The organism is Halorubrum sp. Atlit-28R, from assembly GCF_003665955.1.
In the GTDB taxonomy this organism is placed as follows: Archaea; Halobacteriota; Halobacteria; order Halobacteriales; family Haloferacaceae; genus Halorubrum; species Halorubrum tropicale.
This window is the reverse complement of record NZ_QPLS01000003.1, coordinates 217,728-271,555: the sequence shown is the minus strand read 5'-3', so window position 1 is coordinate 271,555 and position 53,828 is coordinate 217,728. Positions and strand designations below refer to the sequence as shown.

Here is a 53,828-nt window from a genome sequence, read left to right as displayed (position 1 = left end):
GCGCGCCCTCGACGTCGGCGGCGCGTCCGGTGAGCGGGCGCCCGTAGAAGCCGCGCTCGTACAGCCCCTCGGGGGCGTCCCAGACGACGACGCGGTCCGCGAGGAGGACGCCGCTCAGGGCCGCCGGCGGCTCGTACCCCGTCGCGCCGTCGATCGCGCCCTTCTCGGCCGCGAAGTAGGTGATGTCGGACTCCTCGTCGACGACCGCGAGCGTGCGCCCCGCGAGCCCGGCGGCCGCGATTGACTCGCGCTCGCCGACGACCTGGATTGGGTACTTCACGTTCCCCGTGTCGGGGGTCGCGCCGCGCTCGTAGGCGACGAAGTCGACCGCGTCGCTCGCCGCGTCTCGCCCGCCGGGCCACGGCTCGCGGGCGGGCGAGAGGTAGAAGCCGCGGTCGCGGAGGTCCGAGTAGACGAGGAACCGCACCGCGAAGCGGTCGGCCGCGGCGGCGCTCGCGACGAAGAAGCGCTCGAAGCCGACCGGGTCGGCGTCGGTCTCGGCGCTCCCGTCGCCGCCGAGTTCTATCCCCGAGAGGTCGCCGCGGAACAGCAGGTGGGCGGCCTCGACCCGCGAGAGCGCGATCTCGTTGCCGTCGAGCGGTCGCCCGTACCCCCGGGCGTCGTAGAAGCGCTGGCGGGCGTCCCCGCCGACGCGGACCGCGTCGCCCCGCAGGTGTCCCGTCGGTTGCATACCAGCTATCGCGGCCGGCCGAGGGAAGGGGGTTGCGGTCGGTGCTCGCGGGACCGGGGCGGATCGGATCGGGCGGTGGTACACTCATAAACGAGCGTGGACGCTGCGGAGAACACCTCTAAAGCCCCAGTCGCGAGGCGGGCGCACGCTCGCCGCGCTCCTCAGTCGCTCACTTCGTTCGCTCCCTGCGGTGCTCGCGTCACCTGCGCCCGCCTCGCGACTGCCCCTTTGAGCCCCACCCCGCACCGCACCGCAACCGCACCTCACGCCTCCCCAACCTCGTCGCTGGCGCCGTCGGCGCCAGCGACTCCCTCGCGCGTGCTGGCTCGCGGTCGCCGAGGGCGACCGCTCGCAGGCACGCGCCGACCGTATCCTCCTTTATACATAATCGCCGTTCCCGCACGGCTGTTTCAATCCCACAGCTATGGTCGGGAACCGGTTCACGACGGTGTCGGACAACTGTAAAGAGCCGCCGGCGAGAACGAGTGGTATGAACGACACCGCAGGGCTCCGGCTCACGGTGCGTGCCGCCGAGAAGCGGGACGCGGGCCGGGGCATCGCCAGGCTCCCCGAGTCGGCCCGCAAGCGGCTCGCCCTCCTCAGCGGCGACACCGTCGAGGTGCGCGGCGAGCGCACCGCGGTCGCGAAGGTGTGGCCGGGCGGTCCCGACGCCGGCGACGGCTCCGTCCTCATCGACGCCGACACCCGCGCGAACGCCGGCGTGAAGGTCGGCGACACCGTGACGATAGCCCCGGTCGACGTGTCCGACGCCGACCGCGCGACGCTGACCGCCCCCGGCCGCCTCGCGGAGGTGGACGTGAGCCGCGAGGTGGTCGAGCGGGCGCTCTCCCGGGAGCTCCGCGACCGCCCCGTCACCGAGGGCGAGGCCGTCCACGTCGAGCGGCTCGGCGGTCTCCGCTTCGTGGTGGCGCGGACGTCGCCCGCGGGGACCGTCCGCATCACGGCGGCGACGGACGTGTCGGTCGAGTACGCCGGCGACGGGGCGGACGCGGGCGGCCGCGGAGGCGCGTCGGCCGACGACCGGTCCGGGTCCGCCGCCGGCTCGGGGACCGACCGCCCGGGCGACGACGCCCGTCCGAAGGGCGGCGACGCCCCGCCGGCCGAGCACACCGCGGGCGCGACCTACGAGGACATCGGGGGGTTAGACGAGGAGTTGGAGCTGGTCCGGGAGACGATCGAACTGCCGCTCTCCGAGCCGGAGGTGTTCACCCGGCTCGGCATCGACCCGCCGAAGGGCGTCCTCCTCCACGGGCCGCCGGGGACCGGGAAGACGCTCATCGCCCGCGCCGTCGCCAACGAGGTCGACGCGACGTTCATCACCGTCGACGGCCCGGAGATCATGTCGAAGTACAAGGGGGAGTCGGAGGAGCGGCTCCGCGAGGTGTTCAAGCGCGCGAGCGAGGACGCCCCGGCCATCGTCTTCTTCGACGAGATCGACTCGATCGCGGGCAAGCGCGACGACGGCGGCGACGTCGAGAACCGCGTCGTCGGCCAGCTGCTCTCGCTGATGGACGGGCTCGACGCGCGCGGCGACGTGATCGTCATCGGCGCGACGAACCGCGTCGACACCATCGACCCCGCCCTCCGGCGGGGCGGCCGGTTCGACCGCGAGATCGAGATCGGCGTCCCCGGCGAGTCCGGGCGCCGCCAGATCCTCGACGTCCACACCCGCCGGATGCCGCTCGCGGACGACGTGGACTTAGACCGGATCGCGAGCCGGACGCACGGGTTCGTCGGCGCCGACATCGAGGGGCTCGCGCAGGAGGCGGCGATGACCGCGCTCCGCCGCGCCCGGGAGTCCGACTCCCGCGCGCTGAACGAGGTGACGGTCGGGAAGGCGGACTTCGAGGCCGCGCACGCGAACGTCGAGCCGAGCGGGATGCGCGAGTACGTCGCCGAGCAGCCGACGACCGACTTCGCCGACGTGGGGGGCTTAGACGACGCGAAGGCGGAGCTCGACCGCGCCGTGACGTGGCCGCTGTCGTACGGCCCGCTGTTCGACGCGGCGGGCGCGGACCCGCCGACCGGCGTCCTGCTGTACGGCCCGCCGGGGACCGGGAAGACGCTGCTCGCGCGCGCCATCGCGGGCGAGAGCGGCGTCAACTTCATCCAGGTCGCGGGGCCGGAGCTGCTCGACCGGTACGTCGGCGAGTCGGAGAAGGCGGTCCGCGAGCTGTTCGACCGGGCCCGACAGGCCGCGCCGGCCATCGTCTTCTTCGACGAGATCGACGCGGTCGCGACCGACCGCGACGCGGCCGGCGGCGACGGCTCCGGCGTGAGCGAGCGCGTCGTCTCACAGCTCCTGACCGAGCTCGACCGCGCCAGCGACAACCCGAACCTCGTCGTCCTCGCGGCGACGAACCGGCGGAACGCGCTCGACCCGGCGCTGCTCCGCCCCGGGCGCCTGGAGACCCACGTCGAGGTGCCGGAGCCGGACCGCGAGGCCCGGCGCAAGATTCTGGAGGTTCACACCCGCGACAAGCCGCTGACCGACGGGGTGGACCTGGAGCGCGTCGCCGACGAGACCGAGGGGTACTCCGGCGCGGAGATCGCCTCGCTGTCGCGGGCGGCCGCGATGCGCGCCATCGAGCGCGTCGCCGACGAGCACGGCGAGGCGGCCAACGACCACGCAGACGAGGTCGGGATCACCGGGGAGGACTTCGACGCGGCGATAGAGTCCGTCCGCCCCGAGACCGCCTGAGGCGGGCGAGCGGCCGGGTCCGTCCTCCCGGGCCGCGGCCCGCTCAGTCGTCCTCGTTCGCCTCGGCGGCCGCGTCCGCCTCCCCCTCCGCCTCCTCGGACGCCCCGTGCCCGTGCCCGCCGTGGGCGTGGCCGTCGCTGAGCGCGCCGGCGCCGAACTCGTCCACCGGCGTGACGCTGTAATCGACCGTGAGCGTGTCCTTCGTCGCGCGGACCTTCCCGACGAACGCCGATATCTCCTCTAAGCCCCCCTCCAGCACGAACAGCTCCATGCAGTACTGCGAGCCGACGTGGCTGTGGAAGTTCGAGGCGACGATCCCCTCGTCCTCGTGTCGCAGCCGCATCATCCGCTCCTCGACGCTCGTCGTCTCGTAGTTGAACAGGACGGTCACCACGGCCATCAGGGCCCGGTCCTCCAGCTTGGCGTCCTCGAACTCCCCGAGGAGGTTCCGCGAGGCCTCGCGGACGACCTCGCTCCGGCCGGTGTACCCGTGCTCGTCCGCGAACCGGTCGATCCGTTCGAGCAACTCCTCCGGCATGGACACGCTGACGACTGTCATATGTTAATTCACGCCCACAGAGTTGTTAATCCTTGAGGTCCGGCCCGCGGCGCTCCGCCTCCCGCCCGCCGCCTCGCTACCTTCCGTCGTCGCCGTCGTCCCCGTCGCCGTCGTCCCCGTCGCCGCCCTCGATCCGCTCGCCGAGCCAGTCGTAGTGGGCGAGCAGCGCGGCCTCGCCCGCGTCGGTGAGCGCGTACACGTCGGCGATCCCCTCGGCCCGGCGGTCGAGGTATCCGGCCTCGACGAGCGCGGAGAGCGTGCCGTAGAAGGACCCGGGGTCGATCCGCTCGTCGTAATGCGATTCCAGCCGGCTCTTCGCCGACTGCGCGCGCAGCTCGCCGTGGTCGTACAGGAGCGCGCAGAGGTCGCGGCGCCGGCCGCTGTGGAACCACTTCGTCATGGTCGGCGCCTCGCCCCGCGGGCGGATAAATCGCTCACGACGCGTCGACCGGCTCGCCGGCGCCGAGCGGGTCGTCGCCGCTCCGGCCGGCGTCGGTCCGGCCCTCGCCGCCGACCAGTTCGTCGAGGCGGCGCACGCGCCGGTCCCCGAGGATACAGCGGCCGCGCTCGTCGTGGCCGACGCGCTCGACGTGGACCGCGTCGAGGCCGGCGTTCCAGGCGGCCGCCACGTCGCTCTCGCCGTCGCCGACGTAGTAGCCGCGGTGGCGGGCGGGATCGACGCCGAGTTCCCTCGTCGCGGCCTCTATCGGGTCCGGCGCCGGCTTCCAGCCCGTCTCGTCGGTACAGCAGACGACCGCGTCGAAGCGGCCGCCGAGGTCGAGGCGGTCGAGGACCGGCTCGGCGAGGAACTCCTGGCAGTGGGTGACGAGGCCGGTCGGCCCGCCGACCTCGCCCACGCGGTCGAGCAGTCGCGCGGCGTCGTCGTGGAGGTACGTCGCCTCCGCGCGGGCGACCGGGTCCTCCACGGCGTGGAACGCGGGCCAGAACGCGTCGGGATCGACCCCCATTCCGCGGAGCGTCTCGGCGCGGGAGCCGCCGAGCCCGTGCCAGAGGACGCGCGCCTCGCGGTCCGAGAACTCGCGGCCGAGCCGGTCGCCGACGCGGTCGAACACCGTCCGGGTGTACTCCCACTCGGCGTCGACGAGCGTCCCGTCGAGGTCGAAGAGGTGGAAATCGTAGTCGGCGGGGGTCACGGATCGCTCCGTACGACGGCGGCGGGCAAGTGCGTTGTGGGTTCGCCCCGCGACGCCGTTCCGATCCGACCCCGCCGCTCACTCCCGGACGTGGACCGACGAGCCGAGGTACTTGCGGAGGACCTCGTCGACCGAGTCGGCGTTGAACCGGCCGAGGTCGTCGGCGATCGCCGCCGTCAGCGCGTCGAGGTACGGCCCGTCGGTGCGCAGCTCCCGAAAGTCGGCGGCGACGACCTCGACGCTCCCGGCGTCCGCGAGCCCCAGCCGCTCCTCCGCCAACCGCCGGAACGACGGCTCGTCGCCGATCTCGCCGCGCCACAGGCGGTCGCGGAAGAACAGCCAGCCGTCGGTTCCGGGCTCGCTCGCGGGGAGTTCCACCGTCGTCTCGAAGCGGTCGGGGTCGACGGCGGCGGCCGGCGGGTCGAGCCGGATCGCGACGCTGACGACGTAGGCGGCCTCCATCTGCGGGCCGAAGGACCGGCGGGAGGATAAAAGTACATACCGCTCGGCCGTCTGAGTCAGGGAAGATGCTGAACCGACTCCGCGGCCTCGCCGGGCGCGCGTACCGGCGACACCTCCGCCGCGAGATCGACGACGTCCCCGCCCACGTCGCCGTCATCCAGGACGGGAACCGGCGGTACGCCCGCGAGCGCGGCGACGACGCCCCCGACGGGCACCGCGCCGGCGCGGACACCACCGAGCGCGTCCTCGACTGGTGCGCCGACCTCGGCGTCTCTGAGCTCACCCTCTACGCCTTCTCCACGGAGAACTTCGAGCGCCCCGACGAGGAGCTAGAGCCCCTCTTCGACCTGTTGGAACGCAAGCTGCGCGAGTTCGCCGACGCCGACCGCGTCCACGAGCAGGGCGTCCGCGTCCGGGCCATCGGCGACGTGCCCCGCCTCCCGCCGCGGGTCCGCGACGCGGTCGCGTACGCGGAGCGGCGCACCGACGGTAACGACCGCTTCACGCTCAACGTCGCGCTCGCGTACGGCGGCCGGACCGAGCTGCTCGACGCCGCGCGCGCCATCGCCCGGGACGTCGACGCCGGCGAGATGGCCCCCGAGGACGTCGACGTCGAGACCGTCGAGGAGCGGCTGTACGACCGGCCGATCCGCGACGTGGACCTGATCGTCCGCACCGGCGGCGACGAGCGAACGTCCAACTTCCTCCCGTGGCACGCGAACGGCAACGAGGCGGCCGTCTACTTCTGTGCGCCGTACTGGCCGGAGTTCTCCGAGGCCGACTTCCTGCGCGCGATCCGCACCTACGAGTCGCGCGAGGAGTCGTGGCAGCACGCCCGGGCGGAGCGGGCCGCCGCGCTGGTGCGCGCGCTCGCCGAGGTCGAGTTCGCGGAGGCGCGGGCCGCCGCCGCCCGGCTCCGGGAGCGCGTCCCCCGGCTCGACGGGAGCGACCTCTCGGACGACGCCCTCGGCATCGCGGAGGGCGAGGCCGTCGGGTCGACCGACGGCGACTCGGTCGGTCGGGCCGACGGCGGGACCGGCGACGCGCGCGACCCGTCGGGAGCCGACTAAGCGGCGCCGGACGCGATCCCAGCCTCGTTCCGCGTCAGCAGGTACAGCGCGAACGAGGAGAGCCAGTGCGACCCCGCGTAGTCGTCGGTGCGCACGTCCGCGGCCCCCGCCTCGGCGTGGCGGCGCGCCTGTTCAATCGGTCGGTCGTGTGCGGCGGCGTCTCGGGGGGCGCGTTCCGGAGGCGCCCGCGGGACTCAGGCTGGGTTCTTGCGCGTCAGGTCGCTGCCGCAGATCGGACACCGCTCTTTGTTCTCGTCGAAGGTGCGGTTACAGCCGACGCACTGGAAGCGCCACTCCCGCTCCTCGGTGATCCCCTCCCTGTCGATGGGCTCGACCGGGAGGTCGAGCCGCTCGGCGACGTTCTGCATCGCGTAGTCGTCGCTGACGAGCGTCGCGTGAAGCTCCAGGGCGGTCGCGATGAGCCGGACGTCGGTGTCCGACAGCTCCGCGGCGTCGCCCGAGCCCTTCGCGGCCCGGCGGACCCGGTCGACCGCCTCGGGCGCGGGCACGTGGACGGTCATGCCGGAGCCCTCCATCGCGTCGAACCGGAGCGCGACCTCGCCGGTGAGCTCCTCGTGGACCGCCGGGATGGAGACCACGTCCTCGTCGGTCGTGTACTCGTGGATGAACGCGGACGAGTCGAGGACCTGCATCAGCGGGCGACGACGATGTAGTCTTTCACCGCCTGCACGTTCGCGACCGGGACTCGGAGCCGCCCCATCTCGTCGAACTCGAAGTCGACGCGCTCCTGTCTGAGCTGTTCGTGCGGGCTGACGAGGAGGTGGTTCAGCTCCCCGGACTCGAGGTTCATCGTGATGTTGTACAGGTCCCCGAGTTCCGTGCCGTCGGAGCTCATCACCGCCTTCCCGGAGAGGTTCTCCGCGAGGATGTCGACCATACCCCCACGGTTCCGGGCGACGGTATTAAACGCCACGGGGCGTCGGACGGGCGACGGACGCGGATCGCGCCCTCGCCGCCGCCGTTCGTCGCGGCGTTTTGAAAGGCTTAACTGACGGCCGGGCGCATGAAACGGTATAACCTTCTCGGGGCGATCACATATGACCGACCACACACACGCGGACACCCTGCGAACCCCCATCGTCGCCGTGCTGGGCCACGTCGACCACGGCAAGACGAGCCTGCTCGACACGATCCGCGGCTCCGCCGTCAGCGAGGGCGAGGCCGGCGCGATCACCCAACACATCGGGGCGACGGACATCCCGCTCGACACCATCTCCGGGATGGCGGGCGAGCTGATCGACCCGTCGGACTTCGATCTACCCGGCCTGCTGTTCATCGACACGCCGGGGCACCACTCCTTCTCGACGCTGCGCGCCCGCGGGGGCGCGCTCGCCGACATCGCGGTGCTCGTCGTCGACGTCAACGACGGCTTCCAGCCGCAGACTGAGGAGGCGATCGACATCCTCCGGCGGACGGGGACGCCCTTCGTCGTCGCCGCCAACAAGGTCGACACGACGCCCGGGTGGAACCCGCAGGACGGCGACCCGATCCAGAAAAGCATGGACGCGCAGTCCGAGCGCGCGAAGTCGATGCTCGACGAGAACCTCTACGAGATCATCGGCCAGCTGTCGGACGCCGGCTTCTCCGCCGACCTCTACTGGCGCGTCCAGGACTTCCAGAAGAACATCGGCGTCGTCCCGCTGTCGGCGCTCACCGGCGAGGGCGTCCCGGACCTCCTGACCGTCCTGATGGGCCTCTCCCAGCGGTTCATGAAAGAGGAGATGGCCATCGACGTCACCGGCCCGGGCGAGGGGACGGTGCTCGAAGTGAAAGACGAGCGCGGGTTCGGCGCCACCGTCGACACCGTCGTCTACGACGGCGTGATCCGCAACGGGGACACCGTCGTCGTCGGCGGGCAGGACGAGCCGATCGTCACCGAGATCCGCGCGCTGCTCCGCCCGCGGCCGCTCGCGGAGATCCGCACCGAAAAGGAGTTCGAGAAGGTCGGCGAGGTCGGCGCCGCGGCCGGCGTGAAGATCGCCGCCCCCGACCTCGATCAGGCGATGGCCGGCGCGCCGGTCCGCGTCGTCCGCGACCGCACCGTCGATCAGGTCGTCGACGAAGTGAAGGCCGAACTGGCCGAGATCGAGGTCGAGACGGCCGACAACGGCGTCGTCGTCAAGGCGGACACCCTCGGCTCGCTGGAGGCGATGGCGAACGCCCTCCGGGAGGCCGAGGTCCCCATCCTTCGCGCCGAGGTCGGCGACATCGCGCCCCGCGACATCGCGGTCGCGGAGACGGCGAACCAGGACGAGCACAAGGCCATCCTCGGGTTCAACGTCGACCTCCTCCAGAACGCGGAGTCGGACTTGGAGAACGCCGACGTGAAGCTGTTCAAGAACGAGGTCATCTACCAGCTGGTCGAGGACTACGAGCGCTACGTCGAGGAGAAGCAGCGCGCCCAACAGGAGACCGTGCTCGACAAGGTGGTGCGCCCGGCCCGATTCCGCATCCTCCCCGACCACACCTTCCGGCAGAACGACCCCGCGGTCGTCGGCGTCGAGGTCATCTCGGGCACGCTCCAGAACAACCGCAACGTCGGCTACTTCGAGGGCAACGAGTTCGAGCGCGTCGGCGGCCTCTCCGGGATTCAGAAGCAGGGCGAGGACGTCGACGAGGCGCGCTCGGGCGAGCGCGTCAGCATCGCCATCGACGGGCCGACCGTCGGCCGCGGCATCGAGGAGGGCGACACGCTCTGGACCGAGGTGCCGGAGAAGCACGCGAAGATCTTAGAACAGGAGCTGAAAGAGGAGATCACCGCCGACGAGCGCGAGGCGCTCCAGGGCTACCTGGAGACGCGCCGTAAGCGCGACCCCTTCTGGGGGAAGTGACGAGCGCATTCGGGGCCCCACCGCGCAGCTTATTCGCGTGCGCCGGTAACTGACGGGAGATGACAGAGACGGATACCGACTCGCGAGATGAGTCCGAAGACGACCTGACCCTCATCAGAGAGGGCCGCGACTTCGAACAGGAGTACCGCCTGACCGCCGCCGAGGCCGGCCGGTTCCTGGTCGAAGTCGGCGAACAGCTTCAGGCGGGCGACGAGCTGACCCTTACCGGCGACGAGTGGACGCTACCGTTCGCGTTCGGCGAGCCCGTCGAACTCGAGATCGATTACGAGGGGTACGGCGAACAGGAGCTCGAGATCGAACTCGAGATCCCGGGGACGACCGACGAGACGGCGCCGACCGTCGACTGAGGGGCGCAGCGTCGAGTAACGCCCGAAGAGTATTTGCCGTTCGATCGGCCAGTCACGCGTATGGTCTCCCGAGAGAACGCGGTCATCCTCCTGTTCATGGCGGTCGGGTTGGCGTTGGCGTACGGCGGTCGCGTCGCGACGAGCCTGAGCGACACCGTCCTGATCGGCGTCCTGCTATTCGTCGGCGTCGTGGCGCCGCAGTTGGTCAACGGCTACCTGGACGCCGAGGACGCGGCCTGACGCCGTCCCGTCGCGCCCGCGTGCAACACGAACGCGTGCCGCCGTTATATGCGTCGAGCCCGTAGCGAGGGTATGGAGACCACCGTGGTCGAGCACGACGGCGCGATCCTCGCGCGGCTGGAGAGCGACGACCGGGTGTTCGAGGTGCGCTTCGACGCGCTCGAACCCACCGACGTGACGCTGCGGTTCCGCCGCGACGGCGAGCGCGTGGGGAGCATCTACAACGACGACGGCACGAAGCGAACGATGGCGCGGCTCACGACGGCGCGCGAGGGGACCGACTTCATCGGCGTCGAGGTGCCGAAGGAGTTCGTCGTCGAGATTCTCGACGCGGCGCTGGAAACGGGCCGCGTCACCGACGAGACCGCCGCCGAGGGATACCGGCTCCGCGTGCTCTGAGCCGCGGCGCGTCGCGTCCGCGGCTCAGGCGTACACGAGGATGATCACGGCGACGAAGGCGAGCTCGCCGCCGACGAGCAGCGCCGCGAGCAGCCACGCCCGGTAGGTCCACAGCCACTCGCGGGCGTCGGCGAGCCGCCCCGACTCCTCGGCGTCGTCGTCGCCACGGTACGCGGCGTCGACCCGCCAGCCCGTCTCCGGGTCGTACGTCGCCGGCACGCGGCTGCCGACGAGCTCGTCGACGTCGAGCGGCGAGACGCCCGCGGCCTCCAAGAACCCCAGGAACGCCTCGGACTCCTGAAGCGATCCGTCGCGGGGCGCGTCGAACCGCTCGGTGTGCGTGGCGTCGCCGTGGGGCGGGCGCATCTCGACGGCGACGCGGTCGCCGACGGAGCGCACCCGCGTGACGATCAGCGCGTTCTCCTCGTCGTTGAGGTACGCCTCGCGGAGCCGGCGCTTCACCGCCTCGTCGACGCCCGCGTCGTCGAGGTCGTCGGGGAGGGCCTCGGCGTCCGAGAGGACGTCTGTGTCGGAGCGGGCGTCGGTGTCGGAGCGGGCGTCGGTGTCGGAGCGGGCGTCGGTGTCGGAGCGGGCGTCGGCGTCCACGTCGTCGGCGCTTTCGCGGTCGGCGATCGTCGAGACGCTCTCGTCACCGCCGGGTCGGTCCGCCATCGATCCGGAGTTGGCGGCCCGCTCTCATAAGGTCACGGCCGCGTACGTGACCGGTTTCGTTGTGGACGGTCCGCGGGCCGAGCGCGCCGAAGCCCCGGTCGCTCGGCCGTACGAAGGTGACACTTGTAAACTGGCGATCGACACGGACGCCACCGAAGCCCCAGCCGCGAGGCGGGCGCACGTTCGCTGCGGCCCTCACTCGGTCGCCTCGCTCCCTCGTTGCGGTCCTTGCGTCACCTGCGCCCGCCTCGCGGCTGCCCCTTCGATTCCCGCCCCGCACGGCACCTCACACCTCCCCAGCCTCGTCGCTGGCGGTCTTCACTTCGCTCGACCGCCACCGACTCCCTCGCGCGTGCTCCTCGCGACCGCCGGTGGCGGCCGCTCGCAGGCACGCGCCGCCGCACTTCGACCGTCAGCCGTTCACTGGAGCCGGTAGCGTAAGATCGCGGCGATGCCGCCGAGGTTGGCGAGCTGCTCGCCGGGCGCGAACTCCGAGGAGAAGACGACCACGTCGCCGCCCTGCCGCTCGACCGACTCGATCACCGCGTTCACGTCGATGTCCCAGTCGCCGTCGCCCTGTCGCTCGGTGCGGAGGCGCTCGTCGACGACGAGCAGCGTCTCGACCGCGCCGAACTCGGCGGCCTCGGCGGTGTCGTCCGGGCCGTACGTCGCCTTCTCGCCTTTCGCGATGTTCTCGGTCAGGTCGTCGATGAGGCTCGCCTCCTTCGAGATGCGGGTCTCCTTCTGGACCTCGTCGACCGCGCCGCGCTTGAGGACCTCGTGGACGCCGCGGTCGCCCGCCGCGGAGGTGTCGACCGTTGTGAGCCGGTCTGCGAGGTCGCGGTACTCCTCCTCGATGTAGTCGCGCGCGTCCTGCTTGGTGAACCCCGGCCCGGCCAGGATCACGGCGTCGGCGTCGAGGTGCGCGAGCGCCTCGCCGAGCTCCGCGAACAGCTCCTCGCGCGGCCGCGAGAACTCGCCTTTCCCCGTCGGCTTCGTGAACGAGGCGTACTCCTCCGTGCCGTACTGCTGGACGGTGTGGACGTAGGCGGCGCCCTCCTCGACGGTGGCGATGGCCACGTCGGGGTTCTCCGCGGCCTCGGTCGCCTCCTCCAACCGCTCCGTCTGGTCCGGCTTGAAGTGCTTCTCGACGGTTATCTCGTCGTGCTCTTCGACGTTGAGCGTGTGGTGGGCGTTGAGCTGGTCCTCGCGCGAGCAGCCGACGATGACGCCGCCGACGCGGAGCCGGTTGGCGAACCGCGCGAACTCCACGTCCTCGACCTCCAGCGTGACGAAGATGTGCTCGCGCTGCCCGCCGGTGTCCCGCATCTGGTCGTCGTTCCGCTGGATCCGCCGGGTGGTGTCGCCCTCAACCAGGTCCCCGGGTTCGAGGACGTGCGCGAGGTGCCAGAGGTCGTCCACGTTCTCGGGGACCAGCGTGAGCCGTTCCCGGCCCTCCTCGCCGTACCCCCGCTCGGAGATGCGCATGCCCGGGCGTTCGCTCGCGCCCGTATCAACTCTTGTCTTCCGCGTCGGACAGCGCCGGCCCCCACTCGAAGCCGCCGGTCGGATCGGCGTCAGCGCCGCCCGCCTCGTCCGCGCGGGTCGGGTCGGTGTCGGCAGACTCGTCGCTCTCGTCAGCGACAGAAACGCCGCGGCCGACCTGAACCGCGGCCGGCGGCTCGCTCCGCATCGGTCGTCCGCCGTCCCCCGACACCACGGGAGCCGGCGGCCCGTCGCCGGCCGGACCGACGCTCGGGCCCGATCCGCTGCCGGCTCCCGCCTCGTCGCCCGAGCGCGCGGCGTCGGGCGCCGCGTCGACCGGCCGCCGCGTCGCGGTCGCCGCCGTCGTCGCCTCCGTCTCCTCGGTCAGGCTCTCGGCCGCGCCCCGGCCGTAGAGGTCGTGCGCGACGATCCGAGCGAGGAAGGCGACCGCGACGCCGACGACGAGCGGAACCGTCGGCGCCGCGACGGCGTACCCGACCGCGAGCGCCCCGACGGCCAGCGTCCAGCCGGTCGCGTACGGCCCCGTCGCGGCGACGCCGGCCACCGTTCGCGGGTCGAGCCCGTCCCGGAGGCGGCCGGACGCGGCGAACGCGGCGAGCGCCGCGGGGCGGACGTACGCGAACGCGACCAGGTACGCGCCGACGAGCGCGAGGACGCCGGCGGCGGCGACGACGGCGACTGCGGCCGGCCCGTTCGGTCCGAGCGCCGACTCGACGGCCGTCGCGGTCGCCCCCGGCTCGACGGGGCCCGCGACGAGTGCGGCGACGGCGCCGCCCGCGACCGCGAGCCCGCCCGCGAGAGGCGCGAGCAGCGCCGCGGACAGCAGCGCCGACTTGAGGCCGTCCCTGGCCAGTTCTCCCCAGGCGACGAGCGACGGCGCGCCGGCGGCGTCGCCGGGCTGGATCGCCGCCCGCGTCACCCGGACGAGGTAGCCGCGCGCCACGAGCGACGGCGCGAGCGCGACCGGGGCCGCGACGGCGACGGCGGGGCTGACGAAGAGGACGCCGGCGAGCCACAGGGGCGTGAGGATCCACCCCAACAGCGTCACGGACCCGCCGACGAGGACGACGCCCGCGGTGTCGTCGGTTCGCGTCAGCGCCGTCGCGGCCGCGGTGAGCATGTAACCGGACACAGGGACGGGAGCCGCATAAATGGTACCCGGCCCGAGCGTTTATATCGCTTCGCGGAGTATTGCCGCCTGGCCGCGCGGGACAATCGTGTGCCTCTGACAACCCACCCGCGGCCGCCACTCGGCGGCCGTCCCCCCGTCCGCGGCTTTCTGCCGACGCCGTTCCCCCAGACGCGTCGCCGCCGCGTGCCGGTACCGATTTATCCCGTCCCGCCGACGGGTCGGGTATGACCGGCGACGAGGGGACGACCGATCTGGAGCCGGAGCTCAGGAGCTACGGCGTCAGCGTCGAATCGATCGACGGGGGCGATCCGCTGGAGCTGACGTACATGACCGCGTTCCCCGGCCGCGAGGTCCACCGCGGCGAGATCGGGCGCGCGCTCAACGCGCTCATCGACGAGGCCGAAGCCGACGAGTGGGACCCCGTCCGGGTCGAGGGAACGGTGGTCCGCTCGCCCGGCGACGTCCTCGGGACGTGGCACGCGGAGGCCGAGTGGTTCGAGGCGCTCATCGGCTACGAGATATCCGAGACCGAGTTCTCGTCGCGCGTGCTGGAGACGCTCAGCCACGAGCCCGGTGACGGGGGCGAGGGCTCGTCGGACGCGGCGGACGCCGACGCGGACGGGCAGGAGGCGGACCGGTGACCCGACGCAGGCCGGTCAACCGCGCGCAGCGCCGCCTCGCGCGCCCGGCCCGCGAGCGGTTCGCCACCCGCGCGGTCGCGTTCGACGTCGACGGCGCGACCTGCCGCGGGACGCTGTACCTGCCGGGCGGCGACGCGGACGACCCCCCGGTCGTCGTGATGGCCCCGGGGCTCGGCGCGGAGCGGAGCTTCGGCTACCCCGCCGTCGCGGAGCGGTTCGCGGACGCGGGCTACGCCGCGCTCCTCTTCGACCACCCCGAGTTCGGCGCGTCCGACGGCGACTCCCAGCTCGTCGACCTGGACCGCCAGCGCGACGCGTACGCGGCCGCGATCGACCGCGCGAAGCGCGTCGACGACGCGGGCGACGACCTCGTGCTCTGGGGGGCGTCGCTGTCGGCCGCGCACGTCCTCACGCTCGCCGCGGAGCGCCGCGACGTCGACGCCGTGGTCGGCCTCGTCCCGATGCTCGACGGGCGCGCCATCGCCCTGCGGCGCGGCGGGCGCTACCTCCTCCGGTCCGGCGCCGCCGGGCTCCGCGACCTGCTCGGCCACCGGGTCGGTCGCGGCCGCACCGTGCCGATCGTCGGCGACCCGGAGGAGCGCGCCGCGATCACCGAGCCGGGAGCGGAGCGCAAGTACATCGACCTCGTCGACCGCGAGTCGGCGTGGCGCAACGAGACGCCCGCGCGGTCGCTGCTCGGCCTCGTCGGCTACCGACCCGTGACGCGGCTCGACGAGGTCGACGCCCCCGCGCTGCTGCTCGCGGGGACCGACGACGCGATCGTCGACGCCGACGCGGTCGCGGCCGCCGGCGAGCGCCTCTCGCGCGGGACCGTCGTCACGATGCCCGCCGACCACTTCTCGGTGCTCGGCGACGACTTCGAGGGCGCGGTCGGGCACCAGCTCTCCTTCCTGCGCGACGCGCTCGAATAGGCGGGCGGTCGGGCTCGCCCGCGACCGCGGGCCGGCCCGCGCGACTGCTTAAGTGGCCCCGCGACGCACGCACTGTCATGACAGCGATCGCGATGCTGAGCGTCGCGCCGGTGATCGAGGAGAGCATGGCCGCGGAGGTGGCGGCGGCCGTCGCCGCGCTCGACGACTTCGACGTGAGCTACGAGACGAACCCGATGGGCACGGTGATCGAGGCCGACGACGCGGAGACGCTCTTTGCGGCCGCGGCGGCCGCCCACGACGCGGTCGACGGCGACCGCGTGTCGACGTTCCTCAAGGTCGACGACAAGCGGGCGAGCGACGGGACCGCCGCGGAGAAGGTCGACGCCGTCGAGGAACACCTCGGCCGGGAGGCGAGGCGGGAGCGCTGACTCGCCGGCCGCCGCCGGGCCGACGGGCGGGTCGGTTACCCCTTGATGTTACAGACGGGGAACGTCCGCGCAACCTTGTCGCCGATCCCCAGCTCGTCGCTGACGCGGATCACCTCGTCGATGTCCTTGTACACGCCCGGGGCCTCCTCCGCGATGGTGGCGCCGGACTGGGCCTTCACGTAGATCCGCTGGCCGTCTTCGAGGTCGTCTTGGACGTCGCCGCCCCAGAACTCCTGTTTCGCCTGCGTCCGGCTCATCAGGCGGCCGGCGCCGTGGGCGGTCGAGCCGAACGACACCGACATCGACTCGTCGCCGCCGCGGAGCACGTACGACCCGGCGCCCATGCTGCCGGGGATGATGACGGGCTGGCCCACGCCGCGGTACGCCTCGGGCACGTCCTCGTTCCCCGCGGGGAACGCCCGCGTCGCGCCCTTGCGGTGGACGTACAGCTGGCGCTCCGCGCGGTCGACGGCCGCGTCGCCGACGGCGGGGCGCCCCTCGGCGTCGACGCCGACCTCGTGGGTCTCCTTCTTCGCGATGTTGTGCGCCACGTCGTACAGCAGTTCCATCCCGAGGTCGTCGATCGGGTCCGCGTCGAACACCTCGCCGAACGTCTCGCGCGTCTGGTGGGTGATCAGCTGGCGGTTCACCCACGCGAAGTTGATGCACGCGCCCATCGCGCCGTAGTACTCGTCGGCCAGCTCGGACCCGGCGGGCGCGGCCGCCAGCTCCTTGTCCGGGAGCTCGTCGAGGAGGTCGCCGTGCTCCTGCTCGATCCGGCGCAGGTAGTCGTTACACGTCTGGTGGCCGAGCCCGCGGCTCCCGCAGTGGATCAGGACGACGATCCCGTCCTCCGTCAGCCCGTAGGACTCGGCCACGTCCGCGCGGAACACGTCGGTGACGCGCTGGACCTCTAGGAAGTGGTTGCCCGAGCCGAGCGACCCCATCTGGTTGCGCCCGCGGTCCATCGCCTTCTGGGAGACGTACTCCGGGCGCGCGTCGGGGCGCCGCCCCTCGTCCTCGCAGCGCGCGAGGTCGCTCTCGATCCCGTACCCCGCCTCGACCGCCCACTCGACGCCGCGTTCGAGCGCGCCCTCGACGGCGTCGGCGGTGCCGTCGATCACGCCGCCCCCGCCGAGCCCCGAGGGGATCGCCTCGAACAGCGCGTCGACCAGCTCCTCCTCGCGGCCGCGCACGTCGTCGTAGGCGAGGTTCGTCCGCACCATCCGGACGCCGCAGTTGATGTCGTAGCCGACCGCTCCGGGCGAGATACAGCCGGTCCGGGCGTCGATCGCGCCGACGCCGCCGACGGGGAAGCCGTACCCCTGGTGGCCGTCGGGCATACAGATCGCGGGCTCGACGACGCCGGGCAGGTGCGTCGCGTTCTTCAGCTGCCGGAGCGAGTCGTCGTCGCCGATCGCCTCCAGCAGCGACTCGCTGGCGAGGACCCGCGCGGGGACGTTCATCTCGCCCTCGCGAGGGATCTCCCAGACGTGCTCGCGCACCTTCTCAAGCCGGATCCCGTCGAACTCGCGCGCTGTCATGCGCGCCACTTCGACGCGGGGCGCCAAGGGCGTTGCGTCAGGCGGTCGCCGGCGGGCCGCCGCGACGTCGCCCGGGCGCTGACGAGCCGGCTACCGGTTCGCGGGGTCGGGCGGGCGCCAGTCGATCGCGCCCTCCGCGAGGGTGAACGCGGCGAACGCCCGCCCCAGGACGACCCCGTACACGAGGTGCGCGACCGCGATGACGACGCCGAACTCGAAGCTCGCGGTGAGGCCGGGGACCGGCAGGGTCGGCACCGGCAGCGACGTGGCCCCCTCGATGGCGATGGCGGCCGGCAACAGGAGCCCGCCGGTGATCACGCCGAGCAGCGCCGAGTGGATGACGCCGAGCGACAGGCACCCGCCCACGTCTCCGCGGAGGTCGGCGAAGAACGACCGGTCGAAGACGGCGACGAACAGCGCGCCGAACAGCGTGCTGTTGAACAGGTGGACGGCCCACCCGCCGACGACCGTCTCGACGCCGACCAGCGCGCCGATCGTCGGCATGAGCCCGAGGCCGGCGTGTAACACGGCCCCCATCGCCGCGCCGGCGACGAGCCCCGAACTCGCCCCCGCGCGCCAGCGTCGACCAGTGCCGTCCGGTCCCGTCCCGTCGCGCAGCCCTGTGCGTGACATACGGTAACAATGTACTCGACAGACATAACGGTTTGTCACGCCCCACGGGGCGGCTTCACACGTCGAACACGACGTACGCGTACCACCCGTCGCCGCGCCGTTCGAGCGCCATCTCGGAGTAGGTGACCGCCTTGATCTCGCGGGCCGCCACCGCGTCGAGGGGGACGCCGCGCGCGCTCCCCGTGAGCCGCCACTCGTCCGCGTCCGCGGCGTCGTCGTCCGCAGCGTCGACGGACTCCGGCTCGATCACCGTACACCGGTGGTCGGCCGGTAAAACGAGCCGCACGTCCCGCTCGTAGATCAGGCGGTCGAGGTAGTCGAACAGCAGGGCCTCGCGGCTCTCGGCGGCGACGTCGAGGTCGAACCGCTCGCCGGCGGCCGGGACCGACTCCGCGCTGGCGGCCGCGAGCCCGTCGGCGACCGCCGCGAACAGCCCCGAAAGCGTGTCGGCGGTCGCCTCCACGGCCACGTCGGCCGTGTGCTCGCGGAGGGCGTAGCTCATCGGCCGGAGCCGCGGTTGCGCCCGGCCGCGTCGCCGAGGTCGCTGTCGGCGGCGCTCGGGGCGTCGTCCTCGTCAGCGCTGAGGCCGTCGTCCTCACCGGCGCCGGGGCCGCTGCCCTCGACCGCCTCTCGCGACCCGTCTTCCGCCGGGCGGTACGTCTCGTCGCTGCCTTTGCCCTCCTCCTCGCGCGGCTCGTGGGCGGTGTCGGGGCGCTCGTCGGCCGGGAACCGGGCGTCGACGGTCCGCTCGGGCGCCCCGGCGTGGAGGTCGTCCGGATCCACGTCGTCGAGGTCGGCGGCGACCTCTTCCAAGGCGACGCCGCTCGTCACCAGTGCGCGGATCCCCTCGTCGACGGTCAGCTCGACGTCGACGATCCGGCGCTCCGGGACGAAGACGACGTGGCCGCCCATCACCGGGTTCGGCGCCATCGGCATGAACACGGTCCGCATCCCGTCGTCCTCCGTGTCGGCGTGGTCCGCGATGACGGCCGGGGTCTCGCTCGTGATGAACGCGAGGGTGTAGGTCTCCTCGGTCGGGAACTCGACGAGGACGACTTCGCGGAAGTTCCCGCCGTCCGACTCCAACATGGCGTCGCTCATCTGCCGGAACCCCTGGTAGACGGAACCGATCCCCGGCACCCGCTCGACGAGGTCGTCGACCTGGTCGACGGCGCGCTCTCCGTACCGCGACGACTCGACGCCGGCGCCGAGCAGGATGATCACGCCCACGAACACCACCGGCGCCGCGATCTCGATCGCGAGCTCCCGCGGGATGGACCCGATCAGCGGCAGCGGCACGTCGGGCGATACGGTGACGACCGCCGTCGAGAACAGGTCGAGGTAGTTGTACACCGCGTTGAACGCGAACGCCAGGACGACGAGCGTGATGACGGCGGGGACGACGACGGCGACGCCGGTCAGGAACGCCCGTCGGATGCGCTCCATGCCCGACGACTGGATAGCCATTACTACCGACCACGCGCGACCGCGACAAAGGTTTTCTGTCCCGACGCGGACACGTCGCGCCTGCGGTTCCGACGCGGCCCTGACGGTCGCTTACGGTCGGATCGCGGAGCGTTGGCCGGCCGTAGCCGCTCGCAACGGTCCCCGCTGGCGGTGGAGTTATATTCCGTCCACGTGTTAGGTCATCGCAGTGAGCGTCAACGTCGAAAAGCGGACCGACCCGCCCGGCGAGTCCGACTACGCGACCGCCGCGTGGGAGCTCAAGGAGCGAATTCGGTCCGCGGAGGGCGTCCTCCGACAGCGACGCGGCTTCTTCGTCGACGCCTACCGCCGGTCGACCGCCCACCTGCTCGTGGAGAACGACCGGCTCGTCGCGTTCGCCTCCGTCCGGCGCGACGGCTACATCCTCTTTCTCGCCGTTCACCCCGACCACCGCGGCCGCGGCCACGCCGAGCGGCTGATCGCCGACGTCGCGGCGAACCACCGGTCGGTCACCTGCCACGCCCGCACGACGAACCGGCGGGCGCTCGGCTTCTACGAGCACCTCGGCTTCGAGGTCATCCGCCGCATCGACGACTACTACGAGGACGGCGGCGACGCCTACTACCTCAAGCTCGGCGGCGAGTCGCTCCGGGAGCGCCTCTCCGGGTTCGTCGGCCGGTAGGCGGCCGCGTTCCGCCCGCCGTCTCTCCCCCTCGAAGCCGGCCGAACCGACAGTAATTAGCGCCCGCCGCGAGGAGTGGCCGCCATGTCGCAACCGACTCCCGCGGACCTCGCGGCCCGGGTCCGCGACGGCGACCTCCGCTTCCACGAGCTGGAAGACCACGCCGACGCCGACGTCGCGACCGCCGCGCGCCGGCTGCTCGTCGCGGAGGCGACCGACGCCGACCTCGACCCGCTCGGCGAGTACGCCTTCGACGCCGACGCGGTCCACGGCTCGAACATCGAGAACACGCTCGGGGGCGTCCAGGTCCCCGTCGGCGTCGCCGGCCCGGTGACGATCGACGGCGGCGCCGCCTCGGGCGAGCGCTACCTCCCCCTCGCGACCACCGAGGGTGCCTTGGTCGCGTCGATCAACCGCGGCTGCTCCGTGATCGAGGACGCCGGCGGCGCGACGGCGCGGGTGACGAAGAGCGGGATGACCCGCGCGCCCGTCTTCCGGGTCGCGGACGTCGCCGAGGCCGAGGCGCTCGTCGACTGGGTCCGCGACAACGAGCCCGCGCTCGCCGAGGCCGCGGAGGCGACGACGAGCCACGGCGAGCTGCTCGACGTGACGCCGTACGTCGTCGGCAACAGCGTCTTCTGCCGGTTCCGCTACGACACGAAGGACGCGATGGGGATGAACATGGTCACCATCGCGACGCGGGAGGCCTGCGACGTGATCGAGGCGGAGACGGACGCCTCGCTCGTCGCGCTCTCGGGGAACCTCTGTTCCGACAAGAAGCCGGCCGCGATCAACGCCGTCGAGGGGCGCGGGCGGTCGGTCGTCGCGGACGCGACGATCCCGCGCGCGGTCGTCGAGGAGCGGCTCCGCACGACGCCGGAGTCGATCGAGGAGATCAACACGCGGAAGAACCTCGTCGGCTCCGCGAAGGCGGGCGCGCTCGGCTTCAACGCGCACGTCGCCAACGCGGTCGCGGCGATGTTCCTCGCCACCGGGCAGGACGAGGCGCAGGTCGTCGAGGGGGCGAACGCGATCACGACCGCCGAGACGACCGCCGACGGCGACCTCTACGTCTCCGTCTCGCTGGCGAGCCTCGAAGTGGGGACGGTCGGCGGCGGGACGAAGCTGCCGACGCAGCAGGCCAGCCTGGAGATCCTCGGGGTCGCGGGCGGCGGCGACCCGGCCGGGAGCAACGCCGACGCGCTCGCGGAGTCGATCGCGGCCTGCGCGCTCGCCGGCGAGCTCAACCTGCTCGCGGCGCTCGGGTCGCGCCACCTCTCGTCGGCCCACGAGGAGCTCGGGCGGTAGACGGGCGCGGCGCCGCGCGGGAACCTCGTCGCTCTCTCAGTCCGACCAGCGCGGGCAGTCCTCGCGGAGCGCCGCCCGTCCCGCCTCGGTGACGCGGTAGACCGCCTCGCCGGAGACGCGCTCGACGAGCCCGGCGTCCGCGAGCGCGGTCAGCCGCGACTCGACGTGGTCGGCGTACAGGCCCGTGTTCCCGGCGATGAACGCCTGGTAGTCTGCGCCCACGTCGGCGAGGTACGAGAGCAGCCGTTCGTCGGAGCGCGTGAGCGACGGGCGGTCCGGGTCGATCCGCTCGTCGCCGCTCCCGTCTTCGGCGGCGTTCTCCGGACGGTCGACGGACTGCGCGTCGGGTCGGGCCATCTCACACGTGGTGACGTGTACCACGATAAAGGGGATACCGCGGGTTCCCACTCGCTGGGAGTCGCCGGCGGTCGGGGGAACACGTTCGGCGAGGAACTAGCCGAGCGGGGTCGCTCCGAGCGCTCAGTCGTCGGCGTCGGCGGGCGGCGTCCCGGTCGCGTCGCTCCCGGTCCCCTCGCCGCCGGACGGGCCGTCCGGGAGCATCGGCGTCCCGTCGGCGCGCGGGCCAAGCCGCGGGCCGTGCGGGCCGTTGTCGGGATCGATCCGGCGGCGGGTGCGGTAGTCCGTCGAGCGCTCGACGGGCGTCCGACCGATCGCCGTTATCATCTCGACGTAGTCGTCGAACGAGCGGTACTCGCCGTACTCGCCGCCCGCGCGGCTGGTGATCTCCTCCGAGAGGATGGTGCCCATGAAGTCGTCGGCGCCGCAGTTGAGCAGCTTCAGCCCGTGGGCGTCGCCCGACTTCACCCACGAGGCCTGTACGTGGTCGACGTTGTCGAGGAAGAGCCGCGCGACCGCGACCACCAGCTCGTCCTCGGCGCGCGAGGGCCCGGAGTCGACGACGCCGCGCCGGTAGAGCGGGGTGTTCCGGTGGATGAAGGACAGCGGGACGAACTCGGTGATCGCGCCCGTCCGGTCCTGGAGGTCGCGGATCACCTCCAGGTGCTGCGCGCGGTGCGCGACCGTCTCGACGTGGCCGTACATCATCGTCGAGGTGACGTCGAGGCCGGCGGCGGCCGCGCCCTCCATCGCGGCCACCCAGTCGTCCGTGCGGATCTTCCCCGGGCAGATCACGTCGCGGACCTCGTCGACGAGAATCTCGGCGGCGGTGCCCGGCGCGGAGTCGAGGCCGGCGTCGGCCAACTCGCGGTAGACGGACTCGTACGCCCAGTCGGTGCCGCGCTTGGCGTGGTACGCCTCCTCCGGGGTCATCGAGTGGAGGTGGACGCCGCCGACCGACATCGCCGCCATCTGTTCGACGTAGGTGCCCGGGTCGGTCGCGTACGCCTCGGGCGGCTTGTAGTTCGCCTCGCTCGCGGGGTCGTCGTGCGCGGCGAGTACCTCGTGGTGCTCCTCGTTCAGCGCGAACGCCGGGTGGAGCCCCGAAACGGAGCACACCTCGTAGACCCCCATGTCGAGGGCGTCCTCGACGACCGCGCGCGACTCCGCGGGCGGCTTGGTGAACCCCGCGTGTTCGACGTCGCTGTCGGCCTCGAAGGCGTGCGCGGTGTCCTTGAAGTTACAGAACAGACAGCCCGTGTTACACGCCGTGGTGACGTTGTTGTTGAGGTTGGCGACGAAGGTGACCTCGTCGCCGACCTCCTCGGCCCGGCGCCGGTCGGCCACCTCCAGCACGGCCTCCTTGCGGACGGGGTCGATCCCCTCGCGGTCCGTGCCCGTGGCGAGCAGTTCCGTCGCGTCGTCGACCGTCAGCCGGGCGCCGTCGCGGGCCTTCGCGAGCGCGTTCTCGAACGACTGGTCGGTCGCGGGCGCCGCGAAGTCGAACTCGTTCGCGCCGCTCTCGCCGTCGCCGCCCCCGCGACCGTTCGACCCGCTCGCGTCGGAACTGCCCCCCGAACTCATCCCCTAACGCTCCCGGTTCCACCCTGATAAACGGGCGGGTCGAGACAGTCGACGGCTGATAATCGAGCGCCGAAGTCCAGTGCGGTGGCGCGCGCCTCCGAGCGGCCGCCCGCGGCGGCCGCGAGGAGCGCGTGCGAGGGAGTCGCTGGGGGCCGAAGCGGAGCGAGGCCGGCAGCGACGAGGCTGGGGAGGCGCGAGGCCGTGGTCCTGCGAGCGACCGACGGGAGCGAGGGGGAGGCCGGGAGTCGCAGCCCGCGCAGCGAACGGAGTGAGCGAGCAGGACCGTCTTCCGGCGGTCGCTGTGCGGTGCGGGGCGGGACTCGAAGGGGCAGTCGCGAGAACGAGGCACGGCGACACAAGCACCGGACCGAGGGAGCGGAGCGACCGAGTGAGGAGCACAGCGAGTCGCGCGAATTCTCGCGACTGGGGCTTCGACGGTGTTCGTCGCCGATCAGCTGCCAGTACTCGATAGCTACGCCACCGACTCGTCAGGGCCCGTTCACGCCGGGTCCCGGTAGTCTCGGTCCTCGTCGGCGTGCGCGCGGACCCACAGCTCCCCGATCCGCGAGAGGCTCGTCCGGTAGGACTTCCCGTGCTCCTCGCGCTCGATGTACCCCTTCCCGCCGGGGCCGAGCCGGTCGACGTTGTAGATCACCTTCGAGCGGAACGACTCCGTGTACTCCTCGTTGAGTTCGGCCGCGAGCGTCTCCGCCAGCTCCGAGACCGACTCGAACTCGCCGTGCTCGCCGAGCGTGAACAGCACCAGCTCCTCGAACGGCTTGACGTTCTGGAAGGAGGCGACCGGCAGCTCGATCACGTGGCGGTCGCCGATGCGCTTTGCGCCGATGGTGGTGCCGCGCTCGTCGAACTCCGCGAGGAGATCGGTGGTGCTCGCCAGGCGGTCGGCGACGCGGTCGGGGTCGACGCCCGCCTCCGTCGGCGCCTCGCTCCCGGCGTCGAGGTCCCGCAGGAGCTCCCGCGTCTCGCGCAGCTCCTCCGCCAGCTCGGTCTCTAAGTACTTCTCGGGGGCCGTGTAGTAGGTGTGGATGCGGTCGCGGTCCGCCTGTCGCTCGACCATGATCGAGTGCGCGGCGGTCGCGAACGCGAACGAGACCGGCCGAGGCATCGAACAGAGGTTCACCCACACCTCGCGGTCGCCGGCGGGCGGGTCGTCCGCATCCCCCACGTCCTCTGCGCCCGCCTCGTCGCCCGCCGCGTCGCCGCCGTCGTCGCGGTCCAGCTCCGCGTTGATCAGGTCGAAGGCGCGCTCGAAGGCGGCGTCGTAGTCGTACACGTCGTCCAACCGCTCGCGGACGGTCTCGGCGCCGAGGAGGTTCCGGAAGTCCTGTTCGAGCTTGCGCGCGATGTTCCGCGAGTACTCGACGTTGGCCTCGCTGCCGACGGCGCCCTCCAAGAGGATCACGCGGTCGACGTCGAACTGGTCCCGGATGAGGGGGGCGATCATCCGGTCGTAGTCGAACCCGACGGGCACGACGTGGGTCTGCATACCCTGACCGTGGGTGTGGGATTTATAAAAACCACCAGATCACTCCGCGACGCCAACGCTCGCGGACGGAGCCGACCCCGCCGCCGGCGCTCGCCCGACACCAGCGCGCTACCCGTCGCCTCCCGTCCGGAGCGACAGGTCGAGCGCCGGCGCGGAGTGCGTGAGCCCGCCCATCGAGATCATGTCGACGCCGGTCGCGGCGTAGTCCGGGACGACCTCCACCGTGATACCGCCCGACGCCTCGGTCAGCGCGTCGCCGTCCGCGGCGGCCACGCGCTCGACCGCGGCCGCCGTTTCCGCGGGCGTCATGTTGTCGAGCAGGACCACGTCGGCGCCGGCCGCGGCGGCGCGCGCGGCGGCCTCGGGCCCCACGACCTCGACCTCGACGCTCGTCGCGAAGGAGGCGCGCTCGCGGAAGCGCTCTATCGCCTCGGTCAGCCCCAGCTCCGCCACGTGGTTGTCCTTGACCATGACCATGTGTGAGAGGTCGAGCCGGTGCGTGTCGCCGCCGCCGGCCGCGACCGCGCGCTTCTCTACTCCCCGGAGCCCGGGCGTCGTCTTGCGCGTGGCGGCGACCCGGACGTCCGGATCGACTTCGCGGGCGGCCTCAACCGCGGCGTCGGTCCGCGTCGCCACTCCCGAGGCGTGGGCCGCGACGTTCACGGCGACGCGCTCGCCGCGGAGGACCGCCCTCGCGGGGCCCGCGACCCGCAGCAGCGCGTCGCCCGGGTCGACGGCGGTCCCGTCCGCGACGCGCTCGGTCACAGTCGCGTCGAGGTAGTCGAACACGGCGCTCGCGGCGTCGACGCCGGCCGCGACGCCGGGCTCTTTCGCGACGAGCCGGCCGCTCGTCTCGCCCGGCACGTCGTTGGTCACGTCGTGGTGGCCCACGTCCTCGCGGAGCCAGCGCTCCACGTCGGCGTCGGTGAGCATCAGTCGTCTGCCGCCGGCCCGGGCTCGGCGGGCTCGGCGTCGTCCGCGACGTAGTGCGTCCCGACGCTCTCGCCGTTCGCGAGCGCCTGCCGGGTCACGAGCAGCGCCGTCGCGGTGGCGTTTCGCAGCTCGTAGAGCGACCGCGACGTCCGGGTCCGAACGTAGGCGTCGACCTCGCCCTTGAGCCGCCGCAGGACTCCGAGGGCCCGCCGGAGGTCGCCGGGGTCGCGCTCGATCCCGACGTGCTCGCCGAGCACCCTGCGGAGTCGCCGGAACTTCTCGCGGGCGAACGCCGGCGGGAGGTCGGGGTCGCGGTCCAGCAGGTCCGGGGGCGCGACCCGCTCGGGGTCCGCCGGCGTCCCGTCGGACCCGACAGTTCTGGCCGCGTCGGCGCCCGCCCGGAGCCCCCACACGAGCCCTTCGAGGAGGCTCGTGGAGGCGAGGCGGTTCGCGCCGTGGACGCCGGTCCGCGCGCACTCGCCGACCGCGTAGAGCCGGTCGAGGCTCGTCCGCCCGCGGTCGTCGACGGCGACGCCGCCACAGAGGAAGTGCTCGGCGGGCGCAACGGGGATCCCCTCGGCGGGGTCAACGCCGCGGTCGGCGCACTTCTCGGCGAGGCCGGGGAACGCGCCCGCGAAGTCGAGCGGGCCGACGTCGAGGCGGACCTCGCCCGTGGCGTCGCGCTCGGCGGCCACGGCCCGCGAGACCACGTCCCGCGGCGCCAGCTCGGCGTCGTCGTGGTACCCGGGCATGAACCGCTCGCCGTCGCCGTTGCGCAGTAGCGCGCCCTCGCCGCGGACCGCCTCGCTGACGAGGAACCCCTCCTCGTCCGGGCCCGCGTCGTACGCCGTCGGGTGGAACTGGACGAACTCCATGTCCGTCACGTCGGCGCCCGCGAGCGCGGCCATCGCGACCCCGTCACCGGTGGCCCCGCGGGGGTTCGTCGACCGCGGGAACAGGTCGCCGATCCCGCCGGTCGCGAGCACGGTCGCGTTCGCGTACACCGGCACGCGCCCGTCGACCGACGCCACGACGGCGCCGTGGACGCGCCCCTCGCTCGCGATCAGGTCGAGCGCGGCCGCGTCGTCGACGACCTCGACGCCGTCGCGTCCGTCGAGGTGGTTCAACAGGGGGACGTGGACGTGCTCGCCCGTCGCCGCGCCGACGTGGAGGATCCGGTCCTCGCTGTGGGCGGCCTCGCGGCCGTAGTCGAACGTCCCGGCGTCCGCCTCGCGGTCGAACTCGACGCCGAGCGTGTCGACGAGCACGTCCCGAACGGCGCCGTCGGCGTTCTCGACGAGCACGTCGACCGCGTCCGGGTCGGCGGTGCCGTCCGAGGCCGCCAGTACGTCCCGCTTGAACCGCTCCGGCCGGTCGCGGGCGACTGCGATCCCGCCCTGCGCCCACCACGACGCGGCGTCCGCGGGGCGCGTGGCCTTCGTCGCCACCGTCACCTCGCGGCCCTCGCGCGCGGCGGCGAGCGCGGTCGTCAGCCCGGCGACCCCCGAGCCGACGACGAGCACGTCCGCGGTCTCGTGGCCCGTCATCTCACACCTCCAGCATGCGGTCGAGGGCGACGCGCGCGAGGTCCTTCTCCTCGGGCGCGACCTCGACGACGTTGCGCTCGCGTCCGGCGGCCAGCTCTTCGAGCACCCACGCGAGGTAGTTCGGGTCGATCTGGCGCATCGCGTTACAGTCCATACACGCCTCGCCGCACAGCGGGACGACGTCCACCTCCGGGTGCCACCGCTGGAGGTGGCGGGTCAGGTGGACCTCGGTCCCGATGGCCCACGTCTCGCCGGGGTCGGCCTCGGCGACGGTCTCGCGGATCGTCGCGGTGGAGCCGACCACGTCCGCCGCCTCGACGACCTCCCGGCGGCACTCGGGGTGGACGACCACCCGCGCGTCCTCGTGGTCCGCCCGGACCCGCTCTACGTGCGACGGGCTGAACCGCTCGTGGACCTGACAGTAGCCGTCCCAGAGGATCACGTCCTTGTCGACGACCCCTGCCGCGTCGGCCGACGCGGCGTCCCAGGGGTCCCACTCGGCGATCTCGTCTTCGAGCCCGAGCCGGTGAGCGGTGTTCTCCCCGAGGTGCTTGTCGGGGAGGAACAGCACTTTGTCGCCCTCGTCGAGCGCGTACTCGAAGGCGCGGTGGGCGTTCGAGGAGGTACACACCAAGCCGCCGTGCTCGGCGCAGAACGCCTTGAGGTCGGCGTAGCTGTTCATGTAGGTGACCGGCACGACCTCCGCGTCGGTCGCGGCCGTCAGCTCCGCCCACGCCGCGTCGACCTGGAGCGCCTCCGCCATCCCCGCCATCGGGCACGACGCCTCCATGCTCGGGAGAACGACCGTCTGGTCGTCGTCGGTGATGATGTCGGCGGACTCGGCCATGAACGTGACCCCGCCGAAGACGACGTACGCCGCGTCGGCCGCGGCGGCCTCCTTGCTCAGCTGGTAGGAGTCGCCGACGAAGTCGGCGTGCTCGACGATCTCCCGCCGCTGGTAGTTGTGACCGAGGATCACCACGTCGTCGCCGAGCGCGTCCAGCGCCCCCTCGATCCGTCGGGTTCGCTCGCTCTCGTCGAGGTCCCGGTATTCAGACGGAAGCTGTTCGAGATTGTCGTATTTGAAGAGACTGAGTTCGGTATCGAACTCGGCGGTTTCCATTGCTGGCATTCTGAGTCTCCGTCGCGTATTCGCTCACAGAACTGTGTCGTGAAAAGATTTTGTCTTCAATAGTTCTGTTTGGCTAGTCGTATTCTCTCCGAGTCCGTTCAGAATCGCGATCTTCGAACGATACGTACGGTCTCGCAGGCGAACTCCGGATCGTGGGTCGGTGACCCCTCTGCTGGGTCGCGGACCGAGGGCCGAAATTCGCGGACTGCGAGCCGGGCGGACCGCGAGCCGGGCGGACCGCGAGCGCGCGGTTGGCTCTCGCCCCGGACGGCCCGTCGAGCGAGCGCGCCTCGTGGTCCTCGGGCTTGGCGGCCCTCGCGGTTCCCGGTCTGAGTGCCGCCTCCCCTACGGTTATGATGTGCCATGCCGTACCACTACACGGTATGGCGCAAACAGAGGTCGAAGAGGAGCTGTACGTCGACCAGTACACGCTCGGGCTCGTCGGGCCCGACCAGGAGTGGGCCGGGACGGTCGCGGACGGCGGGACGGTGACGACGTACACGCCGCCGGGCTGTTGGGGACCGATGGTGACGCCCTCGTTCCGCGGCGGCCACGAGGTGACGCGGCCGATCCGCGTCGAGGGCGCCGAGGTCGGCGACGCCGTCGCGATCCACATCCGCGACGTGGAGGTGACGAGCATGGCCACCAGCACGGGGTCGATGGCGGAACGCGACGAGGCGTTCGGCGACGACCCGTTCGTCGACCACCGCTGCCCGGAGTGCGGGACGACGTGGCCCGAGTCCGTCGTCGAGGGCACCGGCGAGGACGCGATCCGCTGCGCGGAGTGCGGCGCCAACGCCTCCTCGTTCGGCTTCGAGTACGGCTACACCGTCGCCTTCGACCACGAGAACGCGGTCGGGATCACGCTCGACGAGGAGGGCGCCCACGCGCTCGCGACCGACGCCGAGCGCGTGATGGACATCCCCGAGAACGCCCGCCAGCACCCGATCCTGCTGTACGAGCCCGACGAGATGCCAGGCACGCTCGGCCGCCTGCGACCGTTCATCGGCAACATCGGCACCACGCCGCCGGTCACCATGCCCGACTCGCACAACGCGGGCGACTTCGGGCAGAACCTCGTCGGTGCCGACCACGACTACGGCGTCGAGACCGAGGCGGACCTGGACCTGCGCACCGACGGCCACATGGACGTGCCCGAGGTCCGCGCGGGCGCGACGCTGATCTGCCCGGTCGCCGTCGACGGCGGCGGGATCTACGTCGGCGACCTCCACGCGAACCAGGGCGACGGCGAGCTCTCCCTCCACACCACCGACGTGAGCGGGACGGTCACGATGGACGTGGAGGTGATCGAGGACGTCGACCTCGACGGGCCCGTCCTCCTGCCGAACGAGGAGGACCTCCCCTTCATCAGCAAGCCCTACAGCGACGACGAGGTCGCGGCCGGCGAGGGTCTCGGCGCGGAGCACGGCGTCGACGTGGACACCGACGCCGCCCCGATCCAGGTGATCGGCTCCGGCGCGACGGTCAACGACGCCACGCAGAACGCCTTCGACCGCGCCGGGACGCTGCTCGGCATGAGCGAGGGCGAGGTCCGCGCCCGGTGCACGTTCACCGGCGGCGTGCAGATCGGGCGGCTCCCCGGCGTCGTTCAGTTAGACATGCTCGTGCCCGCGGACGTGCTGGCGGAGTCGGGCCTCGACGACGTGACGCGCGAGCAGTACGGGCTGTAAGCCCTCACCGCCACGACGATCCGCGTCCGCTGCTCGCCCGCGACGGCCCCGCCGGGATCCGCCGCGTCGGCCCCTGCGACTCGGCCCGCTCGCGCAGGCGCTCGACCCGCTCGTCGGTCGAGGGGTGCGTCGAGAGCCAGCGCTCTGCGGTCTCGTCGGTCCGTTTCTGCGACGAGAACGGCGCGAGGGGCCACTCCGGGTCGGTCGCGCGCTCGATTCGGCGGAGCGCCCGCGCGAGCGCCGCGGGGTCGCCCGTCACCTCGGCTGCGCGGTCGTCGGCCGCGAACTCGCGCTTGCGCGACCGCGACCGGGCGACGAGCGTCGCGAGGACGAACGCGGCGAACAGGGCGCCGGCGAGCGCGCGGTGAAGCCGCGCGAACGGCCCCGACCGGTCGCCGGGTCGCCCGCGGATCCACGCCGAGGCGGCCGCGAGCCCCGACAGCGCGAGCAGCGCGGGCAGCGCGACCAGGGTGGCGACCCCGACCAGCGAGCGGCCGACCCCGTCCGCCATCGCGATCGCGAACCCGTCGTTGCCCTCTAAGTGCGCCAGCTCGTGCGCGAGGATCGCCTCGATCTCGCGGGCGGACAGTAGCCGGAACAGCGACCGGTCGATCACGAGCGCCCCGCTCCCCGACCCGCCGCCGACGGCGAACGCGTTCGGCGCGCGGGCGTCGGTGACGTACAGCGCCGGCCGCGGCAGGTCCATCCGCGCCGCGAGCGAGTCGATCCGGCGGTGGAGATCCGGCGCCCGCCTCCGCGGGACGCGGTCGCCCTCCAGGTTCGCGAGGATCTGGGCGGTGCCGAGCCGGTAGCTGAGGTACGCCGACCCGAGCGCGACCGCGGCAAGCAGCGCGACGAGGACCGGGAGGTCCGGTCGGGCCGCCCAGGCCGCGCGCAGCAGGTCGGCGACGAACAGCGCCGCGGTCAGGTAGCCGACGAGGAGGGCGACGCCGACGGCGGCGGCGGCCGCGCGGAACGCGAGCCGAGGCATGTCCGAGACTACGCGACGGCGGGGCAAACGCGTTGCGGCCGGGAGGGCCGCGACGGGATCGGTCGCTCCCCCACCCGGCCCGCCGGAAGGAAAAGCGGTAATTCCCCGGCCGCGAAACCGGCTGTCATGGACGCACGCGTACGCGAACACGCGGAGATCATCGCCGACCACTCGACCGGCATCGAGTCGGGCGACGACGTGGTCATCCAGATGCCGAAGGAGGCCGAGGACCTCGCGGTCGCGCTCCACGAGGTCTGCGGCGACCGCGGGGCGAACCCCGTCTACCTCAATTACTCGAAGCGCGCCCAGCGCGCGTTCAAGCGCGCCGCCGAGGACTTCTCCGAGCCGAGCCACCGGCGCGCGCTCTACGAGGAGGCCGACGCCTTCGTCATCGCGCGCGGCGGCGCGAACGCCACCGAGGACGCCGACGTGGACCCCGAGACGAACGCCGCGTACAACCGCGCGATGGAGGAGGTCAAGCGCACGCGGCTCTCGAAGACGTGGTGTCTCACGCAGTACCCGACCGCGAGCCACGCCCAGCTCGCCGGGATGAGCACCGAGGCGTACGAGAACTTCGTGTGGGACGCCGTCTCGCTCGACTGGGACGAACAGCGCGAGTTCCAGGCGGAGATGGTCGAGATCCTCGACGCGGCCGACGAGGTGCGCATCAGGTCCGGCGACGAGACCGACCTCACGCTCGACGTGTCGGGCAACTCCACGCTCAACGACTACGGCGAGGCGAACCTCCCCGGCGGCGAGGTGTTCACGGCGCCGACGCGCGACGGCGTCGACGGCGAGGTCCACTTCGACCTCCCGCTGTACCGCTACGGCCGCGAGATCGACGGGGTCCGGCTCCGGTTCGAGGACGGCGAGGTCGTCTCGCACTCCGCCGAGCGCAACGAGGACCTGCTGACCGGCATCCTCGACACCGACGAGGGATCGCGGCGCCTCGGCGAGCTCGGCATCGGCATGAACCGCCAGATCGACCGGTTCACCTACAACATGCTGTTCGACGAGAAGATGGGCGACACCGTCCACATGGCGGTCGGCTCCGCGTATCCGGAGACCGTCGGCGAGGAGAACGCGGTCAACGAGTCCGCCGAGCACGTCGACATGATCGTCGACATGAGCGAGGACTCCGTCATCGAGGTCGACGGCGAGGTCGTCCAGCGGAACGGGACGTTCGTCTTCGAGGACGGGTTCTGAGGGCCTCGCGTCCACTCACTCGCCCGCGCCTCGCGCCGCGGTCCGGCGGGCGAACGCCGCGTACGCGACGAGGAGGACGCCGAACAGCCCGACCGTGCCGATCGCCGCGATCCCCGGGTAGCCGGCGAGCGGCGCGATCTCGCCCGCGGGCGGCGCGACGAGGTCGACGACGCCGGTGCCGACCGACAGCGCGAGCACGGCGAGCCACATCGTTCCCACCGCGTACCCGAGTTCGACGAGGCGGCCGGTGCGCGCCGCGTGGGCGACGACGGCGCCGCCGCCGAGGATCGGGACCGCGGCGAGCGGACTCGTCGGGTCCGGGAGGAGGACGCTCCCGCCGAGCGCGATCGCCGTCCAGTAGACGGCGACGGCGACGACCGTGCGGAGCGAGTCGGGGACGGACACGGGGTGCGGGTTCGGTCGGCGAACACAAAACGATCGGGGGCGAGGCCCCGCCGGCGCCGCGTCGGTGTTTATCACTCGTGGGCGCGTACGTCCACGCATGCCAGAAGAAGTCCTGTTCAAGTCGGAAAGCCGTCGGAGCCGCGAGGAAATCGCCGCGTACCTGCGGACGGTCGCGGACTCGCTCGACGCCGGGAACGCGATCACCCTCACGCGCGGCGCCGAGTCGACGACGCTGGAGCCGCCCGCGCGGCCCACCTTCGAGGTGAAGGCGGAGCGCGAGGGGCCGGCCGACGGGCCGGGCGAGCTGAGCGTCGAGTTCGAGTTGGAGTGGGACGAGAACGCCGGCGAGGAGGCGGCGGACGGCGAGCTGACGATCGAGTGACGGTCCGGAGGCGCCCTCCGCCTCGCTACGGTACTTCGCCCGGGACCTCGGCGAACGCGTCCCGCGCCGAGAGGTGGTCGAGCGTGTCGTCGACCTCGACGCGCACGGATTCCATCCGCTCGATGAGCTCCTCGTACTCCTCGGAGTTCGTCGTGCCGGCGGCCTCCAGCGCCGCCTTCTTCGAGGCGAGCGCGAAGAACTCCTGGCTCCGCTCGTCGAACGCGGCGCGGTGGAGGAGCACCTCGACGAGCGTGAGGAGGTCCTCCTTCGTGACCGGCTTCGTCTTGTAGTCGTCGAACGGCATCTCGACGATGTCGACGTCGGGCTCGACCGCGGTCAGCATCGCCACCCGGGCGTCGTACCCCTCGCCGCGGATCGCGTTCAGCACCTCGTGGCCCGACATGTCGGGCATCCGGCGGTCGAGGAGGACCACGTCGACCGTCTCGTCCATCGCGTCGATCGCTTCCTCGCCCCCGGTCGCGATGCGAACGTCGTACTCCGGGTCGAGGTACACCCGGTACAGCTCTGCGAGGTCCGGCTCGTCGTCGACCGCGAGGACGGTCGCGTCCGGAGTGCCGCTCATGGGCGGGCCCTCCCGGTCTCGCGGTTCGCGACCCCCGGACCGGCGCGTCCGCCCGCCGTTCGTGCGTCCATACGGCCACGTTGCTCCCCTCCGCGTTAAAACGTTGACACCCGATTATCAGCGATGATTCCGGGGTTGCGGGCGGGGTCGACAGAGGGGTAACCGGAGCCGTGACGCCGGCGTCCTCTCGGCGGATCCAACGGTCTCTCCGTGACCCAAAGGCACATTTACGCCCGCATCTTAGTCGGGCTCAACGAATGTCTCACAGCCCCTCACTGCCCGACCGCCCGCGGTTGGAGCTCGACCCCGAGATGAGCGACGCGGAGCGGTTGGAGGCGATCCGTCAGCACTACCGGCGGATCGTTCAGGTGAACGAGGAACTGGAATCGCGGCTCGCCGACGCCGAGGGGCGCCGCGGCGAGCTGAAGGACGACGTCGAGCAGCTGAAGCGCGAGAACGAGGTGCTGAAGACCACCTCGCTGTACATCGCGTCCGTCGAGGAGATCACCGACGAGGGCGTCGTCATCAAACAGCACGGCAACAACCAGGAGGTGCTCACGCAGGCCGCCTCGCGGCTCGACGAGGACCTCCGCCCCGGCGACCGCGTCGCGATCAACGACTCCTTCGCCGTCCAGCAGGTGCTCGACGACGAGACCGACTCCCGGGCCCAGGCGATGGAGGTCACCGAGTCCCCCGACGTCACGTACGCCGACATCGGCGGCATCGACGACCAGATCCGGGAGGTGCGCGAGGCCGTCGAGGACCCGCTGGAGAACCCCGAGCAGTTCGAGACGGTCGGCGTCGAGCCGCCGAGCGGCGTCCTCCTCCACGGCCCGCCGGGCACCGGGAAGACGATGCTCGCGAAGGCCGTCGCCAACGAGTCCGACGCCACCTTCATCAAGATGGCCGGGTCCGAGCTCGTCCGGAAGTTCATCGGCGAGGGCGCGCGGCTCGTCCGCGACCTGTTCGAGCTGGCCGCCGAGCGCGAGCCGGCCGTCATCTTCATCGACGAGATCGACGCCGTCGCCGCCAAGCGGACGGACTCGAAGACCTCGGGCGACGCCGAGGTCCAGCGCACGATGATGCAGCTCCTCAGCGAGATGGACGGCTTCGACGACCGCGGCGAGGTCCGGATCATGGCCGCGACGAACCGCTTCGACATGCTCGACGAGGCGATCCTCCGCCCCGGTCGCTTCGACCGCCTCATCGAGGTGCCAGAGCCCGGCGCCGAGGGCCGCGAGCGCATCCTGGAGATCCACACCGACGACATGAACGTCGCCGACGGGGTCGACCTCGGCGTCGTCGCCCGCGACCTCGACGGGTACAGCGGCGCCGACATCGCGTCGCTGGCGACCGAGGCCGGGATGTTCGCCATCCGCGACGGCCGCACCGAGGTGACCCAGGAGGACTTCGAGCAGGCCCGCGACAAGCTTCAGGACGCGGACACCGAAGACGAGCGGGTCATCAACTACCAGTACTGAACCCTCGGTCCCCGTCCTCGCCGTGCGCGTTTCGGAGCGGTCAGTTCGTAACCCCTTAGCGCGCCCGCCGCCGACTCGCCCGTAATGAACACCATCCACGTCGCCGGCGGCGTCGGAATCGCCGACACGGCGATGGCCTCCTACGACGCCGCGCTCGCGGACGCGAACCTCCACAACTACAACCTCGTGGCGGTCTCCTCGGTCGTCCCCGCCGAGGCGACCGTCGAGGCGGTCGCGGCGGCGCCCGACCTCGGGCCCGCGGGGAACCGCCTCACCGTCGTCGAGGCGCGCCGGACGGTCGGGCCGGGCGACGAGGTCGACTTCCGCGAGGGCGGTCGCGCGGGCGCCGAGGGCGCCGAGTCGAAGCGCGCGCCTCGCCGTCGCCCCGACGCGGTCGCGGGGCTCGGCTGGGCGACCGGTCCGGGGCCGGGGCTCTTCTACGAGGTGACGGGCGAGGACCCCGACGACGTGCGCGAGCGGATCGAGGCGGGCCTCGACGCCGGCGGCGACCTCCGGAACTGGGAGCTCCCCGACCAGGAGACGCGCGTCGAGACGGTCGCGGCCGAGCCGGACCGGTACGCGACCGCGGTCGTCATCGCCGCGTACGGGGAGTCCGAGCCGATCCTGTAACGGGCCGCGCGGAGAGAGGCCGGGCCGCGACGGAGCCCCGGTCGCCGTCGCCGACGCCTTTTTGACTCGGCTCCGCGTACGGGTCGTGTCTTCGAATGAACGGCAACAACCCGTACGCCGGGGCGCCGGGTGTGACGGACGCGGGCTCGCCCGCGGCCGTCGACCTCTCTCCGGACCAGGAAAAACAGCTTCGGCGCGCGGTCGCCGGAATCGTATCGCGCACGGAATCGTATCTGCCCGACAGCTACGCCGTCGGCTCCGAGCTGTCCGTCGGCGCGGACGGCCCGCAGGCGACCGTCGCGGTGAACCCCCCGGCCGGCCACCCCGTCTCGGCCGGCTTCACGCCGGACCCGGAGGACTTGGACGCCGGCATCGCCGAGTCCGACACCGACGAGGTCGCCCGCGGGCTCGCCGCCAGCGCGGCGGTCCAGGTGATGGACGCCGTCGGCGACATCACGCCCACCGCGAAGTGACGGTCCCGGCCCGGCCGTAGACCGTTCGAGCGATCGGTCAGCCCCGTTCTCTCAGTCGTCCCCTTCCTCGTCGCGCGGGTACACCCGCAGGTCGCCCTCCCCCGGCGGCTTCAGCGTGCCCGTGACGCGGCCGTAGATGCCGAAGATGTCGTCGTACCCGTCCTCGCTCGCGAGGATCGGGACCACGCCCGGCTCCTCGACGCGGTGGGTGTACACGTCGTCCTCGGCGAACACCGCGCCCTCCGGGATCGGCTCGAAGTTCCGGAAGTGGACGTGCGGCGTCCCCCCGCCCTTCGGCACCTCCTCGCTGCCCGCGACCACGGTCGTCTCCGAGAACGTCGGCTGCTCGTCCGCGAGCGCGCCGTGGACCCGGAGGAACGCGCGACACGCCTCGTGGCCGAACTCGACGGCCTCCTCGCTGCCCTGCCGGCCCACCTCGATCGAGACGGTGTGCGGGATGGTGGAGTCGAGCGTCGTCGACCGCAGCCCGCTCGCGTCGACGGCGTGGTCGACGGGGAGTCCGGTGACGGTGCGGCGGACCGACTCCGTGAGGTCGCTGAAGATGGCGAACGGCGGCGGCGCGCTGTGCGACGTGTGGAGCGCGAGCACGGCGTCGAACCCCTCCAGTTCCGCGGCGAGCCGCGGCGCCAGCGCCCGCTCGTACTCGTCGCTGTCGGCGTCGCCCGGGAACGCCCGGTTCAGGTCCGCGTCGGTGTAGCGCGTTCCGGCCTCGATCGCCGGCTCGTTGGCGAGTATCAGCCGGACGAGCCCCGCGGACCCCGCCTCACCGTCGGAGGAGTCGAGGGGCGCGACCTCCGCTGCGAGCCGCTCTACGATCCGCACGCCGGCGGGCTCGTCGCCGTGGATCCCGCCGACGATCGCGACGCGGGCCGACCCCGCCGACCCGCGGTCGAACGTTTGCATACCGTCAGTACGTCGCGGTCCGCCCATAAATCGTCGCGATCCGCGCCCGGCGGGATCAGCGGTCGACCCGGTCGGCGAGCGCGGCACGGTACCGCCGCGCGACGAAGCGGTCGCGCGGGTCCACGCCGATGAGCCGGAGCGACGCCGCGTACGCCACGAGTCCGACCCCGCTTCCCGCGACGACCGCCGGGGCGCCCGCCAGCGTCGCACGGACCGCGTACGTCGAGGCGACGGCGACGGCCTAAATGAATATAATTATCGTTCACAATAGATTTATCACGCTCATCCCGTCCACCTACCCCATGAACGGAGGAGGACTCGCCGGCGACGGCGGCTCGGAGGGATCGCGAGACGAGGCCGACGACGACCGACCGCGGCGGGCCGCGTCCGACGGCGGAGTGGCCGCGGGATCGGCCGGGGCGGACCGATCGGGCGTCTCGGCGGCCGCGCTCGGCCACGACCGCCCGGACGTCGAGGCGTACCGGTCGCTCGCGGCCGACTTACGCGGCGCGGTCGCGGGCGGCGTCGAGTTCGACGAGTACGCGCAGGTGCTGTACGCGACCGACGGGAGCGTCTACCAGGCCCGCCCGGCGGGCGTCGTCTACCCCCGCGGCGTCGACGACGTGCGGGCCGCGACCCGGGTCGCGGCCGACCACGGCGTCCCCGTGCTACCGCGCGGCGCGGGGTCGTCGCTCGCGGGACAGACCGTCGGGCCGGGCTGCGTCGTGCTCGACTGCTCGCGTCACATGGACGCGGTCCTGTCGGTCGACCCCGGCGCCCGCCGCGCCACGGTCCAGCCCGGCGTCGTCCAGGACGACCTCGACGACCGGCTCGCAGCGGACGGCCTGAAGTTCGCGCCCGACCCCGCCTCCTCGGCGCGCGCGACCGTGGGCGGCGGCATCGGCAACAACTCCACCGGCGCCCACTCCGTGCGGTACGGGATCACCGACGCCTACACCGAGGAGCTGCGCGTGGTGCTGGCGGACGGCTCGCTCGTTCACACCCGGGAGGTCGTCCTCGACTCCCCCGAGTACGAGGCCATCGTCGCGGGCGAGGCGGCCGGCGAGCGGGAGGCCGCGCTGTACGAGACGGTCCGCGCGCTCGTTGAGGGCAACGCCGACGAGATAGCCGAGCGATACCCGACGCTCAAGCGGTCGGTCTCGGGGTACAACCTCCACAAGGTGATCTACAAGAACGACGACGGCGAGGAGGTGATCAACCTCTCGAAGCTGTTCGTCGGCGCCGAGGGGACCTTGGGCGTCGTCGTCGAGGCCACCCTCTCGCTCGTCACCCGCCCCGAGGCGACCGCGCTGGCGGTGTACTCGTTCGACACGCTCGACGCCGCCATGCGCGCGGTCCCCGAGGCGCTGGCGCTCCCGGTGAGCGCGGTCGAGCTGATGGACGACGCGGTCGTGGAACTGGCCGGGGGATCGCCGGAGTACGCCGAGTACGCGGAGCCGATCCCGGACCGGGCCGCGGCCGCGCTCATGCTGGAGTGGGACTCCGAGTTGGTCGACGACTTCGAGGCGGCGGTCGCCGACGCGAACGACCGGTTCCGGGGCGACGGCGACCGCGACGCCTTCGACGTCATCGAGGCGTACGACGAGGGCGCGCAGGCGGACCTCTGGAACCTCCGGAAGGCCGCGATCCCGCTCCTGATGAGCATGGACGGCGACGCGAAGCCGTACCCGTTCATCGAGGACGCCTCGGTGCCGCCCGCGGAGCTCGCCGACTACGTCGCCGCCTTCGAGGAGGTCCTCGACGACCACGGCACCTCGGCCGCGTACTTCGCGCACGCCGGCGTCGGGACGCTCCACATCCGCCCGATCCTCTCGCTGAAGGAATCCGAGGGCGTCGAGACGATGCACGCCATCGCCGACGACGTCACCGACCTCGTCTTGGAGCACCACGGCGCCTTCTCCGGCGAGCACGGCGACGGGCTCGCGCGCACCGAGTTCAACCCGAAGATGTACGGCGAGGACCTCTGGGCCGCGTTCCAGGAGCTGAAGTCCGCGTTCGACCCCGAGTGGCGGATGAACCCCGGGAAGGTCGTCTACGTCGACGGCGAGACCGCGGCCGAGCGCGGCTACCCCGAGGCCGCCGCCGACACCGACATGCGCGAGAACCTCCGGTACGGGCCGACGTACCGGTCGATCGAGCCGCAGACGAACCTCGACTTCTCCGACGAGGGCGGCTTCTCGGAGCTCGTCGAGCTGTGTAACGGCTGCGGTACCTGCCGCGAGACCGACTCCGGGACGATGTGTCCCACGTACCGCGCCTCCGGCGAGGAGGTCCAGACGACTCGCGGGCGGGCGAACATGCTCCGGGCCGCGATAAGCGGCGAGCTCGACGACGAGGAGATCCACTCCGACCGGTTCCAGGCGGAGGTGTTAGACCTCTGTGTCGGCTGTAAGGGCTGTCAGAGCGACTGTCCGACCGGGGTCGACCTCGCGAAGCTGAAGGCGGAGGTGAAACACAAGCACCACGAGCGGGAGGGCGCGGGGCTGCGCGAGCGGCTCTTCCGCGACGTCGACCGGCTCTCGGCGCTCGGGAGCCGGCTGGCGCCGCTGTCGAACGCGGCGGCGAGAGTTCCGGGCGCCCGCAGGGCGATGGACGCGCTCGTCGGGATCGCTCCCGAGCGCGCGCTGCCGACCTTCCGATCCGAGAGCTTCGAGGCGTGGTTCGCGGCCCGCGGCGGCCCCGCGGTCGTCCGCTCCGAGGCGGTCGACACCGTCGTCCTGTTCCCCGACACCTACACCGACTACAGCTACCCGGCGGCCGGGAAGGCGGCGGTGCGCGTGCTGGAGGCCGCGGACGTCCGCGTCGAGGTCCCGGACGGCCTCGCGCCCTCGGGCCGCGCCGCCTTCTCGACCGGCTTCCTCGATACGGCCCGGGAGCGCGCGGCCGAGAACGTCGCGGCGCTCGCGCCCCGCGTCCGCGAGGGGCAGTCGGTCCTCTTCGTCGAGCCCTCCGACGCGGTGATGTTCCAGGACGAGTACCTGGACCTGCTCGACGGGCCGGGCGTCGAGGCGGTGTCCGCGGCCGCGGCCGGCGTCTGCGAGTACCTCGACGCGCGCCGGGTCGACGAGCGGCTCTCGTTCGACGCGCCGGCGGAGACGCTCACCTACCACGGGCACTGTAACCAGAAGGCGGCGAACACGGACCACCACGCGGTCGGCGTCCTCCGGCGCGCCGGCTACGGCGTCGACCCCCTCGACTCCTCGTGTTGCGGCATGGCGGGCTCGTTCGGCTACGAGAGCGAGCACTACGACCTCTCGCAGGCGATCGGGCGCATCCTCTTCGGGCAGGTCGCCGACAGCGACGGCGACGCGGTGACGGCGCCCGGCGCCTCCTGCCGGTCGCAGCTCGGCGACCGCGAGGGCGCCGAGACGCCGCTCCATCCGATCGAGAAGCTGGCGGCGGCGCTCGACGAGTGAGGGGGCGGGGCGCGCCTCGGCACGGAGCGTTCCGGGGCGCGCCTCGGCACGGACCGTTCCGCGTCGCGCTCGCCGGCCCCCGGCGGCGCTCACCAGCGCTGGTGGACGTGCTCGCGGACGTGCTCGTCGTACACCTCGCTCGCGGCGTCGCGCTCGGCGTCGGAGAGCGGGGGCGCCTCGCTCGCGGCCGCGTTCGCCCGGACGTGCTCGCGCGTCGTCGACCCCGGGATCACCGTCGAGACGGCGTCGTGGTCGAGGATCCAGCGCAGCGCGAACTCGGGCAGCGGGCGGTCGTCCGGCAGGCGCTCGCCGAGCGCGTCGACCGCGTCGAGGCCCGCCCCGAAGGGGACGCCCGCGAACGTCTCGCCCACGTCGAAGGCGTCGCCCTCGCGGTTGTAGTTGCGGTGGTCGTCCTCGGGGAACTCGGCGTCGCGCGAGAGCGCGCCCGTGAGCAGCCCGGACGCGAGCGGCACCCGGCAGATGACGCCCACGTCGCGCGCGGCGGCCTCCTCCAAGAACAGCTCGGCGGGCCGCTGCCGGAAGGGATTGAAGATGATCTGGACCGTCTCGACGCCCGGGTACTCGATCGCCTTCAGCCCCTCCTCGACGCGCTCGACGCTGACGCCGTAGCTCGCGATCCGCCCCTCGTCCGCGAGCGCGTCGAGCGCGTCGAACGTCTCCGGCCGGTAGTACACGTCCGTGGGCGGGCAGTGAAGCTGGACCAGATCGAGCGTGTCCATCCCGAGGTTCTCCCGGGAGCGGTCGACGAACCGCCGGAGGTTCGCCTCCGCGTAGCCGTCCGCCTCGTGCGGGTCGAGCCGGCGGCCGGCCTTCGTCGCGACGGTCACGTCGCCCGCGGCGACCTCGTCCGCGAGCGTCTCGCCGACGATCCGCTCCGACCGGCCGTCGCCGTACACGTCGGCGGTGTCGAAGAAGTCGACCCCGGTGTCGCGGGCGGCCTCGACGGCCGCGACCGCCTCCGCCTCCGTGACCTCGCCCCAGTCGCCGCCGATCTGCCAGGCGCCGTAGCCGACCTCGCTGACCGCGCCGACGTCTCCGAGTTCGCGGTGGTTCATGTCGCCCGAACGTTCCTCGGCCGGACGCAAGGGCGTTCCGGAGGCGGGTGATCGCCGTCATCGCCGGACGTCACCCGTTGTAACGGGGACCCGAAACGACTCGGGCGTGGCATGAAGCGGCTCGGACTGGCGGTGAACGCGGCCGGTCTGCCGATCAGCGCGGCCGGCACCATTCGTGCTTTACGCACACGTGACCGACAGGTACCACTCGCAGACAGCTGATATCGGCTCCGTCGCGGTCGGATACCTCGGCGCGATCCTGTTCGGGGTGTCGGTGTCGCTCTCCGGGACCGCGCTGTTGCTGTGGGAACCCCGCGACTGAGCCCCTACTCGCCCGGGAACGGGAGGTGCGCCCGCCCCTCGTCCCACTCGGCGTTCATTACCCGCCAGCGAGGGTTGTCCAGCCACAGCGAGCGCTCGTCGCGCTCCGCGAGCTCGTGGGCCGTCGCCTTGTCGTGACCTGCGGCGCGGTGTTCGATCTCCCTGAGCTCGTGGTAGAGGATGAACCGGTCGTACTTCGCCCACTTCTCGGAGACCCAGATCTCGTTGCGCGGGATTCCGAGGTCGTCGGCCGCGGGCGGATAGATGAGCTCGCCGTCGAGAACGACGCGGTAGCAGGCGTTGTACTTCGCTATCTCCTCGTGGGGAACGTGTTCGACCGTCCAGCCCCGCTCCCGGATCGCCTCGCGTGGCGACGCCATGTGCGGACGCCCCGTCGCGCGACGGTTCAACGTTCTGGCGGCGTGCGACGTGTTCTCACCCCGCGCTCACAGCACCGCGGCGAGCGCGTCCATCGCCTCCTCGACCCGATCGACCCGCGCGTTGTGGCCCATGTGTCCCACGCGGAGGACATCTTCCGACCCCTCGCCGAGCCCCGTCGCGAGGACCACGTCGTGCTCCTCGCGCAGCCGCTCTCGGAGCGCCTCGGCCCGCCCGGGCACCTCGAAGGCGGTCACCGTCGGAGAGCTGCGCTCGGGGTTCGGCACGGGCGCTAAGCCTAGCTCCGCGCCGCGCTCCCGGCACCGCGCGGCGGCCGCCGCGTGTCGCTCGCGGACGGCGTCGAGCCCCTCTTCGAGCAGGAGTCCGAGCGCGGCGTCGAGCGCGACGACCTCGGTCGTGAGGTGCGTGTACGGGAACCCGTCGCTCACGTCGCGGAACGGGAGGAAGTTCGCGTACAGCGAGTGCGGGTCTCGGGCCTCCATCGCGGCCCAGGCGCGGTCGCTCACCGCGGCGGTCGCCAGCCCCGGCGGCGCGCTGAAACACTTCTGGGACGCGCCGAGGCACACGTCGATCCGGTCGGTCGGGACTTCGACCCCGCCGAGCGAGGAGACGGCGTCGACGACCGTCAGGGCCCTCGGGGCCGCCGCCTCGATCCGGTCGAGCGCGGCCTCGACGTCGTTGAGCGTCCCCGTCGGCGTCTCGCAGTGGACCATCGTGACGAGGTCGACGTCGGCGTCGTCGGCCGCCAGCGCATCGTCGAGCGCGTCGAGCGGCAGCGGCTCGTCGTGCTCGGCGGCCACGAGCGTCGGGTCGCCGCCGTACGACCCGACGAAGTCGGCGAACCCCTCGCCGTAGAGCCCGTTCGACAGGCACAGGACCTCGGTGCCCGGCTCGACGAGCGACGCGACGGCCGCCTCCAGTCCGAGGATCCCCTCGCCGCCGAGGACGACCACGTCGCGCGACGCGCCGCTCCCGGCGGCGTCGGCCGCGTCGACGCCGTACACGGTCGCGAGCCGCTCCGTGAGGCGGTCGTATATCTCCCGGAACCGCGGGTCCACGTCGGGGTTGATCAGCTCGCGGGACATCGTCTCGCGCACGGGCTCTGGGACCGCGGTCGGCCCCGGCGTCATGAGCATACGCCCCGGTTCGCGCGACGAGGTATAAACGGACCGCGAAACGACGGCTGCGGCGGCCGAAGAGGCCGTCGACGCGGGTGCGGGCCCCCGACCGCCGCGCCGACACGCTCATATGTTTCTGTCGCCTGCGTTCCGGTACGATGATGCTTCCGACCCACGTGCTGGCGGGGATGCTGCTCGCGGCCCCGCTGGTGCGCGTCGCGCCGGAACTGGCGCCGGTGGGGCTGGTCGCCGGGTTCCTCGGCGGGCTCGTCCCCGACCTCGACATGTACACCGGTCACCGGCGGACCCTCCACTACCCCGTCTACTACTCGGTCCTCTCCGTCCCGGCGCTCGTCGCGGCCGCGGTCGCGCAGTCGGCGCTCACCGTCGCCGTCGCGCTCTTCCTCCTCGGCGCGGCGCTCCACAGCGTCGCCGACATGTACGGCGGCGGCTTGGAGCTCCGCCCGTGGGAGGGGAACTCCGACCGCGCCGTGTACGACCACCACCGCGAGACGTGGGTCGCCCCGCGGCGCGGCGTCCGGTACGACGGGGCCGTCGAGGACCTCGCCCTCTCGGTCGGGCTCTCGGTCCCGCTGCTCGTGCTGGTCGACCCCCCGCTCCGCGCGGTCGTGATCGGGACGCTGGCCGTCGCGGTCGTGTACACCGCGCTCCGCCGGCGGCTCGCAGAGATGGCGGCGGCCGTGATCCCGCTGCTCCCGTCGTCGCTCGACCCGTATCTCCCCGAGCGGTACCGGTGACCCCCCGGCGAACTCCGGGAACCAAGCGCTTACTTTCCCCGCCGCACACCAGTCGATAACAGTCCGCGCCGGCGACCGCCCGTCCCGGCGCGCGGAACCCACCATGCAACAGTACCTCGACCTCGTCGACGACGCGCTCTCGTCCGGCACGTACAAACCGAACCGAACCGGCGTCGACACCATCGCGACGTTCAGCGGGCAGTACACCGTCGACCTCGCGGAGGGGTTCCCGCTCCTGACCACGAAGAAGATGGACGGCTACCGGTGGAACTCGCTCATCCACGAGGTGCTGTGGTACCTCTCGGGCGAGGAGCACATCCGAAACCTCCGCGAGGAGACGAAGATCTGGGACGCGTGGGCCGACGAGGAGGGGACGCTCGACACCGCCTACGGTCGGTTCTGGCGCCGCTATCCGGTCCCGGAGGACGACGCCGCGCTCCCGGGCGAGACGTGGCCGGACGACGCGCACCGCTGGGTCACCGTCGAGGAGGACGCCGACGGGACGACCCGACGGACCTTCGACCAGATCCAGTACGTCCTCGACACGCTGGAGGAGAACCCCCACTCGCGCCGGATGGTCGTGAACGCGTGGCACCCGGCGAACGCCGCCGTCTCGACGCTGCCGCCGTGTCACTACACCTTCGTGGTGAACGTCCAGGACGGCCGGCTCAACCTCCACCTCACGCAGCGCTCGGGCGACATCGCGCTCGGCGTCCCGTTCAACATCGCCGCGTACGCGCTGCTCGCGAACGCGCTCGCCCAGCGGACCGGCTTCGAGGTCGGGGAGTTCGGGCACACCGTCGTCGACGCGCACGTCTACTGCGGCCGCGGCGACCGCGGGAAGTGGTACGCGAACAACCTCAGGTACGTCCAAGAGCGGCTCGCGAACGTCGAGAGCAAGGAGGCGTACCTCGACGTGAAAAGCTGGGTCGAGCGGACCGCGCCGGACGAGCCCAACGGCCAGGAGGGGTACGACCACGTCCCGGGCCTCCTCGAACAGCTCTCGCGGACGCCGCGCGACCGACCGCGGATCGAGATCGCGGACAAGCCCCTCGACGAGCTCACCTACGAGGACGTCTCGGTGGTCGACTACGACTCCGCGGACGGCATCTCGTTCGCGGTCGCGGAGTGATGGGGGACGCCGACGCGCCCGGGTCGGAGCGCGACGCCGACGCGCCCGAATCGGAGGGCGACGCCGATCCGGACGTGGTACTCGTCGCCGCCGTCGCGGACAACGGCGTGATCGGCGACGGCGGCGGGATGCCGTGGCACTACCCCGCCGACCTCGCGCACTTCAAGCGGCTCACGACCGGGCACCCGGTGATCGTCGGCCGGAAGACGTACGAGCGCATCGCCGAGCGGATCGGCGGGCCGCTCCCCGACCGGACGAACGTCGTGTTGACGACGCGTTCGATCGGCGACGCCGACCTCGCCGACGGCGCGGTCGTCGCGCACGACGTCGAGTCCGCGCTCTCGCGAGCGACCGCCGACGCCGCCGAGCGCGGGGTCGACGCCGTCTACGTCATCGGGGGCGCGACCGTCTACGCGGCCTACCTCGACCGCGCCGACCGGATGGTCATCACGGAGATCCCGGAGCGACCGGCGGGCGACACCCGCTTCCCGGAGTGGGACGCCGACGCGTGGGCCGAGCGCGACCGCGAGACCGACGGCGACCTCGCGTTCGTCACCTACGAGCGACGCGATCCGGAGTGAGGACCGCCGAGACGTGGCTTGCGCTCGCCCTCGGACCGCCGCTCACTCTAAGAACCGCGACTCGGCGTCGCCCGGGGGCATCATACACCGGTCCTTCTTCCCGAACCAGCGGTACCGGTTGTCGGCGACGAAGTCGTACGCGCGGTCCCGGACCGCTCGCGGCACGAACCGGAACGGGGAAAGCAGCCGGTAGGCCCCGCCGAGCCCCGTCGCGATCCGGATGATCGCCGCCGACTTCACGTAGCTCTCGCCGTCCTCGATCAGGACGACCGAGTCCAGCTCGTCGGTCGCGAGGTCGTGTTCCGCCAGCAGCGACCGTCCCACGTCGGACTGGAGCGAGGCGAACCGGTACTTCCCCTCCGGGTCGCGGGGGAGGACGAACTGTACGAACCCGTTACAGAGGTTACAAACGCCGTCGAAGAGCACGACGGCGGCGTCGTCCGGGATGTCCTCGTCCATTGCCTGACGGACGTACGCGGCCGTCGCAGTTCAGGATTCCGGTGGAGGCGGCGCGAGGCGACGACGGTGCCGTCGCACGGAAAACTTATACGCGTTCCTCGTCGTCACCAACAAGTTGGAACGCAAGACTATGGCTGGAACCCCCTCCGACTCGACCGCCCGGTCGCGGCTCTCGGCGGCCGTCCGACGCCTCGGAGACGCCGTCGCCGCGCGCGTCTCGGTCGACCGCCGCGCGCTGGCCGCGTTCCGGATCGGGCTCGGAACCCTGTTGATCGTCGACCTGCTCCTCCGCTCACGCTCGTTCACCGCCTTCTACACCGACGCCGGCGTCTTGCCGCTCCGAGCGTTCGCCTCCGACTACGCGACGAACAACTCGCTCCACGCGCTCTCCGGCGAGCCGTGGGCCGTCGCCCTGCTGTTCGCGCTCGCGGGCGCCCTCGCCCTCTCGCTGGCCGTCGGGTACCGGACGCGGCTCGCGACGATCGCCTCGTGGCTGCTGCTGGTCTCGCTCCACGCCCGCAACCCGATGGTGTTGAACTCGGGCGACACCCTGCTCCGCATGCTGCTGTTCTGGAGCGTCTTCCTCCCGCTCGGCGCGCGCTGGTCGGTCGACGCCGTCAGGCGCGCCGACCGCGAGGGCGGCGGCGACGGCGATTCGCCGTCACCGAGTTCGGGCGGGACCGCCGTGGCGAGCGTCGCCACGATGGCGGTGCTGCTACAGATCCTCGTGATGTACCTGACGAACGCCGTCCACAAGTTCGCGAGCGAGCCCTGGATGAGCGGAGAGGCGGTCGCGTACGTCATGCAGGCCGACCAGTTCACCTACCTGCTCGGCGCGTACCTCGCCGATTTCACCGGCCTCCTGCGCGTGTTCACGGTCCTGTGGGTCGCGCTGCTGTTCGCGTCGCCGCTGTTGCTCCTGTTGACCGGGCTCCTGCGCGCCGGCCTCGCCTCGCTGTTCGTCGGCATGCACCTCGGGATGGCGGTCACGATACGGGTCGGCCTCTTCCCGATAATCGTCGTCGTCGGCTTCATCCCGTTCCTCCAGACGCCCGTCTGGGACGCCCTCAAACGGGTAGCCGACCGCCTGAACCTGTCGGCGCCGCTCGCGCGCTGGAAGGCCCGCTCCGAGTCCCTCGCGCGGACCGCGCTCTCCGCCGGCCCGTCGCTCCCCCGCCCGGCCGCGTCTGAACGCCTTGATTCCGTCCGCGGCAGCGACCTCGGCGCGGGCCTCGCCCGCGGGCGCGTCCTCTTCACGACGGTCCTGCCGTACGTCTTCCTCGTGTTGATCCTCTTATCGAGCGCGGCGTCGGTCGGCTACGCCGAGGTGCCGGAGCCCGCCGACGAGGCCCTAGACGCCGCCGAGATGGACCAGTCGTGGCAGATGTTCGCCCCCGACCCGATACACACGACGCGCTGGTACGTCGCGGCGGGCACGCTCGAGGACGGGAGCGAGCGGGACGTGTTCCGCGACGCCCCGGTCACCTTCGACAGACCGGCGCGCGCCGAGACCACCTATCCGACCTCGCGCTGGCGGAAGTACCTGAAGAACGTCTACGGCGCCGACAACGAGAACCACCGCTCGTACCTCGCGAACTACCTCTGCGGGGAGTGGAACCGCACCCACGAGACGGCCGTGGAGAACGTGACTATCTACCAGTCGTACGAGCGAACCAACCCCTACAACGGGACGGTGGAGGCCGCGAACCGGTTCGAGCTGATCGAGTACGACTGCTCGGGCCCGTTCGTTCAGCGCGACTGAGCCGCGCCGACGGCGGTGTTCGGCCTCGCGTCCGGCCAATTCTTACCTCGCGTCCGGCTCGTCCTTACCTCGCGCCGAGCGTCAGGAGCCGTCGCTCGCGGCGTCCACGGGCTCGACCTCGATGAGACGCGCTATCTCCTCGGGGAGGCTCTGGTCGCCCGTCGGCGTCTCGACGGTCACCATCCCGAACGGCGCCACGTCGACGACGGCGAGCTCGACCCCCGGGCGGACGCCGGCGTCGGAGAGGTAGCGCAGCTCGGCGTCGCCCTGGTGGCGGATCCGGCGGACGACGACGCGGTCGCCCTCGGCGGCGTCGACCAGTCGGACGGTGTCGCCCGCCGTCGGCAGCGAGAGGTCGGCGTCGGGGATGGGGTCGCCGTGCGGGTCGACCGGCGGGTTGCCGAGCGCCTCGGCGATGCGGTCGCTCAGCTTCTCGGAGACGTGGTGTTCGAGCCTGTCGGCCTCGTCGTGGACGTCGACCCAGCTGTAGTCGAGCTGCTCGGTCAGGAACGCCTCCAAGAGCCGGTGGTGCCGGAGGATCTCTAACGCGACGACCTCGCCCTCCTCGGTGAGCGTCACGCCCTTGTACTCCTCGCGGTCGACGAGCCCCCGCTCTTCGAGCTTCTTCACCATCGAGGAGACGGTCGGCGCGGTGACTTCGAGGTAGTCGGCGAGGGCCGAGGTCGACACCCGCTCCCCGGTGTCGCGCTCGATGGCGTAGATCGATTTGATGTAGTCCTCCATCACCGCGCTGATGACGTCCGACGACGCCCTCGGTCCGGGCCCGTCGTCGGCGTCGGTCTCGGGGCTTCCGCCCGCTCCGTTCCCGTCGCCCGCGTCGACGCCGTTTTCGTCGCCCGCCACGGTCAGTCACCCCCCGCTCCGGCGTCCGGGGCCGCGTCGTCGGTCTCGATGCTCTCCATCTCGGGGACTTCCCGCCCGCCGCGGGCGGACTGGACCTTCCCGACGGCGACCGCGCAGACGTAGATGCCCACGGCGACGAGCACGATCACCCCGCCGGCGGTGACGCCGCCGTAGTAGGCGACGCCGATACCGAGGAGGACCGCGAGCTCCGCTAAGACGACCGAGACGACGAGCGACTCGGTGAAGCTGCGGGACACCTGCGTCGCGCCCGCGACGGGCACGACGAGCATCGCCGCCACGAGGATGACGCCCATGATCTGCATCGCGCCGACGACGACCATCGCCGTCAGCATCACCATCACGCGGTTGTACCAGTTGACGGAGATGCCGGAGACGGCGGCCGCGGTCTCGTCGAAGGTCACGTAGAGGAGCTGGTTGCGGGTCACCGCGACCGTGCCGACGATGACGACGAACAGCACGAGCAGGATCCCCGCGCTCTGGGGCGACACCGTCGAGAGGCTCCCGAAGAGGAACTGGTTCACGCCGACCGCGAGCCCGCCCGCGTTGAGGCTGATAAGCGTCGTCCCCAGCGCGAACCCCGTCGAGAGGACGATCGCCATCGAGACGTCGTTGTACGCGTCGGTCGTCTCGGAGATGAGCTCGATGAACAGCGCGGCGATCATCGCCACGACGACCGCGGTGAGGTACGGCGACACCCCGAGGTCGATGACGGCGTTGAGGAAGAGGCCGACCGCGACCCCGGCGAACGCCGTGTGCGCCAGCGCGTCCCCGATCAGCGCGAGCTGGCGGTGGACGAGGAAGGTGCCGATGAGCGGCGCCATCACGCCCACGCAGAGCCCGACGAGCACCGCCCGGTGCATGTACCGGTAGCGCGGGTTCAGCATCTCCAGGCCGGAGAGGTAGTACGCCCAGTCCATCAGCCAGTACCACTGGGCCAACACCCAGCGGAGGGCGGCGAAGAGGGCCTCCCCGACGCCGGCGAGGCCGCCCTGTAACGCGAGCGCCGCCGGCTGCGAGCCCGCGGCGAGCGGCAGCGACTGGTCGGCCGCGGCGAGGAGCCACGCGGCGAGCGCGGCGGTCAGCGGGTCGCTCATTCGGCACCCCCGGCGAGGAAGCGCGCCTCGGTCCCGAACGCCCGCGCCAGGGCGTCGCTCTCGACGAACTCCTCGGTTGGGCCGTCGAAGTAGACCTCGCGGTTGAGACAGACGACGCGGTCGGCGTGCTCGACGACCGCGCCGAGGTCGTGCTCGATGAGGACCACGGTGATCCCCGCGTCGTTGAGCGCGTCGAGCAGGTCGTAGAACGCGTCGACGGACTCGGCGTCGACGCCGACGGTCGGCTCGTCTAACACGAGCAGGTCGGCCTCGCCCGCCAGCGCCCGGGCGATGAACACCCGCTGGCGCTGGCCGCCGGAGAGCCGCCCGACGCGCCGGTCGGCGAACGCGCCCATCCCGACGGTCGCGAGCGCGTCGTCGACGACCGCCCAGTCGGCGGCCGTGAGCCGGCCCGAGACGACGTTCGCGGCCCACCGCGCCGTGCGGACGGGGTCGTCGGACAGCCCGTCGGCGAGCGCGCCGTCGGCCAGCCGGTCGAGCCCGAGGTACGGGAACCGGCCCATCTTCACCACCTCGCGGACGGTGATCGGCATGTCCCGGGCGGCGCTGGCCTGCTGGGCGACGTAGCCGATCCGCTCGCCGTCGTCGAACCCCGCCGCGTCCTCGCCGAACAGCCGGGCCGTCCCCGCGTCGGGCCCGAGCAGCCCGAGCATGAGCCGCATCAGCGTCGACTTGCCGGAGCCGTTCGGCCCCACGACGGCGACGTACTCGCCGGAATCGACCGTCAGCGACACGTCCTCGACGACCGGCGTCGCCGTGTAGCCGAACGTCACGCCGGCGAGGTCGATCACCGGCTCCGCCGCGCCGGCGGCGCCGGCCTCGGCCGAGCGGTCGGCGCGCTCGACGACCGCCCCCCGGTCAGCGTCGTCCGCGCTCATACCGGCTCGAAGTTCCGCCACTGTTCGACCCACCCGTCCGTCGGCGCCGCGGCCTCGGGCGTCTCGTTCCCTAAGACGATCTCGAACGTCGGCATGTTGATGTTGTACGCGATCTCCTCGTACCCCCAGTCCTCCGCGAGCCACTCCTCGCGGATCCCGGCGTACGGCGTGACCGGGAAGTACGCCTCGACGGCGGTCTCGCGGACGAGCTGCTGGGCCGGGCGCTGCGACTCGAAGACGCCGTTCGCGATGTACCGGATGTCGTTCTCGCGGATCACTCGCGTCGCCTCGCGGATGTCCGCGGGCTTGACGTCGCCGCTCGCCGCGAGGCTCGTGACGAGCGGGCGCATCCGGACGCCGTACCGCACGCCGATGTACTGGAAGGCGTTGTGCGCGGCCAACTGGACCACGTCGCGGTCCGACCGTTCGAACATCGCCTCGTAGTCGGCGTCGATGCGGTCGAGCACCTCGCTTTTGTACCGGGCCGCGTTCTCGCGGATCGTCTCGGCGTGGTCCGGGACGAGGTCCACGAACGCCTCGGCGACGTTGTCGACCGACCGCTTCGCGCGGAGCGGGTCCAACCAGAAGTGCGGGTCCTTCCCGCGCTGGGCGCCGACGCCCTCCTCGTCGCGGTCGAGCGACGCCGCGAGGTCCACCAGGTCGATGCCCTCGCGGGCGTTTATCAGCGCGGTGTCCGTCCCGTCGGCCTCGACCGTCCGGATGGCGCGGTCCGCCCACGGCTGGAAGTCCTCGCCGACGTGGACGAACGCGTCCGCCTCGACGATCCGCCGCGTGATGCTCGCGTTCGGCTCCCAGCCGTGGCCGTGGAGCCCCGTCGGAACGAGGTTCTCGACGGTCAGCGGGGTCCCCTCGGCGACCTTTCGCCCGAAGTCGTAGAAGCTGAAGAAGGAGGCGACGGCGACCGGCCCGCCGTCGTCGCGCTCGGCGCGTCCCGACCCGACCGGCGCGCTCGGCAGCGCCGTACACCCGGCCGCCCCGGCCAGGGCCGTCGCGCCGCCGATGCGAAGCGCGTCGCGCCGCGTCACCGACCGTCCGTCGTCCGCGTCGGATATCATATTACATACCACATCCAATTATTAGACTCGTCTAATCCTAGCCTTCTGCGTATATATACCCCTTTCGGTGAGGATGGCGGGCGTCGGCGTACCGGAGTGTCGGCGGAGCGGTCGGCGGGCGCCGCTCCGCACCGTCTCACCCCCAGTCAGCCGTCGAGGAAGGTCGTGCCGCGTCCGATCCGGGTCTGGTACGCGCGCGCTTCGATACCGGCGCCGGCGAAGCCGTCGAGCATCGCGGCCGCGACGTCCCGGCGGTCGCGCTCGCGGCAGGCGGCGATCACGGCGGGGCCGGCGCCGCTGACGGTGACGCCGGTCGCGCCGGCGCCGAAGGCGCGCTCGCGGACGTCGTCGTAGCCGGTGATGAGGCGGGCGCGCTCGGGCGTGACCACGGGGTCGCTCATGCCGGCCCCGACGAGGGCCGGGTCCGAGCGGCACATGCCGACCGCGAGCGTCGCCGCGTTGCCGACGGTCTCCACGAGGTCCTCCATCGAGGCGCTCTCGGGGACGACCCGGCGCGCGTCGCGGGTCGAGACCGCCACGTCGGGGAGACAGACGACGAGGGGGACCGCCGCGTCTACCGAGCTGGTCCCCTCGGCGGTCGTCACGGTGAACCCGCCGAGGATCGAGGGGGCGACGTTGTCCGCGTGCGCGACCCCGGAGACGACCGCCTCGCCCTCCGCCGCGATCGGGACGAGCTCCTTCCGGGAGCGCCCGCGGTCGTACAGCCGGTTGAGCGCCACCGCCGCGCCGGCCGCGCTCGCGGCCGAGGAGCCGAGCCCCGAGGCCGGGCGCACGCCCTTGTCGATGTGGATCCGCGCGGGCGCGTCGAGCGCCTCGACGACGGCGCCGACGGTGTTCTTCTCGGGGTCCTCCGGGATGTACTGCGCGCCGACGCCCGTGACCTCGATCGTCGTCTCGGCCGCCTTCTCGACCGTGACGACGTCCGCCGGTCGCGAGAGGGCCGCCCCGAACACGTCGAAGCCGCTCCCGAGGTTCGCGCTCGTCGCGGGGGCCCGTACCGTTACCATGGCGGGGAGTGTCCCCCCCGGAGCAAAAAGGAGCGGGATCGAACAGATACTGAGACGGGGACCGAATCGGTCGCGGTCGGGCGGAGAGAGACGGGAGAAAGCGGCGTCGCGGGCGGTTCGAGCGGACGGCGCGGTCGGCGGTCGGTCAGCGGTGTTACCGGGCCATCGTCCACAGCAGCGCGCCGACGAGGACGAGCGGGACGCCGAGGAGGATGAACGTCGGCGGCATCGTCGTGTACGGCGCCATCAGGAAGACGACCCCGAAGACGGCCAAGATCGACGCGATGACCTTCTGTGACTTCAGCGGCGCAGCCCCTAGGAGCGACACGAGGAGCCCGAACAGGATGATGTGCCCGAGGTGGTAGTCGAGCAGGAACGTGTCGATGACCAGCGGCGAGAGCATTCTTGGCCGAAGGTCCGAGCGATTCGCGCATTAAAGTTCCGTTTCTCGTGGCCCGGGGCGCTCGCCGCGTGCCGATAGTATAAGGGTCGCCGGTGCGACCGGGGACCGTGCGACTCGTTCAGGTCATGATTCCGGCGGGCAAGCGGGCGGCGGTCGTCCGCGCGCTCGACGA

The 53,828-nt window shown here is 72.1% G+C and carries 57 protein-coding genes and 2 pseudogenes (2 of these 59 cut by a window edge); 24 read left to right on the top strand and 35 right to left on the bottom strand.

Annotated features, from left to right (window positions below; translation table 11 throughout):
- A protein-coding gene (gene endA / locus DVK06_RS07030; RefSeq protein WP_121599786.1) for a tRNA-intron lyase crosses the window boundary here: on the bottom strand, positions 1-691 show its 5' portion. It extends 464 nt beyond the left edge of the window; the window shows 691 of its 1,155 coding nt (coding positions 1-691); the start codon lies at positions 689-691; its stop codon lies off the left edge, out of view.
- Positions 692-1,181: 490 nt separating this feature from the next.
- On the opposite strand from endA, the gene DVK06_RS07025 reads away from it, so the two are divergent.
- Entirely contained in the window at positions 1,182-3,413 is a 2,232-nt protein-coding gene (locus DVK06_RS07025; protein WP_121599842.1) for an AAA family ATPase, read from the top strand.
- A gap of 43 nt (positions 3,414-3,456) precedes the next feature.
- On the opposite strand, the gene DVK06_RS07020 is transcribed toward DVK06_RS07025, so the two are convergent.
- The 4 genes from DVK06_RS07020 to lwrS all read right to left on the bottom strand — a co-directional run bounded on the left by DVK06_RS07020 (position 3,457) and on the right by lwrS (position 5,588).
- Positions 3,457-3,972, bottom strand: a complete 516-nt coding sequence (locus tag DVK06_RS07020; protein WP_121599785.1) for a CopG family ribbon-helix-helix protein — start codon at positions 3,970-3,972, stop codon at positions 3,457-3,459.
- Between the two features lie 76 nt (positions 3,973-4,048).
- On the bottom strand, positions 4,049-4,372 hold the full coding sequence (locus DVK06_RS07015) for a PadR family transcriptional regulator (RefSeq protein WP_053770913.1): 324 nt from the start codon (positions 4,370-4,372) through the stop codon (positions 4,049-4,051).
- Between the two features lie 34 nt (positions 4,373-4,406).
- Positions 4,407-5,126 (bottom strand): HAD family hydrolase, encoded by a 720-nt coding sequence (locus DVK06_RS07010; RefSeq protein ID WP_121599784.1) that lies wholly within the window; start codon positions 5,124-5,126, stop codon positions 4,407-4,409.
- Between the two features lie 78 nt (positions 5,127-5,204).
- Positions 5,205-5,588, bottom strand: coding sequence for an LWR-salt protein (gene lwrS, locus DVK06_RS07005; protein WP_121599783.1), 384 nt, complete (start codon positions 5,586-5,588; stop codon positions 5,205-5,207).
- A 65-nt stretch (positions 5,589-5,653) separates the two neighbouring features.
- Here lwrS and uppS point away from each other — a divergent pair, with 65 nt between their 5' ends.
- Positions 5,654-6,658: a polyprenyl diphosphate synthase gene (uppS, locus tag DVK06_RS07000; protein ID WP_121599782.1), complete on the top strand. Its 1,005-nt coding sequence runs from the start codon at positions 5,654-5,656 to the stop codon at positions 6,656-6,658.
- Here the strand turns inward: uppS and DVK06_RS06995 are convergent.
- From DVK06_RS06995 to DVK06_RS06985, 3 genes and pseudogenes are all read right to left on the bottom strand, one after another.
- Positions 6,655-6,822, bottom strand: a pseudogene (locus DVK06_RS06995) (DUF2891 family protein); the annotation flags it as partial. The gene uppS and the pseudogene DVK06_RS06995 sit on opposite strands and share 4 nt — an antisense overlap.
- A 30-nt stretch (positions 6,823-6,852) precedes the next feature.
- A complete protein-coding gene (locus DVK06_RS06990; RefSeq protein WP_121599781.1) occupies positions 6,853-7,311 on the bottom strand; it encodes an NOB1 family endonuclease in 459 nt (152 codons plus the stop codon).
- Positions 7,311-7,556: a PRC-barrel domain-containing protein gene (locus DVK06_RS06985; protein WP_053770920.1), complete on the bottom strand. Its 246-nt coding sequence runs from the start codon at positions 7,554-7,556 to the stop codon at positions 7,311-7,313. The genes DVK06_RS06990 and DVK06_RS06985 overlap by 1 nt, the downstream gene beginning before the upstream one ends.
- A 160-nt stretch (positions 7,557-7,716) precedes the next feature.
- On the opposite strand from DVK06_RS06985, the gene infB reads away from it, so the two are divergent.
- The 4 genes from infB to DVK06_RS06965 all read left to right on the top strand — a co-directional run bounded on the left by infB (position 7,717) and on the right by DVK06_RS06965 (position 10,517).
- Positions 7,717-9,510, top strand: coding sequence for a translation initiation factor IF-2 (infB, locus tag DVK06_RS06980; protein WP_121599780.1), 1,794 nt, complete (start codon positions 7,717-7,719; stop codon positions 9,508-9,510).
- 59 nt (positions 9,511-9,569) lie between these two features.
- Positions 9,570-9,878 (top strand): amphi-Trp domain-containing protein, encoded by a 309-nt coding sequence (locus tag DVK06_RS06975; RefSeq protein WP_053770922.1) that lies wholly within the window; start codon positions 9,570-9,572, stop codon positions 9,876-9,878.
- 60 nt (positions 9,879-9,938) lie between these two features.
- Complete coding sequence (locus DVK06_RS06970; RefSeq protein ID WP_053770923.1) at positions 9,939-10,118, top strand: hypothetical protein; 180 nt, start codon at positions 9,939-9,941, stop codon at positions 10,116-10,118.
- Between the two features lie 72 nt (positions 10,119-10,190).
- Positions 10,191-10,517: a hypothetical protein gene (locus DVK06_RS06965; RefSeq protein WP_121599779.1), complete on the top strand. Its 327-nt coding sequence runs from the start codon at positions 10,191-10,193 to the stop codon at positions 10,515-10,517.
- Positions 10,518-10,541: 24 nt separating this feature from the next.
- On the opposite strand, the gene DVK06_RS06960 is transcribed toward DVK06_RS06965, so the two are convergent.
- The 3 genes from DVK06_RS06960 to DVK06_RS06950 all read right to left on the bottom strand — a co-directional run bounded on the left by DVK06_RS06960 (position 10,542) and on the right by DVK06_RS06950 (position 13,815).
- Entirely contained in the window at positions 10,542-11,189 is a 648-nt protein-coding gene (locus DVK06_RS06960) for a hypothetical protein (protein ID WP_121599778.1), read from the bottom strand.
- Between the two features lie 420 nt (positions 11,190-11,609).
- The gene (locus DVK06_RS06955) at positions 11,610-12,677 is read right to left on the bottom strand and encodes an mRNA surveillance protein pelota (RefSeq protein WP_053770926.1); all 1,068 of its coding nucleotides are present in this window, start codon (positions 12,675-12,677) and stop codon (positions 11,610-11,612) included.
- Positions 12,678-12,702: 25 nt separating this feature from the next.
- A complete protein-coding gene (locus DVK06_RS06950) occupies positions 12,703-13,815 on the bottom strand; it encodes a DUF4013 domain-containing protein (RefSeq protein WP_053770927.1) in 1,113 nt (370 codons plus the stop codon).
- Between the two features lie 236 nt (positions 13,816-14,051).
- Between DVK06_RS06950 and DVK06_RS06945 the strand changes: the two genes are divergently transcribed.
- From DVK06_RS06945 to DVK06_RS06935, 3 genes are all read left to right on the top strand, one after another.
- A complete protein-coding gene (locus DVK06_RS06945; RefSeq protein WP_121599777.1) occupies positions 14,052-14,468 on the top strand; it encodes a hypothetical protein in 417 nt (138 codons plus the stop codon).
- Entirely contained in the window at positions 14,465-15,400 is a 936-nt protein-coding gene (locus DVK06_RS06940; protein ID WP_121599776.1) for an alpha/beta hydrolase, read from the top strand. Before DVK06_RS06945 ends, DVK06_RS06940 begins: the two co-directional genes overlap by 4 nt.
- Before the next feature lie 77 nt (positions 15,401-15,477).
- The gene (locus tag DVK06_RS06935; protein ID WP_121599775.1) at positions 15,478-15,789 is read left to right on the top strand and encodes a thiamine-binding protein; all 312 of its coding nucleotides are present in this window, start codon (positions 15,478-15,480) and stop codon (positions 15,787-15,789) included.
- A 35-nt stretch (positions 15,790-15,824) separates the two neighbouring features.
- Here DVK06_RS06935 and DVK06_RS06930 read toward each other — a convergent pair whose 3' ends face one another.
- From DVK06_RS06930 to DVK06_RS06915, 4 genes and pseudogenes are all read right to left on the bottom strand, one after another.
- A complete protein-coding gene (locus DVK06_RS06930) occupies positions 15,825-17,333 on the bottom strand; it encodes an RtcB family protein (RefSeq protein ID WP_121599774.1) in 1,509 nt (502 codons plus the stop codon).
- Between the two features lie 90 nt (positions 17,334-17,423).
- The gene (locus DVK06_RS06925) at positions 17,424-17,966 is read right to left on the bottom strand and encodes a hypothetical protein (RefSeq protein WP_121599773.1); all 543 of its coding nucleotides are present in this window, start codon (positions 17,964-17,966) and stop codon (positions 17,424-17,426) included.
- A 55-nt stretch (positions 17,967-18,021) separates the two neighbouring features.
- Complete coding sequence (locus tag DVK06_RS06920) at positions 18,022-18,468, bottom strand: archease (RefSeq protein ID WP_121599772.1); 447 nt, start codon at positions 18,466-18,468, stop codon at positions 18,022-18,024.
- A 158-nt stretch (positions 18,469-18,626) separates the two neighbouring features.
- Positions 18,627-19,433, bottom strand: a pseudogene (locus DVK06_RS06915) (DUF502 domain-containing protein); the annotation flags it as partial.
- Between the two features lie 187 nt (positions 19,434-19,620).
- Here DVK06_RS06915 and DVK06_RS06910 point away from each other — a divergent pair.
- Entirely contained in the window at positions 19,621-20,094 is a 474-nt protein-coding gene (locus DVK06_RS06910; protein ID WP_053770934.1) for an N-acetyltransferase, read from the top strand.
- An 84-nt stretch (positions 20,095-20,178) separates the two neighbouring features.
- Positions 20,179-21,402 carry a hydroxymethylglutaryl-CoA reductase (NADPH) gene (gene hmgA / locus DVK06_RS06905; RefSeq protein ID WP_053770935.1) on the top strand — a complete coding sequence of 408 codons (1,224 nt, stop codon included), beginning with the start codon at positions 20,179-20,181 and terminating at the stop codon, positions 21,400-21,402.
- Between the two features lie 36 nt (positions 21,403-21,438).
- On the opposite strand, the gene DVK06_RS06900 is transcribed toward hmgA, so the two are convergent.
- The 6 genes from DVK06_RS06900 to nadA all read right to left on the bottom strand — a co-directional run bounded on the left by DVK06_RS06900 (position 21,439) and on the right by nadA (position 28,462).
- Positions 21,439-21,759 (bottom strand): DUF2250 domain-containing protein, encoded by a 321-nt coding sequence (locus DVK06_RS06900; protein ID WP_121599770.1) that lies wholly within the window; start codon positions 21,757-21,759, stop codon positions 21,439-21,441.
- A gap of 123 nt (positions 21,760-21,882) precedes the next feature.
- Positions 21,883-23,343: a 7,8-didemethyl-8-hydroxy-5-deazariboflavin synthase subunit CofH gene (gene cofH, locus DVK06_RS06895; RefSeq protein ID WP_121599769.1), complete on the bottom strand. Its 1,461-nt coding sequence runs from the start codon at positions 23,341-23,343 to the stop codon at positions 21,883-21,885.
- Positions 23,344-23,842: 499 nt separating this feature from the next.
- Complete coding sequence (locus tag DVK06_RS06890; protein WP_053770938.1) at positions 23,843-24,850, bottom strand: DUF6293 family protein; 1,008 nt, start codon at positions 24,848-24,850, stop codon at positions 23,843-23,845.
- A gap of 108 nt (positions 24,851-24,958) precedes the next feature.
- Positions 24,959-25,783 (bottom strand): carboxylating nicotinate-nucleotide diphosphorylase, encoded by an 825-nt coding sequence (gene nadC, locus DVK06_RS06885; protein WP_121599768.1) that lies wholly within the window; start codon positions 25,781-25,783, stop codon positions 24,959-24,961.
- Entirely contained in the window at positions 25,783-27,330 is a 1,548-nt protein-coding gene (locus DVK06_RS06880) for an L-aspartate oxidase (protein WP_121599767.1), read from the bottom strand. The genes nadC and DVK06_RS06880 overlap by 1 nt, the downstream gene beginning before the upstream one ends.
- A 1-nt stretch (position 27,331) precedes the next feature.
- A complete protein-coding gene (gene nadA / locus DVK06_RS06875; RefSeq protein WP_121599766.1) occupies positions 27,332-28,462 on the bottom strand; it encodes a quinolinate synthase NadA in 1,131 nt (376 codons plus the stop codon).
- A gap of 383 nt (positions 28,463-28,845) precedes the next feature.
- Between nadA and DVK06_RS06870 the strand changes: the two genes are divergently transcribed.
- Positions 28,846-30,153 carry an acetamidase/formamidase family protein gene (locus DVK06_RS06870; protein ID WP_121599765.1) on the top strand — a complete coding sequence of 436 codons (1,308 nt, stop codon included), beginning with the start codon at positions 28,846-28,848 and terminating at the stop codon, positions 30,151-30,153.
- 4 nt (positions 30,154-30,157) lie between these two features.
- Here the strand turns inward: DVK06_RS06870 and DVK06_RS06865 are convergent, their stop codons facing one another.
- Complete coding sequence (locus DVK06_RS06865) at positions 30,158-31,144, bottom strand: M48 family metallopeptidase (protein WP_053770943.1); 987 nt, start codon at positions 31,142-31,144, stop codon at positions 30,158-30,160.
- 126 nt (positions 31,145-31,270) lie between these two features.
- Between DVK06_RS06865 and DVK06_RS06860 the strand changes: the two genes are divergently transcribed.
- Positions 31,271-32,350, top strand: a complete 1,080-nt coding sequence (locus DVK06_RS06860; RefSeq protein WP_121599764.1) for an aminopeptidase — start codon at positions 31,271-31,273, stop codon at positions 32,348-32,350.
- Positions 32,351-32,365: 15 nt separating this feature from the next.
- Here DVK06_RS06860 and DVK06_RS06855 read toward each other — a convergent pair whose 3' ends face one another.
- Positions 32,366-32,755 carry a hypothetical protein gene (locus DVK06_RS06855; protein WP_053770945.1) on the bottom strand — a complete coding sequence of 130 codons (390 nt, stop codon included), beginning with the start codon at positions 32,753-32,755 and terminating at the stop codon, positions 32,366-32,368.
- Positions 32,756-32,852: 97 nt separating this feature from the next.
- On the opposite strand from DVK06_RS06855, the gene DVK06_RS06850 reads away from it, so the two are divergent.
- Complete coding sequence (locus DVK06_RS06850; protein ID WP_053770946.1) at positions 32,853-33,137, top strand: amphi-Trp domain-containing protein; 285 nt, start codon at positions 32,853-32,855, stop codon at positions 33,135-33,137.
- 25 nt (positions 33,138-33,162) lie between these two features.
- Here DVK06_RS06850 and DVK06_RS06845 read toward each other — a convergent pair whose 3' ends face one another.
- Positions 33,163-33,720: a response regulator gene (locus tag DVK06_RS06845; protein ID WP_053770947.1), complete on the bottom strand. Its 558-nt coding sequence runs from the start codon at positions 33,718-33,720 to the stop codon at positions 33,163-33,165.
- Between the two features lie 257 nt (positions 33,721-33,977).
- Between DVK06_RS06845 and DVK06_RS06840 the strand changes: the two genes are divergently transcribed.
- From DVK06_RS06840 to DVK06_RS06830, 3 genes are all read left to right on the top strand, one after another.
- Positions 33,978-35,201: a proteasome-activating nucleotidase gene (locus tag DVK06_RS06840; protein ID WP_053770948.1), complete on the top strand. Its 1,224-nt coding sequence runs from the start codon at positions 33,978-33,980 to the stop codon at positions 35,199-35,201.
- Positions 35,202-35,285: 84 nt separating this feature from the next.
- Positions 35,286-35,831: a pyruvoyl-dependent arginine decarboxylase gene (locus tag DVK06_RS06835; protein ID WP_121599763.1), complete on the top strand. Its 546-nt coding sequence runs from the start codon at positions 35,286-35,288 to the stop codon at positions 35,829-35,831.
- A gap of 95 nt (positions 35,832-35,926) precedes the next feature.
- Positions 35,927-36,304, top strand: a complete 378-nt coding sequence (locus DVK06_RS06830; RefSeq protein WP_053770950.1) for a DUF5811 family protein — start codon at positions 35,927-35,929, stop codon at positions 36,302-36,304.
- Between the two features lie 51 nt (positions 36,305-36,355).
- Here DVK06_RS06830 and DVK06_RS06825 read toward each other — a convergent pair whose 3' ends face one another.
- On the bottom strand, positions 36,356-37,228 hold the full coding sequence (locus tag DVK06_RS06825) for a succinylglutamate desuccinylase/aspartoacylase family protein (RefSeq protein WP_121599762.1): 873 nt from the start codon (positions 37,226-37,228) through the stop codon (positions 36,356-36,358).
- A 302-nt stretch (positions 37,229-37,530) separates the two neighbouring features.
- On the opposite strand from DVK06_RS06825, the gene DVK06_RS06815 reads away from it, so the two are divergent.
- Positions 37,531-40,665, top strand: coding sequence for an FAD-binding and (Fe-S)-binding domain-containing protein (locus DVK06_RS06815; RefSeq protein WP_121599761.1), 3,135 nt, complete (start codon positions 37,531-37,533; stop codon positions 40,663-40,665).
- 89 nt (positions 40,666-40,754) lie between these two features.
- Here DVK06_RS06815 and DVK06_RS06810 read toward each other — a convergent pair whose 3' ends face one another.
- Positions 40,755-41,741, bottom strand: a complete 987-nt coding sequence (locus DVK06_RS06810) for an aldo/keto reductase (protein WP_121599760.1) — start codon at positions 41,739-41,741, stop codon at positions 40,755-40,757.
- Positions 41,742-41,916: 175 nt separating this feature from the next.
- Here DVK06_RS06810 and DVK06_RS06805 point away from each other — a divergent pair, with 175 nt between their 5' ends.
- The gene (locus DVK06_RS06805; RefSeq protein WP_233561630.1) at positions 41,917-42,063 is read left to right on the top strand and encodes a hypothetical protein; all 147 of its coding nucleotides are present in this window, start codon (positions 41,917-41,919) and stop codon (positions 42,061-42,063) included.
- A gap of 4 nt (positions 42,064-42,067) precedes the next feature.
- Here DVK06_RS06805 and DVK06_RS06800 read toward each other — a convergent pair whose 3' ends face one another.
- Both DVK06_RS06800 and DVK06_RS06795 read right to left on the bottom strand, forming a co-directional pair.
- Complete coding sequence (locus DVK06_RS06800; protein WP_053770954.1) at positions 42,068-42,442, bottom strand: hypothetical protein; 375 nt, start codon at positions 42,440-42,442, stop codon at positions 42,068-42,070.
- 66 nt (positions 42,443-42,508) lie between these two features.
- Positions 42,509-43,597 carry an alanine--glyoxylate aminotransferase family protein gene (locus DVK06_RS06795; protein WP_121599759.1) on the bottom strand — a complete coding sequence of 363 codons (1,089 nt, stop codon included), beginning with the start codon at positions 43,595-43,597 and terminating at the stop codon, positions 42,509-42,511.
- A gap of 143 nt (positions 43,598-43,740) precedes the next feature.
- Between DVK06_RS06795 and DVK06_RS06790 the strand changes: the two genes are divergently transcribed.
- The 3 genes from DVK06_RS06790 to DVK06_RS06780 all read left to right on the top strand — a co-directional run bounded on the left by DVK06_RS06790 (position 43,741) and on the right by DVK06_RS06780 (position 46,050).
- The gene (locus DVK06_RS06790; RefSeq protein ID WP_199718604.1) at positions 43,741-44,337 is read left to right on the top strand and encodes a metal-dependent hydrolase; all 597 of its coding nucleotides are present in this window, start codon (positions 43,741-43,743) and stop codon (positions 44,335-44,337) included.
- A gap of 103 nt (positions 44,338-44,440) precedes the next feature.
- On the top strand, positions 44,441-45,469 hold the full coding sequence (thyA, locus tag DVK06_RS06785; protein ID WP_121599757.1) for a thymidylate synthase: 1,029 nt from the start codon (positions 44,441-44,443) through the stop codon (positions 45,467-45,469).
- Complete coding sequence (locus tag DVK06_RS06780; protein WP_121599756.1) at positions 45,469-46,050, top strand: dihydrofolate reductase; 582 nt, start codon at positions 45,469-45,471, stop codon at positions 46,048-46,050. The genes thyA and DVK06_RS06780 overlap by 1 nt, the downstream gene beginning before the upstream one ends.
- 42 nt (positions 46,051-46,092) lie before the next feature.
- On the opposite strand, the gene DVK06_RS06775 is transcribed toward DVK06_RS06780, so the two are convergent.
- Positions 46,093-46,509, bottom strand: coding sequence for a thiol-disulfide oxidoreductase DCC family protein (locus tag DVK06_RS06775; protein WP_121599755.1), 417 nt, complete (start codon positions 46,507-46,509; stop codon positions 46,093-46,095).
- A 130-nt stretch (positions 46,510-46,639) separates the two neighbouring features.
- On the opposite strand from DVK06_RS06775, the gene DVK06_RS06770 reads away from it, so the two are divergent.
- On the top strand, positions 46,640-48,271 hold the full coding sequence (locus tag DVK06_RS06770) for an HTTM domain-containing protein (RefSeq protein ID WP_121599754.1): 1,632 nt from the start codon (positions 46,640-46,642) through the stop codon (positions 48,269-48,271).
- An 81-nt stretch (positions 48,272-48,352) separates the two neighbouring features.
- Here the strand turns inward: DVK06_RS06770 and DVK06_RS06765 are convergent, their stop codons facing one another.
- The 6 genes from DVK06_RS06765 to DVK06_RS06740 all read right to left on the bottom strand — a co-directional run bounded on the left by DVK06_RS06765 (position 48,353) and on the right by DVK06_RS06740 (position 53,656).
- Positions 48,353-49,015, bottom strand: a complete 663-nt coding sequence (locus DVK06_RS06765; protein ID WP_121599841.1) for a metal-dependent transcriptional regulator — start codon at positions 49,013-49,015, stop codon at positions 48,353-48,355.
- 122 nt (positions 49,016-49,137) lie between these two features.
- Positions 49,138-50,250 (bottom strand): metal ABC transporter permease, encoded by a 1,113-nt coding sequence (locus DVK06_RS06760; protein ID WP_053771004.1) that lies wholly within the window; start codon positions 50,248-50,250, stop codon positions 49,138-49,140.
- Positions 50,247-51,149: a metal ABC transporter ATP-binding protein gene (locus DVK06_RS06755; RefSeq protein WP_121599753.1), complete on the bottom strand. Its 903-nt coding sequence runs from the start codon at positions 51,147-51,149 to the stop codon at positions 50,247-50,249. The genes DVK06_RS06760 and DVK06_RS06755 overlap by 4 nt, the downstream gene beginning before the upstream one ends.
- Positions 51,146-52,195 (bottom strand): metal ABC transporter substrate-binding protein, encoded by a 1,050-nt coding sequence (locus tag DVK06_RS06750; RefSeq protein WP_121599840.1) that lies wholly within the window; start codon positions 52,193-52,195, stop codon positions 51,146-51,148. The genes DVK06_RS06755 and DVK06_RS06750 overlap by 4 nt, the downstream gene beginning before the upstream one ends.
- Before the next feature lie 176 nt (positions 52,196-52,371).
- A complete protein-coding gene (locus DVK06_RS06745; protein ID WP_121599752.1) occupies positions 52,372-53,253 on the bottom strand; it encodes a homoserine kinase in 882 nt (293 codons plus the stop codon).
- Positions 53,254-53,407: 154 nt separating this feature from the next.
- On the bottom strand, positions 53,408-53,656 hold the full coding sequence (locus DVK06_RS06740) for a hypothetical protein (protein WP_053771008.1): 249 nt from the start codon (positions 53,654-53,656) through the stop codon (positions 53,408-53,410).
- 125 nt (positions 53,657-53,781) lie between these two features.
- Here DVK06_RS06740 and DVK06_RS06735 point away from each other — a divergent pair, with 125 nt between their 5' ends.
- A protein-coding gene (locus tag DVK06_RS06735; RefSeq protein ID WP_053771484.1) for a TIGR00341 family protein crosses the window boundary here: on the top strand, positions 53,782-53,828 show its 5' end (the start). It continues 1,228 nt past the right edge of the window; the window shows 47 of its 1,275 coding nt (coding positions 1-47); its start codon is at positions 53,782-53,784; its stop codon lies off the right edge, out of view.

What these genes read in the sequence shown, in the direction of transcription:
- DVK06_RS06860 (WP_121599764.1), top strand. Translation starts at nt 31,271, where the DNA reads ATGGACGCACGCGTACGCGAACACGCGGAGATCATCGCCGACCACTCG.
- DVK06_RS06975 (WP_053770922.1), top strand. Translation starts at nt 9,570, where the DNA reads ATGACAGAGACGGATACCGACTCGCGAGATGAGTCCGAAGACGACCTG.
- DVK06_RS06850 (WP_053770946.1), top strand. Translation starts at nt 32,853, where the DNA reads ATGCCAGAAGAAGTCCTGTTCAAGTCGGAAAGCCGTCGGAGCCGCGAG.
- DVK06_RS06960 (WP_121599778.1), bottom strand. Translation starts at nt 11,189, where the DNA reads ATGGCGGACCGACCCGGCGGTGACGAGAGCGTCTCGACGATCGCCGAC.
- nadC (WP_121599768.1), bottom strand. Translation starts at nt 25,783, where the DNA reads ATGCTCACCGACGCCGACGTGGAGCGCTGGCTCCGCGAGGACGTGGGC.
- DVK06_RS06800 (WP_053770954.1), bottom strand. Translation starts at nt 42,442, where the DNA reads ATGGCGTCGCCACGCGAGGCGATCCGGGAGCGGGGCTGGACGGTCGAA.
- DVK06_RS06825 (WP_121599762.1), bottom strand. Translation starts at nt 37,228, where the DNA reads ATGCAAACGTTCGACCGCGGGTCGGCGGGGTCGGCCCGCGTCGCGATC.
- cofH (WP_121599769.1), bottom strand. Translation starts at nt 23,343, where the DNA reads ATGAGTTCGGGGGGCAGTTCCGACGCGAGCGGGTCGAACGGTCGCGGG.
- DVK06_RS06955 (WP_053770926.1), bottom strand. Translation starts at nt 12,677, where the DNA reads ATGCGCATCTCCGAGCGGGGGTACGGCGAGGAGGGCCGGGAACGGCTC.
- DVK06_RS06780 (WP_121599756.1), top strand. Translation starts at nt 45,469, where the DNA reads ATGGGGGACGCCGACGCGCCCGGGTCGGAGCGCGACGCCGACGCGCCC.
- DVK06_RS06920 (WP_121599772.1), bottom strand. Translation starts at nt 18,468, where the DNA reads ATGAGCTACGCCCTCCGCGAGCACACGGCCGACGTGGCCGTGGAGGCG.
- DVK06_RS06880 (WP_121599767.1), bottom strand. Translation starts at nt 27,330, where the DNA reads ATGACGGGCCACGAGACCGCGGACGTGCTCGTCGTCGGCTCGGGGGTC.
- DVK06_RS06840 (WP_053770948.1), top strand. Translation starts at nt 33,978, where the DNA reads ATGTCTCACAGCCCCTCACTGCCCGACCGCCCGCGGTTGGAGCTCGAC.
- DVK06_RS06985 (WP_053770920.1), bottom strand. Translation starts at nt 7,556, where the DNA reads ATGGTCGACATCCTCGCGGAGAACCTCTCCGGGAAGGCGGTGATGAGC.
- DVK06_RS06970 (WP_053770923.1), top strand. Translation starts at nt 9,939, where the DNA reads ATGGTCTCCCGAGAGAACGCGGTCATCCTCCTGTTCATGGCGGTCGGG.
- DVK06_RS07025 (WP_121599842.1), top strand. Translation starts at nt 1,182, where the DNA reads ATGAACGACACCGCAGGGCTCCGGCTCACGGTGCGTGCCGCCGAGAAG.
- DVK06_RS06790 (WP_199718604.1), top strand. Translation starts at nt 43,741, where the DNA reads ATGCTTCCGACCCACGTGCTGGCGGGGATGCTGCTCGCGGCCCCGCTG.
- DVK06_RS06755 (WP_121599753.1), bottom strand. Translation starts at nt 51,149, where the DNA reads ATGAGCGCGGACGACGCTGACCGGGGGGCGGTCGTCGAGCGCGCCGAC.
- DVK06_RS06815 (WP_121599761.1), top strand. Translation starts at nt 37,531, where the DNA reads ATGAACGGAGGAGGACTCGCCGGCGACGGCGGCTCGGAGGGATCGCGA.
- DVK06_RS06745 (WP_121599752.1), bottom strand. Translation starts at nt 53,253, where the DNA reads ATGGTAACGGTACGGGCCCCCGCGACGAGCGCGAACCTCGGGAGCGGC.
- DVK06_RS06925 (WP_121599773.1), bottom strand. Translation starts at nt 17,966, where the DNA reads ATGTCACGCACAGGGCTGCGCGACGGGACGGGACCGGACGGCACTGGT.
- lwrS (WP_121599783.1), bottom strand. Translation starts at nt 5,588, where the DNA reads ATGGAGGCCGCCTACGTCGTCAGCGTCGCGATCCGGCTCGACCCGCCG.
- DVK06_RS06795 (WP_121599759.1), bottom strand. Translation starts at nt 43,597, where the DNA reads ATGCTCATGACGCCGGGGCCGACCGCGGTCCCAGAGCCCGTGCGCGAG.
- DVK06_RS06830 (WP_053770950.1), top strand. Translation starts at nt 35,927, where the DNA reads ATGAACGGCAACAACCCGTACGCCGGGGCGCCGGGTGTGACGGACGCG.
- DVK06_RS06865 (WP_053770943.1), bottom strand. Translation starts at nt 31,144, where the DNA reads ATGCCTCGGCTCGCGTTCCGCGCGGCCGCCGCCGCCGTCGGCGTCGCC.
- DVK06_RS06965 (WP_121599779.1), top strand. Translation starts at nt 10,191, where the DNA reads ATGGAGACCACCGTGGTCGAGCACGACGGCGCGATCCTCGCGCGGCTG.
- DVK06_RS07015 (WP_053770913.1), bottom strand. Translation starts at nt 4,372, where the DNA reads ATGACGAAGTGGTTCCACAGCGGCCGGCGCCGCGACCTCTGCGCGCTC.
- DVK06_RS06935 (WP_121599775.1), top strand. Translation starts at nt 15,478, where the DNA reads ATGACAGCGATCGCGATGCTGAGCGTCGCGCCGGTGATCGAGGAGAGC.
- DVK06_RS06900 (WP_121599770.1), bottom strand. Translation starts at nt 21,759, where the DNA reads ATGGCCCGACCCGACGCGCAGTCCGTCGACCGTCCGGAGAACGCCGCC.
- DVK06_RS06890 (WP_053770938.1), bottom strand. Translation starts at nt 24,850, where the DNA reads ATGCAGACCCACGTCGTGCCCGTCGGGTTCGACTACGACCGGATGATC.
- DVK06_RS06775 (WP_121599755.1), bottom strand. Translation starts at nt 46,509, where the DNA reads ATGGACGAGGACATCCCGGACGACGCCGCCGTCGTGCTCTTCGACGGC.
- DVK06_RS07020 (WP_121599785.1), bottom strand. Translation starts at nt 3,972, where the DNA reads ATGACAGTCGTCAGCGTGTCCATGCCGGAGGAGTTGCTCGAACGGATC.
- DVK06_RS06770 (WP_121599754.1), top strand. Translation starts at nt 46,640, where the DNA reads ATGGCTGGAACCCCCTCCGACTCGACCGCCCGGTCGCGGCTCTCGGCG.
- DVK06_RS06835 (WP_121599763.1), top strand. Translation starts at nt 35,286, where the DNA reads ATGAACACCATCCACGTCGCCGGCGGCGTCGGAATCGCCGACACGGCG.
- thyA (WP_121599757.1), top strand. Translation starts at nt 44,441, where the DNA reads ATGCAACAGTACCTCGACCTCGTCGACGACGCGCTCTCGTCCGGCACG.
- infB (WP_121599780.1), top strand. Translation starts at nt 7,717, where the DNA reads ATGACCGACCACACACACGCGGACACCCTGCGAACCCCCATCGTCGCC.
- DVK06_RS06930 (WP_121599774.1), bottom strand. Translation starts at nt 17,333, where the DNA reads ATGACAGCGCGCGAGTTCGACGGGATCCGGCTTGAGAAGGTGCGCGAG.
- DVK06_RS06950 (WP_053770927.1), bottom strand. Translation starts at nt 13,815, where the DNA reads ATGCTCACCGCGGCCGCGACGGCGCTGACGCGAACCGACGACACCGCG.
- nadA (WP_121599766.1), bottom strand. Translation starts at nt 28,462, where the DNA reads ATGCCAGCAATGGAAACCGCCGAGTTCGATACCGAACTCAGTCTCTTC.
- DVK06_RS06990 (WP_121599781.1), bottom strand. Translation starts at nt 7,311, where the DNA reads ATGCAGGTCCTCGACTCGTCCGCGTTCATCCACGAGTACACGACCGAC.
- DVK06_RS06870 (WP_121599765.1), top strand. Translation starts at nt 28,846, where the DNA reads ATGGCGCAAACAGAGGTCGAAGAGGAGCTGTACGTCGACCAGTACACG.
- hmgA (WP_053770935.1), top strand. Translation starts at nt 20,179, where the DNA reads ATGTCGCAACCGACTCCCGCGGACCTCGCGGCCCGGGTCCGCGACGGC.
- DVK06_RS06945 (WP_121599777.1), top strand. Translation starts at nt 14,052, where the DNA reads ATGACCGGCGACGAGGGGACGACCGATCTGGAGCCGGAGCTCAGGAGC.
- DVK06_RS06760 (WP_053771004.1), bottom strand. Translation starts at nt 50,250, where the DNA reads ATGAGCGACCCGCTGACCGCCGCGCTCGCCGCGTGGCTCCTCGCCGCG.
- DVK06_RS06845 (WP_053770947.1), bottom strand. Translation starts at nt 33,720, where the DNA reads ATGAGCGGCACTCCGGACGCGACCGTCCTCGCGGTCGACGACGAGCCG.
- uppS (WP_121599782.1), top strand. Translation starts at nt 5,654, where the DNA reads ATGCTGAACCGACTCCGCGGCCTCGCCGGGCGCGCGTACCGGCGACAC.
- DVK06_RS06765 (WP_121599841.1), bottom strand. Translation starts at nt 49,015, where the DNA reads ATGGAGGACTACATCAAATCGATCTACGCCATCGAGCGCGACACCGGG.
- DVK06_RS06740 (WP_053771008.1), bottom strand. Translation starts at nt 53,656, where the DNA reads ATGCTCTCGCCGCTGGTCATCGACACGTTCCTGCTCGACTACCACCTC.
- DVK06_RS06810 (WP_121599760.1), bottom strand. Translation starts at nt 41,741, where the DNA reads ATGAACCACCGCGAACTCGGAGACGTCGGCGCGGTCAGCGAGGTCGGC.